The sequence below is a fragment of the Actinomycetospora termitidis genome, assembly GCF_030286555.1.
GTDB lineage: Bacteria > Actinomycetota > Actinomycetes > Mycobacteriales > Pseudonocardiaceae > Actinomycetospora > Actinomycetospora termitidis.
In genome coordinates, this window is sequence record NZ_JASVWF010000001.1 from 1 (window position 1) to 56,875 (window position 56,875).

The following is a 56,875-nucleotide window of genomic DNA, read 5'->3' on the forward strand; positions in this document are numbered from 1 at the left end:
GGCGCGATGCAGGTCTCCCAGACCGGCGACATCGCCAACTGGATGATCCCCGGCAAGATGGTCAAGGGCATGGGCGGCGCGATGGACCTCGTGCACGGCGCCAAGACCGTCATCGTGCTCATGGAACACGTCGCCAAGGACGGCTCGCACAAGATCGTCGAGAAGTGCGACCTCCCGCTGACCGGCCAGGGCGTCGTCCAGCGGATCATCACCGACATCGCCGTCCTCGACATCACCGAGGCGGGCCTGGTCCTGCGGGAGCTCGCCGACGGCGTCACCGAGGACGAGGTCCGCGAGAAGACCGGGGCCGAACTGACCAGCGCCCTGGGCTGATCGCCACCACCCGGTTCCGAGCGAACGGCACCCTCGCAGCTTCTAGGCGCGCGAGAGTGCCGTTCGATCGTTCCGGGACCTACGCGGGACCTACGCCACCCGCAGCACGACCATTCGCGCGGACACGTCGGCGCCCCTGCGGTAGTCCACGAGGTCGGTGGAGACGATCTCGACCATCGCCATCTGCGCGAGCCGGTCGACCTCCGCGCGGTAGCCGCCGGAGTCCCAGATGTCGTCGAGCACGGTCGCGACGATGGTCCCGCCCGGCCGGGTGAGCCGGACGAACTCGCCGAACGCGCCTGGCCCGACGTGGCCGTGGGTCAGCGTGCCGACGCAGACCACCACGTCGTAGGAGTCCGCCGGCGCCGGCAGCGCCCGCGACAGGTCCGCCGGCGCGAGACGCCGGTACGCCCCGGTGGCCTTGGCCTTGTCCAGCATGCCGGGCGACAGGTCGACCCCGTCGATCGTCGTCGCCCCGAGGGCCGCCAGCTCGACGCCCACGAGACCGGTCCCGCACCCGGCGTCCAGGATCTCGCCCTCGACCCCGCCGGCCCGGGCCACGGTCTGCGCGGCCAGCACCGGCGCGACGTAGCCCTGCGTGTCGCCGGACAGCTCGTCGTCGTAGCTCGCGGCCCACTCGTCGTAGAGTTCGCGCGCGGCGTCCGGGTCGGCGAGCGTGTACGCCCGCCGCATGTAGGCGCTGCCTGCGGTGTTGGTCTCGAGGGGATCGGGCGCACCGGCTCCTGTGTCGGCCATGGGCACATCCTGGCCCATCGGCGGCGGGTCAGCCGGGGAACGTCCCCGCGCGCGGCAGCAGCGCCGGCACCCGGTAGCCGAGCGCCTCGGACAGGAACGTCGCGATCGGGATCAGGCACTCCAGGTCCAGCCCGGTCCGCACCCCCATCCGCTCGAGGAGGTAGACGAGGTCCTCGGTCGCGATGTTGCCCGTGGCGGCCGGCGCGAACGGGCAGCCGCCGATCCCGCCGTTGGACGAGTCCAACCAGTCCACGCCCCACTCGTAGGCGGCGACGGCGTTGGCGAACCCGGTGTTGCGGGTGTTGTGGAAGTGCGCCCGGGTGACGACGTCGGGCGCCACCTCCCGGACGCCGTCGAGCAGCGTGCGCACCTGGGTGGGCACCCCGACGCCGATCGTGTCGGCGACCGCGATCTCCCGCGCGCCGGCCGCCGCGCTGCGGCGGGCCACCTCGACGACACGGGCCGGGTCGACCTCGCCGTCGAACGGGCAGCCGAACGAGGTCGCGATCGTGACGGTCGCGAAGAGCCCGGCCGACGCGGCCTCGGCGAGCACCTCCTCGGCCACCTCGGTCAGCGCCTCGGTGGTGGAGTTCTGGTTGGCCTTGGCGAATCCGTCGGAGGCCGGGACGACGACGTTGACCTCGTCGACCCCGGCGGACACCGCCCGGTCGTAGCCGCGCCGGTTGAGCACGAGGCCGATGTGCGAGACGCCCTCGGGACGCGGCACCCGCTCCATCACGGCCTCGGCGTCGGCCATCGCGGGCACGAGCTTCGGGTGCACGAACGAGGCCGACTCGATGCGGGACGCGCCCGCGGCGATCGCCTGGGTGATCAGCTCGACCTTCGCGTCGGTCTCCAGCACCGCCCGCTCGTTCTGCAGTCCGTCCCGGGGGCTGACCTCGACGATCCCGACCATGCCGTGTCCTCCGTCCACCGCGCTGCGAGCACCCCGACCCTAGCCCGCACCGGCGGGTGGCCGTGGCGGTCCGTGAACCCCCGACGGGAGCCTTTCCGACGCGAACCCGACATGCGATCGTCGTCACACCTGCTCGCCGGACGAAGGGGTCGACGATGCGCATCCGGGACGTCCTGAACACGAAGCCCGCCGAGGTCCTCACGGTGGAACCGGAGACGGCGGTGCCGTCGCTGCTCGCGGCCCTCGCGGCCCGCGGCGTGGGTGCGGCGGTGGTCCTCGACGCCGACGGGGCCGTCGTCGGGATGGTCTCCGAGCGCGACGTCGTCCGGCACCTGCACCACCGCGGGGCGGACGTGCTCGCCGACACGGTCGGTTCGATCATGACCGGGCCGGTCACGTCGTGCGGTCCCGACGACGAGGTCGACTCGCTGGGCGCGGTCATGACCGAGCGGCGCATCCGCCACCTCCCGGTCCTCGAGCAGGGGAGGCTGACAGGGATCGTCAGCATCGGCGACGTCGTCAAGGTCCGTCTCGGCGAGCTGGAGGCCCACCGCGACCAGCTCGAGGCCTACATCGCCGGCTGAGCCCAGGCCTCCACGCGGGCGGCCACGTCGACCGGGCCGGGCAGGGCGGCGACCTCGCTCGCGAGAGCACGGGCGCAGGCCCGCTCGGGCGCGGCGGGGTCCAGCAGCTCCACCACGGCCTTCCCGACGGCGGCCGGGGTCGCCTCGGGCCCGACCAGCTGCCGCCCCGCACCGATCCGCGTGACCGCGTCGGCGTTGAAGAACTGGTCGGCGCCCTGGGGCAGGAGAAGCTGGGGCACCCCGGTCCCGGCGCAGGACAGGGTCGTCCCGCTGCCGCCGTGGTGGACGACGACGGCGGGCGGGTCGTCCGAGGCGAGCAGGTCGGCCTGCGGGACGAACGACTCCACCTGCACGCCGTCCGCCCGGAGATCGGCGAGCTCGCCCGCGTCCACCGAGCCGGTCGCGACGAGCACGTCCCGGTCGGGCGCCGCGAGGCCCTCGACGGCCGCCCGCAGCACCCCGGCCTGCCCGAACGCGGTGCCGAGGGTGAGCAGGACCCACGGGTTGCCGGGACGGCGGTGCCGCTCCACGGGCGTGGGCGGGTTCCAGCCGACGGGGCGCAGCGGGAGCTCGGCGAGCCCGGCCAGGACGTCGGCGGTCCCCGGGCTCTGCAGCGAGGGCGGGCAGACGTCGAGGTAGGCGTGGGCGAGCCGGTCGCCCGGGGTCACGTCGATGCCGACCTCGGCCGCGACGCGGGCCAGGGGTTCGCGCACGCGCACCGCGAAGGGCGCGACCGGGACCGGGCGGCGCCCGAAGGAGTGCAGCACGCACGGTGTGCCGGTGGCCCCGGCGGCGAGGGACGCGCCCGGCGAGCCCGTCTCCGCGATCACCAGGTCGGCCGGGTGGTCGGCCAGCCACGCCCGCAGCGCCGGGGCGATCTCGCGCGGCATCGCCGCCCCGAACACCCGGCCGGCGACCTCGCGGGTGCCCTGGATCGAGGTCGGCGGGCCGGTCATGCCCAGGGCGAGCATCGTCTCGCGGAACACCTCGAACACCGGCCGCCCGACCGCGAGGGTGGGCACGCCCGACGTCGCGACGGTCGGCTCGAGGTCGGGCCCGGTCGCGAAGGTGACGTCGTGCCCGGCGTCGTGCAGGGCCCGGGCGAGCGGCACCAGCGGGAAGGCGTGGCCGGGGGACCCGAGGGCGGCGACGAGGATGCGCACGGCGGCCCACTGTGCCGAACATCGCCGGTCGGGGACAGGAGTCGCCGGGTAGCCGACTCCATGAAGACGACGAGGCTCGGAAAGACGGAGCTCGAGGTGTCCCGGATCGCCTTCGGGACGTGGCAGGTGTCCGGCGAGTGGGGCTCCTACGACGTCGACCAGGCGCAGCGCGCGATCCGCCACGCGCTGGACCTCGGGGTGAACTTCTTCGACACGGCGCAGGCCTACGGGTTCGGCGAGGCCGAGGAGGTGCTCGCGAACGCGCTGCGCTCCGAGCTCGACTCGAACCGCGACTCGGTCGTCATCGCCACCAAGGGCGGGATCAACCCGGGCGGCGACAGCCCCCGCGACTCCAGCCGCGAATACCTGCGCTCCGGGGTCGAGTCCAGCCTGACGGCGATGAAGATCGACCACATCGACCTGTACCAGATCCACTGGCCCGACGAGCGGACGCCGTTCGAGGACACCGCCGGGTACCTGCAGGAGATGGTGGACGAGGGCAAGATCCGCCACGTCGGCGTCTCGAACTACGACGAGAAGCAGATGGCGGCGTTCGACCGGCGGCGCCCGGTGGAGACGCTGCAGCCGCCCTACCACCTGTTCCGCCGCGGCATCGAGCGCGACGTCCTGCCCTACGTGCGCGAGAACGACATCGGCACGCTGGTCTACTCGCCGCTCGGCTCCGGCCTGCTCACCGGGACGATGGACACCTCGACGACCTTCGAGGACTCCGACTGGCGCTCGCAGGCCTCCGCCTTCCACGGGGAGCAGTTCGAGAAGAACCTCGCGGTCGTGGAGCGGCTGAAGGAGTTCGCGGCCGACAAGGGCGTCGAGGTCTCCCAGCTCGCGATCGCCTGGGTGCTCGCGCAGGACGGCATCGACGTCGCGATCGTCGGCGCCCGCTCCGACCGCAACATCGAGCGTTCGCTGGCCGCGGTCGACGTGGACCTCTCGCGCGACGACCTCGCCGAGATCGAGCGCATCACCGCCGACGGCGTGCAGGTCTCCGGCGCGTCCCCCGAGGGCGTCGCCTGAGCACCGGTTGAGCGAAGGGCCCCATCGGTCGGTCTACCGGTCGGTGGGCGCCCTTCGCCGGTGCGCCACCGATTGGGCGAAGGTGCCCTTCGGTCGATCTATCCGACCGGAGGGGCCCTTCGGTCGAACCCGGGGTGGGGTGGCCGCCGGGTGACTCAGCCGCCCACCGCCGACCGGGCGTCGCAGCGCTCCAGCACCGTCCCGAGACCGCCCCGGGTGGCGACGACGAGCAGGCGGTCCCCCACCTTGAGCGCGCGACGCGCCCGCGGCGGCATCTCCAGCACCGCGTCCGGCCCCGAGCCGCGGAACACCCCGACGACGCGGATCTCCCCGGGTTCGGTCAGCACCGACACCGGCAGGCCGATCATCAGCGACGCCCGCCGCACGGTCACCTCGGCCATGAGCAGGATGCGGCGCCCGACCGGGACCGTCGCGAGCACCTGCCCGTCGCGCAGCGCCGCCGCGAACACCGGCGCGGCCACGTAGGACACGCTGCGCGAGATCGCGTTCATGCTGCGACCCACCCGCCCGGCGAGGTCGTCGTCGCGCAGCCGCAGCACGACGCGCACCGCCCGCTGCACGGACCGGGCCACCAGGGCCGCCTGCAGGTTGGTCGCGTCGTCGCTGGTGACGGCGACCAGCGCCCGCGCCTCCTCGACACGGGCCTCGCGCAGCACCCGCTCCCGGGTCGCGTCCCCGACCACGAGCGGCACCCCGACCCGGGCAGCGGCGGCGAGGCCGGCCGTGTCCTCGTCGCGCTCCACCCCGACGACGGGCACCCCGCGCTCCCGGAGGGTCGTGACGATGCGCAGGCCGACGTTGCCCAGGCCCACGACGACGACGTGGTCGCGGCGCGGCATCCGTCGCCCCGGGGTGCCCGTCGTGCGGGCGCTGACCGCGCTCTCGACCACGACCGCCGTCACCAACGGGATGATGGCGATGCCCACCACCGTCACGAAGGCCTGGATGACGCGGACCGCGACGCTGGCGGTGGTGTCCGGCTGGGCCGCCCCGGCCGAGTCGAGCACCGCCAGGTAGATGGCGTCGCCGAGGGAGTAGCCGCCGAGGGTCGCGAACGCGACGGTGCCCGCGACGAACAGCACGACCAGGGCCAGGGTGGCGCGGGCGAGCCGACGGGTCAGGGTGCCCCGCACGCGGACGGCGACGCGGTCGAGGAGGTTGCGGAGCCGCTCGGGGCGCGGCCGGGAGAGCTGGTCGGTGCGCTGCGACCGCGACTCGGCGCGGGCGAGGACGAAGTCGGCCGGGTCGGCGTGCTCGCCGGATTCGTCGGGCAGCAGCCGGGGCCCGCCGCGGGCCCCGGTCTGCGAGTTCGCCGCCAGCCCGCAGACGATCGCCGCCTCCCGGACCTCGCGCCGACCGGCCACCACGAAGGTGCGCCCGGCGAGGCGGACGTGCTGGCGGGTGTTGCGCCCGATCGCCTGCGCCACGAACGAGGGCGCGGCCGTCTCGGAGACCGAGAGCACGGTCGCCGTCGGGAGGATGCCCTCGATGCGGGCCCCCAGCCGGGTGTTGAACAGCCGGACGACGAGGCGCACCGACGGGTCGATCTCCTGGACCCGCAGCGCCCGGTGGATGTTCGTGACGTCCTCGCGGTCGACGAGGGCCACGGCGGTCGCGCCGTGCACCCCGGCGGCGAGGAAGGTGCGGTCGTCGTCGGACCGCCCGCCCTCGACCACCCGTACGCCGGGCGCGGCCTCGATCCGGGCGACGTAGCGACCGGTGCGCTCCGCGACCACGACGACGATCTCGGTGCCGTGGCCCCGCTGGCGGCGCAGGGCCTCCACGATCCGGAGGGTCAGGAGGTTGTCCCCGCAGATGACGAAACGCTCCGTGCGCGTCCCCCGCGCGGTCCGCCCGGACGGTGTGGCCCCCGCACTCGTCACGAGCGGGCACCCTAACGGTGGGTGACCTCGCTCGCGGTCCGATCCAGACGGTAGGTGGGCACGACGTGCCTGTCGCGCGGGATCGCGACCTCGGTGTCGGTGGTGCGACCCCGCAGCCGCTCGGCCGACACGACCATCCACCGGCCGGCCTCCACGTCGCCGGCCTGGTCCAGCGCGGTGCCGGAGGCCACCACCCCGCGCCACGACGCACCGTCGCGGGCGGTGGTGCGCTTCGCCAGGTCGCAGAGCCGGGCGGCCTCGTTCACGGGGTCGCCGATGACGGTGTACTCGTAGCGCCGCGCGTCGCCGACGTTGCCTGCCACGGCCTCGCCCGCGGACACCCCGATCCCGGCGTGCGCCCCGGCGCGCTCCAGCCGCCCGGCGAGCTCGCGCGCGGCGGCGAGCGCGCCGCCGGCGGCGTCGTCGTGCTCCTGCGGTGCCCCGAACACCGCGAGCGCCGCGTCGCCCACGAACTTGTTCACCCAGCCGCCGTGACGCTCGACGGCCTCGACCACCTCGGTGAAGAACACGTTGAGCCGCACCACGACCTCGGTCGGCGGGCGCGTGGCCGCCAGCGCGGTGGACCCCACCAGGTCGACGAACAGCACCGCGACGTCACGGATCTCGCCGCCCAGCTCGGACGCGTCGGCCGCGACGGCGGCGTCCGCGACGTCCTCGCCGACCTGCCGGCCGAACAGCTCCCGGACCCGGTCGCGCTCCCGCAGCCCCCGCACCATGGTGTTGAAGCCGGACTGGAGGAGCCCGAGCTCGGTGGTGTCCGAGACCTCGACGACGGTGTCCAGGTCGCCCTGCTCGACCCGGCGCAGCGCGCGGCGCACCGCGGTCACCGACGAGACGATCGAGGTCGACGACAGCGCCGTCACCAGGAAGCCGACCGCGAGCGCCACCGTGGCCAGCACGAACGTCACGAGCCCGAGCTGGGTCACCGTGAAGTACTCGGCGTAGACCAGCGAGGACCCGGAGGCGATCATGACGCCCAGGAGCGGGACGCCGGTGCCCATCACCCACGCCCCGAGCGACCGCACCGCCACCCCGGGCAGACCCCGCTCGATCGGCCGTTCCGCGGCGAACACGCGGGCGACCTCGCGACGCAGCGCGAGCTCGGAGCACCGGTAGGCCACGGTCACCGTGGCGATGCCCCCGAGCGCGATCATGCAGGCGACCGCGAAGGCCAACGTCGTCGAGTACGTGGCGTCGACCAGCGCGAACAGGACGACGCCGACGGTCCACGGGACCGCCTGCACCACCGCGAGCCGCAGCGGCGCCCGCAGCACGACCCGCCGGGCGCGGCGGTGGTGCCGGGCGACCGCCTCGGGTGGGGCCCCGGGACCGGGCGGGTCGGGCAGCCGCAGCCACGCCCACCCGGAGCCGAACGCGACCAGCCCGGCGAGCGGCGCGTAGACCGCGAGCAGGACGAGGTTCTCGCGCAGTGCGATCGTCTCGTCGGCGACCAGGGCGCGGAACGGGAACACCCAGCCCGCGAGCCCGACGAGGATGGCGGCACCGAGCACGTTGGACACGACGACGAGGGCCCCGACCAGCACCTTGGTCGCGAACGCGACCTGGTGCGGGGCCTCCTCGTGCGCTCCGGCGCCCGTCACGCCCCCGACGGTAACGAGCACGGCCCGCCCGTCGGGGTGCTTGTGGCCGGATCGACCCGGTCGGGCTCAGGCCTGCGCAGACATCCCCTCCGACCCGACGGCGGGGCCCGCTGCCCGGCCGGAGGGGCCCGGCTCGCAGGGGTCGAGGTCCGCGAGACGGTCGCCGGGCGCGGAGTACTCCGTCTCCTCGTGCCGTCCCCGCAGGCACTGCCGTCCGACGACCTCCCAGTGCGCCCGCTCCTCCTCGCCCGCCCGCGACAGGGCCGCGGCGGAGGCGACGACGCAGCCGGGGACGGTCTTGGCGAGGTCGGTGAGCCGCGCGGCCTCGTTCACGGGATCGCCGATGACGGTGTACTCGTAGCGCCGGGCGTCGCCGATGTTGCCGGCCACGGCCGGGCCCGCGGAGACCCCGATGCCCGCCGCGACCTCGTCGAGGGCGTCCAGGCGGGCGGCGAGGTCACGGGCCGCGGCGAGCGCGGAGCCCGCCGGGTCGGTCAGGGTGCTCGGCGTGCCGAAGACGGCCAGGGCCGCGTCGCCCTCGAACTTGTTGATCCAGCCGTGGTGGGCCTCGACGGCGTCGACGACCTCGGCGAAGAAGGTGTTGAGCACCTCCACGACCTCGTGCGGCGGACGGTCCAGCGCCATGCGGGTCGAGCCGACGAGATCGACGAAGAGCACCGCGACCTCGCGCACCTCCCCGCCGAGCTCGATGTCGTGGTCCATCGCCTCCCGCGCGACGTCCTCGCCGACCTGGCGGCCGAACAGCGCCCGGATCCGGTCGCGCTCGCGCAGGCCGGTCACCATCGTGTTGAAGCCGGCCTGCAGGAGGCCGAGCTCGGTGGCGTCGGTGACCGGCACCGTGACGTCCAGGTCGCCCTGCTCGACACGGCCCAGGGCGCGACGCACCGCGACCACGGGGTGGGCGATCGACGAGGCCGTCAGCGCCGTGAGCAGGAAGCCCACGGCGAGCGCGATCAGGGCGAGGACGAGCACCACGATCCCGAGCCGCGGCACGCTGTAGTAGTCCGGGACGATCAGGCTGGTGGCGGCGATCAGGGCGACCCCCACCACCGGTACCCCGGTGCCGAGGACCCACCCCCCGATGGACCGCACGGCCACCCCGGGCAGGTCGAGCCCGTTCGGCGGGTCCTGCGCCAGGACGCGCGCGACCTCCCGGCGCAGGGCGATCTCGGTGAGCCGGTAGGCCACGGCCACGGTCGCCAGCCCACCGAGGGCCACGACGCAGGCGACGACGACGGCCAGCCGCGGGGAGTAGACCGAGTTGAGACCGGCGAAGAGCAGGACGGCGACGAACCACGGCACGGCCTGGACGACGGCGAGCCGGAACGGCGCCCCGACCACCACGGCGCGCGCTCGGCGACGGTGGCGCACCCACGCCTCGTCCCCCGCGTCGGGTGCGGGTGCGGCGGGCACGCGGACCCACGCGAGTCCCCAGGCGACGCCGACGACGACGGCCACCACGAGATAGGCGCCGAAGAGACCGACGTTGCGGCTGATCGCCCCGCCCTCGTCGGTCACCAGCGCCCGCGTCGGCAGCACCCACCCGGCGAGCGCGAGGACGATCGCGGCGCCGACCACGTTCGACACCACGACGAACACGCCGGCCAGCGCCTTGCTGAACCAGCGCACGTCCTCGCTCCGCGGGTCCACCGCCGAGTCGTCCACACCGCCCACCTTACCGGTACCGACGGTACCGGTAAGGTTCGGCGCTGCGGGTCGTGTCACCTACGCGGGCATCCCCGGGGTCGACGGCGGGGCCGGCGGGAGGGCCGAGTCCGGCGCGCCGTCCGGCCTCACCTTGCCGGCCTGACGCGGCAGCCCGCGATCGATGCGACGCTCGTTGGCCTCCCGGAGCTTCTTCGCCGGCAGCGACAGCCGCCAGATCGACCGGGTGGCCTGCCAGAACTGCCGCGGGAACGAGCCCGTGGTGTAGGGCAGGTCGTACTTCTCGCACAGCGCCGTGACGCGCTCGGCGATCTCCGGGTACCGGTTCGACGGCAGGTCCGGGTACAGGTGGTGCTCGATCTGGTAGCCCAGCGACCCCGACATGATGTGCATCAGCCGGTTCCCGGTGAAGTTCGCCGAGCCGAGCAGCTGGCGCAGGTACCACTCGCCCTGCGTCTCGTTCTCCAGCTCCTCCTCGGTGAACACCTCGGCGCCGTCGGGGAAGTGGCCGCAGAAGATGATCGCGTAGGACCAGACGTTGCGGATGATGTTGGCGGTGAAGTTCGCCGTCGCGGTGTGCACCGCGTTCGGTCCGGTCAATGCCGGGAACAGCACGTAGTCCTTGCCGACCTGACGGGCCTGCTTGCGCAGGATGTCGGTGAACTTCTTCTTGAACTCCTCGGGGTCCTCGAGCTTGAGCTTGACGAGGCCGTCGATGTCCAGGTCGTGCAGCGAGACGCCGTACTCGAAGAACGTCATGAGCAGCGCGTTCACCACGGGCTGCGTCAGGTAGTACGGGTGCCACGGCTGGTCGGAGCGGACGCGGAGGATCTCGTAACCGACGTCCTTGTCCTTGCCGATCACGTTCGTGTACGTGTGGTGCAGGTAGTTGTGGGAGTGCTTCCACTGGTCCGCGGGGCAGACGTTGTCCCACTCCCACGTCGACGAGTGGATCTCCGGATCGTTCATCCAGTCCCACTCGCCGTGCATGACGTTGTGGCCGATCTCCATGTTCTCGAGGATCTTGGCCACGCCGAGCGTGAGCGCCCCGGCCCACCACAGCTCGCGGCGGTGGCTGCCGAACATCATCACGCGGGCGGCGACGTTCATGCGCCGCTGGATCGTGATCAGACGCCGGATGTAGGCGGCGTCGGCGTCGTTCCGCGACTCCTCGATGTCGGAGCGGATCTGGTCGAACTCCCGGCCGAGCGCCTCGACGTCGGCCTCGGAGAGATGTGCGAATTCCTTGACGTCCCGGATCGCCACGGTGCTCCCTCGGATCGGTTCCGGTGTACTCGGTCGTGAGTCGGGCTGGTCGTCCTCAGGCGTCGACGACGCAGTCGCCGGCCGCCGCGGTCACACAGGTCTGGATCTTCACGGCGTCCCAGCTCTGACCGCCGGAGCCGTCGGCGCGGTGCTCCGTGCCGTCCCGCAGGTCGCGCACCGCGCCGGAGCGGAGCGGGACGACGCAGGTGTGACAGATGCCCATCCGGCAACCGAACGGGAGCTGCAGGCCCGCCTGCTCGCCGGCCTCCAGCAGCGTCGTGGCGCCGTCGATCTCGATCTCCTGGTCCGACTGGGAGAACGTGACCGTGCCGCCCTCGGCCTCCCCGCCCGCGAGGTTCGCCGAGAAGCGCTCGACGTGCAGCTGGTCCTCGAGGCCGGCCTCGGACCAGACGCGCTCGGCGTCGTCCAGCATCTCGTTCGGACCGCAGACCCAGGCTGCCCGCTCGGTCCAGTCCGCACACACCTCGTGCAGCTGCTCGAGGTCGAGGTGGCCGTCCTCCTGGGTGTGACGACGGATGACGGTGACCGACCCGTAGCGCTGCTCGATGTCGGCGAGCTCGTCGGAGAACAGGAAGTGCTCGGGATCCGGGGCCGAGTGCACGACGACCACGTCGGGCATCGTCGAGCGGCGGTCGAGCGTGCGCAGGAACGCCATGATCGGCGTGATCCCCGAACCCGCCGTCAGGAAGAGGATCTTCTTCGGCGGGGGATCCGGGAGCACGAAGTCGCCCTGCGGCGGTGCGAGCCGGACGATCGTGCCGGGCGCGACGCCGCGGACCAGGTGCTGGGACAGGAAGCCCTCGGGCTGCGCCTTGACGGTGACCGAGAGGTGCCCGGAGTCGCGCTTGGGCGGCGAGGTGAGCGAGTACGAACGCCAGTGGAAGCGCCCGTCGACCTGCACCGCGATGCCGACGTACTGGCCGGCCTGGTGGTCGAACGACCAGCCCCAGCCCGGCTTGATGACCAGCGTCGCGGCATCGTCGGTCTCCTGCACGACCTTGACGACCTTCCCGCGCAGCTCACGCGCGGACCAGAGCGGGTTGAGCAGGGTCAGGTAGTCGTCGGGCAGGAGCGGGGTGGTGAACCGTGATGCCGCGGACCGAAGCCGCTGGACCGGTCGGGGGAGCTTCGCCGACGCCTCGTTCACGAACGCCTCCGTATCGCCACTGACCCCGTTGCCGTGTGCGTCCCCCCGGGTGACCGGGGAGCGGTGGCGCGGGGATGACCCGTGTGAGGCAGATCAAAACATGGCGAGGAGTCATATGACATCCCGGGATGTCAGATGGTTCCGGCGTCGCCGTCCTCGAGCACCTGCGAGGCCTCGCGCACGAGCTCCCCGACCGCGCGCGGCATCGTCTCGCGGAAGGCCGACATCACCGTGCGGGCGGCGATCGGCTGCAGGCTCGCGACGGCGTGGCGCAGGTCCCCGAGGCCCGCGACGGGCAGGCCCGCGGCGACGAACTCCTGCCACACCGTGCGGCGGAAGAGGTCGACGAAGCCGTCCGCGACCTCGTCGAGGTGGGCGAGCACCGCCTCGCGGGTGCGCAGCAGGGCCTCGACCGGCAGGCCGAGCGCGGCCGCCTCGACGCCCGCCCGCACCATCTCCGGACTGTGCACGCGGATGTGCTCGCCGCCCATCTCCTCGACCATCCCGGCGTCCACGAGCGCCCGGTAGGAGGCGGGCTCGCCGCCGAGCCAGGACGCGAACTCCTCCCGGGTCAGCTCCACCGGGGGCTCGGCGCGCCAGGGGGTGAGCATCTCCAGGTACTGGGCGAGCGCCCGCTCGGCGGACTGGTTGGGCGTGGCCTCGACGAGCCGCTCGATCGCGGCGAGCGAGAACCCCTCGGCCTGCAGGTGCGTGATGAGCTCGAGGCGGGCGAGGTGCTCGGCGCCGTAGAACCCGGTGCGGCCCTGCATCCGCGGGGGCGGGAGGAGGCCACGGGCGGCGTGCGCGCGGACGTTACGGACCGTCATCCCGGCGTGGGCCGCCAATCGGTCGATCGTCCACTCCGCCGCCGAGGCCACCACGTGAGGCCACGCTACGGACGGGGCGCGACCAGGTCGATTCGTGTTACCACGGGTACCGCGTAGCTCTGCGCGGTCGGCGCGCCTCCTGGTCGGCGGTGCCGGGGTGCGATCCCCTGTGTCACATTGCCCGCCATGGTCCTGTGCGCGATCGCCCCGCCGTCGCTGCTGCTCCGTCTCGCCGACGCGGGGTCGAGGTCGGCCCGGGAGGCCGCGCTGGAGACGATCCGGGTGTCCGAGCGCCTCCGCGGGCGGCGCATCGCGGTGGCCCGGGCCCTGCGCGAGCAGGGCGTGGCGGTCCCGCCGGACCGTCCGGGCGTCACCGCGAACACCGTGTTCGACGTCGAGGGAGGCGAGGAGTCGGCGCTCCCGGGCCGCCAGGTGCGCGGCGACGGCGACCCGCCGTCCGCGGACGCCGCGGTGAACGAGGCCTACGACCACGCCGCCGCCACCGTGGCCTTCTACCGCGAGGTCCACGCCCGGGAGTCGATCGACGGGCGCGGGCTGGACCTGGTCTCGTCGGTGCACTTCGGGCAGCGCTACGACAACGCGTTCTGGACCGGCGAGCAGATGGTCTACGGCGACGGCGGAGGCGGCACCTTCGTGGCCGGCGCCCTCACCCGCTCGCTCGACGTCATCGCCCACGAGCTGACCCACGGCGTCACGCAGTACACCGCGAACCTGGTCTACGAGGCGCAGAGCGGCGCGCTGAACGAGTCGTTCTCCGACGTCTTCGGGATCCTGGTGAAGCAGCGGGCGGGCGGGATCGACGCCGCATCGTCGGACTGGCTCATCGGGGCGGGCGCACTGGAACCCTCGCTCGGGACGGCGCTGCGCAGCATGCTCGCGCCGGGCACCGCCTACTCCGGCGACGACCAGCCCGCCGACATGGACTCCTACCGCGACCTGCCGGTGGACGACGATCCCCGCAACGACTCCGGCGGGGTCCACATCAACTCCGGCATCCCGAACCGTGCCTTCGCCGAGGCCGCGCGCACGCTCGGCGGGAACGCGTGGGAGACGGTCGGGCCGGTCTGGTACACCGTGCTCACCGAGCGGCTCCGCGCGAACGCGCAGTTCGCCGACGCGGCGGCGGCGACGATCGCGGTGGCCGCGGAGCGCTACGGGGACGGTTCCCGGGAGCACGACGCGGTGCGCGGCGGCTGGGACGCGGTGAAGGTCGCGCCTACCCCGGGAGACGGAGCGCAGCGGAGCTCGACCCGTCGACCGGACCCCCGATGAGGGTCACCGTGGTGCGGGGTGGCGGGGTCGCCGGGATGGTCGTGACGACGACCGTCGACGCCGTCGACCTCGATGCGGCCCGTACCGACGAGCTGCGCGCCCTCGTCGCCGGTTGCTCGTTCCGGGAGCGCTCCGGCCCGGTGGCCCCGGCGATGCGTGACGGCTTCACCTACGAGGTGACCGTGGACGACGACGACGGCTCCTCCCGGGGCGTCCGCTTCGTCCAGGGCACGGCGCCGGAGGGCATGGGCGAGCTGTTGCGCTGGGTCGACGAGTGCCCCTCCGGGCGGCGGGAGCCCGGCCGGTGACGAACGGACGCCAACCGCTCTCGGACCGACCGCGGGGCAGCGCCCGCGGCGGTGTCCCCGACGACGAGCTGCGCGCGGCCTGGGCCCGCTGGCTCGGCGTGCTGCGCAACCGCGGGCGGGACCCGGTGCCGGTGCTGCGGCCGGGCGCCGCCCCGAGCGCACTCGCCGTCGCGGAGCAGACCGTCGGGTTCGCGCTGCCGGACCCGGTGCGCGCCCTCTACGCGGTGAACGACGGACAGGAGGGGCCCGGGGGTCCGGCGATCTTCCCGGCGCACGAGTTCTGCTCGCTCGTCCACGGGGCGCGGGTGGCCGGGGAGCACGGCCCGGAGCACTGGCCGCTCGCCGAGGACGCCGCCGGGCACCACCTGCTCGTCGACTGCACGTCCGGGCGGGTCGTCACCGCGGACCGGGAGCTCGCCCCCGGACTCCTCGCCTACCTGGGCCTGCTCGCCGAGGCCGACCTGGACCTCGCCGACGACGGGTCGTGGGACGCGCCGGCCCTGCGGTAGCGGGTCCGGCCGTGCTCGCTCACCAGTCGCCGAACAGGTCCCCGCCGTCGAACCCGCCACCATCGAACGCGCCGAACCCGCCGAACCCGCCACCGGCGAACCCGCCGTCGTCGGGGCCCGGCCCGCCCCAGCCGCCGTCGAACCCGCCCCCGACGCCTCCGCCGAAGCCCGAGAACAGGGCGTCCGCGAGCAGCACCCCACCGACCGCGCCCACCCCGCCGAGCAGCATCGGCCTCCACCACGGCTCGGAGTACCAGCCCGCGGCGACCGGGCGGCCGGCCACGGTGCCGCCCGGGTGGTAATGGGCGTTGCGGGCGGAGGGGACCGGAGAGCCGGTCACGGTGCGGCCGCCGAGGTCCACGGCGCGCTCGCCCGTGAGCTCTCCGGCGCGCGCCCGCTCCGCGCTCGACGGCAGCGCAGGTCCGGGGTCCATCCCCATCGCGGTGCGCGCGGCGCGGACGAAGTGCAGGCCCTCCAGCGCGGTGTCGGACACCAGGCGCCACTGCGCGGGGGTGGATGCGGTCGCGAGCTGCGACCCGGCGGCGGTGTACCGCTCCGAGGCGTCGGACAACGCCTGGCGAGAGGGTCCGTCCGTGCCGGTCAGGGCGAGGACCTGGCCGCCGAGTCGGTCGTACCAGCGACGGGCCTCCGCCTCGGCGTCGGCCGCCGCGGGCGGCGACCCGGCCCGGCCCGACGACGAGCCGGGACGGCGACCCACGGCGAGCGCGACGAGAGCACCCACGACGAGCAGCACCACCAGGAGCATCACGCTCCCGACGATCCGCCCGCAGCCTGGGCATCCGCTGTGGCGGACCTGAGCATCGGGACGTGCGGGATCCCGTCCTCGTCGTAGCCGGGCCCGGACACCGCGAAGCCGAAGCGTTCGTAGAACCCCTGCGACCGCACCTGCGCCCCGAGCACCACCGGCCCGGTCGTCGACGACAGGGCCGCGCCGAACAGCGCGGCACCCGCGCCGGTCCCGCGGAACCCCGGCGCGGACACGACCCGCCCGATGCGCGTGGTCCCGTCGGGCTCCGCCAGCACCCGCAGGCAGGCGGTCAGCTCGCCGCCGGCGGCCCGCGACCACCAGTGCTCCGCCTCGAGATCGAGCCCGTCGAGCTCCGGGTACGCGCACTCCTGCTCCACGACGAACACCTCGACCCGCAGGGCGAGCACGGCGTAGAGGTCGCGCGGGGTCATGTCGTCGAGACGGGCGCGGTGGATCACCCCACGAAGGGTGGCACCCGCACCGTCCGTCGGTGTAAGACGTGCGTGTGGGCACCGAGGATCTGGAGCGGTTCTGGCCGAGCCGCCGCCTCGACGCCTTCGACGAGTTCTGTCGCCCGTGCGCCTGACGTCGTGAGCCGACGTCCCCCGCCCAGCCTGCGACCCCTCGTCCGAAGGACCTCACCTGTCATGACCGCCGTGAGCACTGAACCCACCCCCACCGTCGTCGTCCTGGACCCCGTGAGCCACGGCCTGGTCGACCCGGCCGGGGGCAGCCGCGACCTCGACGCCCTGCTCGACGAGGCCCGCACGGCCGAGCGGGAGGGCGCGGAGGCCGTCGTCGTCCCCCCCGCGAGCGCCGGCGCCCCGGCGCCGCGCCACTGGCCGGCCACCGCCCAGGCCCTCGCCGTCCTGCTCGCCACCACGCGGGTGCGGGTGATCGTGCCGATCCGCGCCCGCGCGTGGGACGTCGAGGCCGTGGCCCGCTTCGCCTCCAGCGCCACCGGCCTGGCGGGCGACCGACTCGTCGTGCGGGTGCTCGGGGTGGGGGCCACCTCGTTCGCGACCCGCCTGCAGGCCCGCTGGTCGGGGACGGTCGTGGTCGGCGACCCGGAGACCGTCGCGGCCTGATTCCCCGATCGGGCGAGGTCGTCACCACAGACCCGACACTTGAAGATGCAAGCGAAGGTGCTACGCTCGGGTCTATCAGTTGATGCTTCAAGCGTCCGGGAGGACACCATGACCGAGACCGCCGCCCCGCAGCTCACCCTCGCCGGCGACTACCAGATCGACCCGGCCCACAGCCGCGTCGGCTTCACCGCCCGCCACGCCATGGTCACGAAGGTCCGGGGCTCGTTCGGCGAGTTCCGCGGCTCCGCGACGATCGACGAGGCGAACCCCGCCGCGTCCACGACCGAGATCGTCATCCAGGCCGGCAGCTTCGACTCCAGCCAGGAGCAGCGCGACGGCCACGTCAAGAGCGGCGACTTCCTGAACGTCGAGGTCTACCCGGAGATCACCTTCCGCTCGACCTCCGTCGAGAAGGCCGGTGACGACGTCTGGCGCATCACCGGCGACCTGACGATCCGCGACGTCACGAACTCGATCACGATCGACTTCGAGCACACCGGCGTCGCCCAGGACCCGTTCGGCAACCAGCGCGCCGGCTTCGAGGGCTCGACGACGATCAACCGCAAGGACTACGGCATCACCTTCAACGCCGCCCTCGAGACCGGTGGCGTGCTGGTGAGCGACAAGGTCGGCCTCGAGTTCGACATCTCGGCGATCAAGCAGGCCTGATACACAGCACTGCCATGAGCAGCGCAGCGCAGCAGCCCGGCGGGACGGCCCTCGTCCTCGGCGGTGGCGGGGTGACCGGCATCGCCTGGGAGATCGGCGTCCTGGCCGGGCTGCGTGCTGCGCGCGGCCCGCTGGCGGCCGGCCTCGACGCGCCGGCGCTCGTCGTCGGGACCTCGGCCGGGTCCGTGGTCGGCACCCTCGTGGCGGCCGCCGCCGACACCGGCCCGGGCTGGGACCTCGCGGACGCCCTGGCCGCGCAGCACGCGCCCTCGGCGTCGGAGATCCCGCGCGACGTCGACCTCGAGGCGCTCATGGAGGCGATGCAGACCGACAGTGCCGATCCGCTCGAGGCCCGTCGGCACGTCGGGGAGTTCGCGCTCGGCGTGGACCGCTCCGTGGCCGACCGGCGCCGCGTGTCGGTGGCGGCCCGCCTCCCGGTGCACGACTGGCCCACGACGCCGTTGCGCATCACCGCCGTGGACGCCCGGACCGGGGAGCTCGTCGTGTTCGACGGCACCGCCGGCGCTCCGCTCGACGACGCCGTCGCGGCCAGCTGTGCCGTGCCCGGGGTGTGGCCGACGGTGCCGGTGGCGGGCCGCGACCTGATGGACGGCGGGATGGCCTCCCTGTGCCACGCGACGCTGGCCACGGGTCACGACCGCGTCGTCGTGCTCGTCCCCTTCCCCGCGCCCGGCGGCGGACCGGTACGGGGCCTCGACGACGAGCTCGACGAACTGCGGGCGGCCGGCACGGAGGTGACCGTGATCGGCCCCGACCCGGAGTACCTCGCCGGACCCGGGAGCGCCGCCCTCGACCCGGCGGGACGGCCCGCGGCCGCCGACCTGGGGTACCGGCTGGGCCGATCGTTCGGGCAGGACCCGGGTTGATCGCCCCGGGGTGGCCCGGTGGTGCCCCACCGGCCACACTGGCCCCCCACGGTCGGGCGAGGTGAGAGGGGCAGGTCGTGGATTTCGACGTCTTCGTCGAGGTGCCTCGGGGCAGCCGCAACAAGTACGAGCTGGATCACGAGAGCGGGAAGCTCCGGCTGGACCGGACCCTCTTCACCGCCACGCAGTACCCGGCGGACTACGGCTTCATCGAGGACACGCTCGGCCAGGACGGCGACCCGCTGGACGCGCTCGTGCTCGTGCAGGAGCCGACGTTCCCGGGCTGCCTCGTCCGCAGCCGCGCCATCGGCATGTTCCGCATGACCGACGAGGCCGGTGGTGACGACAAGGTGCTCTGCGTCCCGGTCGACGACCCGCGCCTGGAACACCTGCGCGACATCCACCACCTCGACCAGTACCACCGCATGGAGATCCAGCACTTCTTCGAGGTCTACAAGGCGCTCGAGCCGGACAAGTCCGTCGAGGGCCACGAGTGGGTCGGGCGCGCCGCGGCCGAGAAGGAGGTCCGGGCCTCGATCGAGCGGGCGACCGAGGCGGGCTTCACCACGTGACCGCGGCCGACGACCGGGGTCTGTTGGGCGGCCCACGGCGCGACGGGCCCCTGCCGAAGCTCGTGGTCGTCGGGATCGCCTGGGCCGCCATCGGGGTCGTCGCCCTGATCACGGCCGTGTTGATGCGTTCGCTCGGCATCGCGGTGTTCGGCTTGCTGTGCGTGCTCGCGGGCGGTGGGCTGTGGTTCGGCCAGCGGACCCGGGAGCGCCTCGCCCACGACGAGGAGATGTTGAGCTCCGGCCCGATCGAGTTCGACCCGGACCCGGGCGCGGACGACGACGTCGTGCACGGCGAGCCCGACGACGACCGCCACGCCACCCGCGTCATGTCGACCGGCTCCGACGACGCCGATGACTCCGACGACTCGCGCGATCGCGGCGACTCCCGCGGGTCCGACGACATCGTCGACGCCGAGTACGACGAGTACATCGACTACGAGCCCTCCCCCTCCGACCAGGACGACGGGACCGGGTACGACGACGACGAGATGGCCTACCGGCGTCGCCGGGAGGACGAGTGGGCCCGCGAGGCGCGCGAGCACGAGGCGGCGCGGCGCGGGGGTGAGGTCATCGAGGCCGACGAGGACGAGCCCGCGGACGACGGGTCCGGGGACGACGGGTCCGGGGACCGGGACCCCGCCGACGACGAGGACCGCCAGGACGGCAGGGACGGCGACCGCTCGGGCACCCGCCGCGACGGGTCTCCCGGGGAGGCCGACCGGTGACGGTCACGACCGACGCCGAAGCCCCCGTCGTCGTCACCCCCTCCGGTGCCGTCCGGGGCCGCGTGCACCGCGACGGCGGCGTCGTCGAGTTCCTCGGCCTGCGCTACGCGCGGGCCGACCGTTTCGGTCTCCCGACGCCAGAGCCGGCCGGGGACGGCACGCGCGACGCCCGCACCCCGGGGCCGCAGTGCCCGCAGCTCGCCTCGCGCATGGACGCGATCGCCGGCCCGTCGAATGCCGACGACCTCGGCCAGGACGAGGACTGCCTGCGGCTCACCGTCCGCGCGCCGGCCGACGTCCGGCCGGACGAGCGCCTGCCGGTGCTCGTGTGGATCCACGGCGGGGCCTACGTGATCGGTGGGGTCGACCTCTCCTGGTACGACACGGCCCGCCTCGTGCGCGAGGGTCGGGTGGTCGCGGTCGGCGTCGGCTACCGGCTCGGCATCCTCGGCTGGCTCCGCGCGCCCGGGGTCTCGCCGGGCAACCTCGGGCTGGCCGACCTCACCGCCGCACTGCGCTGGGTTCACGAGCACATCGCGGCCTTCGGCGGCGACCCGGATGCGGTCACCCTGGTCGGGGAGTCGGCGGGAGCGCACGCGATCGCCTGCCTGATGAGCGCGCCCGACCTGCGCGGACTGTTCCGGCGCGTGATCCTGCAGAGCGGCCAGCTCGGGCTGGGGCTCGGCACGGAGCGCTCGGCGGCCCGCGTGGCCGGCCACGTCGACGACGCCCTGGACGGCGCCGATCCCCGCACCGTCGGCATCGACGACCTCCTGGAGGCCCAGCGGCGGGCGATGGTCCGCCACGCCGGGCCGGGCGGGATCAACTCGGCGCCCGCCTTCACCCCGGTCGCCGGCGTCGAGCCGCTGGTCGGGGTGTCCGCCGCGGACCCGTGGGTGGCGGCTGCGCACTCCGGTCACCCGATGATCATCGGGACGACGGCCGACGAGGCGAACACCTTCGTCCACATCGCGCCCGCGCTGCGGCGTCTCGCCCGACGGTTCCCGACGCCGGTCGCGTGGGGCTCCCGGCTCGCCACCCACCGGGTGTTCACGTGGCCCGCGCAGCGCCTCGCCACCCGCGCCGCCGCGGCCGGGACCACGGTGAGCACCTACCGCTTCACCTGGTCCGCCCCGGACTCCGGGCTGGGCGCCTGCCACGCGATCGAGCTGCCGTTCCTCTTCGGCGGCCGGGAGGCGTGGCAGGAGGCCCCGATGCTGGCCGGGGCCTCCTGGGACGACGACGTCGAGCCGCTCGGCGTCGCGCTCCGGGCGTGGTGGTGTGGCTTCGCCAGGTGAGCAGAAAGTGTGGCTATAGCCCCTCGAAGTGCTCACCTACCGCGGAGCGGTACATCGCCACGGTGGCCAGCTTGACGTCCTCGTAGCCGCGCACCATGTCCGGCAGCGCGGCGATCGCGACCGCCCGGTCCACCTCGCCCGCAGCCGCCATCTCCACCAGGCGCGGGACCAGCTCCCGGTACTCGACGACGAGCTCGCGCTCCACCCGCCGGACCTCCGCGCGCCCGAACGGGTCGAGCGGCGTCCCGCGCAGCCGGCGCATCGCGCGGAGCGAGACGTAGCCCGGACGGAACCAGGGCCCGAGCGTCAGCTTGTGCCGCAGCCCCATCGCCCGCAGCGACGGCGGGTGCAGCTTCCACGAGATCCGGGAGTCGGCCCCGAACTCCGCCCGCACCGAGGCGCCGAACGCCGGGTCGAGCGAGAGCCGGGCGACCTCGTACTCGTCCTTGTAGGCCATCAGCTTGTGCAGCCCGACGGCGACGGCCTCGGCCAGCTCGGCCGGACCGTCGACGAGGCCGCGCACCACGTCGGCGTAGGACCGCGCGTAGGCCGCGTCCTGGTAGGCCACCAGCTCCGGCACCCGGATCCCGACGAGCCGCTCCAGCTCCGACCCGGCCGGCGCGCCCACGGACGCGACGATCTCCGCCGCGGCGACCGCACCCGCCGTCGTCAACCCCGGGACACCGTCCGGCGCCGGACGGGTCACCGCCTCGACCACGGCCGCGAACGCCTCCGGGTCGGCGACCGACTGCCGCCCGCGCCGGAACGCCTGGACGTTCTTCTCGACGGCGGCGCCGTTGAGCTCGAACGCCGCCTCCACCGCGGAGGCCGGGAGCGGGAGCGCCCCGAGCTGGTACGCCGCCCCGAGCAGGATCGTCAGCGAGAACTGGTCGTCGCCGAAGAGCGCCTCGGCCAGCGCCCGCGCGTCGAGCACCGCACCCACGTCGGCCCGGACCGAGGACCGGATGCGCCCGAGGACGGCGTCCACGGCCGGGTAGGTGACGGTCGGGTCGACGACCTGGTCGCCGGTCGGGATCTTCGCGCTCGACACCACGCCGACCGTCCGGGACGACGATGCGGCCTTCAGGTAGGCCGGGTCGGCGGCGACGAGCAGGTCCGCGCCGAGGTAGAGATCGCACTCCCCGGCTGCCGCCCGCCCGGCCAGCTCCGAGGAGCCGATCTTGACGTCGGAGACGACCGCGCCGCCCTTCTGCGCGAGACCGGTCTGGTCGAGCCCGCGGGTCGGGCGGCCCGCGATGCGCGCGGCGGCCGCGAGGACCTGCGCGATCGTCGTGACCCCGGTGCCGCCGATGCCCGCGAGCCGGACGACGGCGTCGTCCGGAACGGTCCGGACGGGCTCGGGCAGCCGCTCACCGCCCAGGGGCTCGACGGCCGCCGTGGTCCGGGAGCCGCCGGGCTCGACGACCGTGAACGCCGGGCAGTCGCCGTCCAGGCAGGAGTAGTCCTTGTTGCACGACGCCTGGTGGATGCGGGTCTTGCGGCCGAACTCGGTGTCGACCGGCGTGACCGACAGGCAGTTCGACGTCTGCCCGCAGTCCCCGCAGCCCTCGCAGACCCGCTCGTTGATGACGACGCGGGTGGTCGGGTCCGCGATCTTCCCGCGCTTGCGCTTGCGACGCTTCTGCGCGGCGCACTCCTGGTCGTGGATCAGCACCGTCACGCCGGGCGTGGCCGCGAGCAGTTCCTGCGCCTCGTCGATGCGTGACCGGTCCCAGACGACGACGCCCTTCGCGAGCTTCACCCGCCGGTAGCGGGCGAGGTCCTCCGTCGTCACGATCACGCGCGCGACGCCCTCGTCGAGCAGGACCCGGACCAGCTGCGGCATCGACAGCTCCCCGACGGCGTCCTGCCCGCCGGTCATCGCCGCGGCGCCGTTGCGCAGCAGCCGGAACGTCACGTGCGCCTTCGCGGCGACGGCCGCGCGGATCATCAGGCTGCCGGAGTGGTGGAAGGTGCCGTCGCCCATGTTCTGCACCCAGTGCGCGGCCTTCGCGGGGTCGGCGAACGGCTCGGTGCCGAGCCAGTGCGCGCCCTCGCCGCCCATCTGCGTGATGCCGGTGACCTCGCCGACCTGCGCCTCGGGCATCAGCATGACCATCGTGTGGCAGCCGATGCCGGCGCCGACCAGCGAGCCCTCCGGGGCCGAGGTGGTCGAGGAGTTGTGCGGGCAGCCGGAGCAGAAGTACGGGTTGCGGGTCGCGCCCGCGAGCGGCAGGTCGATGCGGGTCCGTTCCCGACGGCGGCCCTCGGCCCACGCCTCCACGCTCGGGATGTCGGCGAGTCGCGTCGCCAGGCCCTTCGCCACCGCGTCCGGGTCCAGGTCCCCGTACTCGGCGAACAGCGCCCGGCCGTCCGGCCCGCGCTTGCCGTGCACCGCGGGGGCGCCGGTCCGGCCGTAGAGGTGCTCCTTGATCTGGGCCTCCAGGAACGCCCGCTTCTCCTCGACCACGACGATCTCGTCGAGGCCCTCGGCGAAACGGTCGACGATCCCGCCCTCGAGCGGCCACGGCATGCCGACGCGCAGCAGCCGGACGCCCCGCCGGGCGAGCTCGGCGTCGTCGAGCCCGAGGGTGGTGAGCGCCTGGCGCAGGTCGAGCCAGCTCTTGCCGGCCGCGACGATCCCGATCCGCGCCGGGCCGGACCCGACGATCGTGTTCAGGCCGTTCGCGGCGGCGTACCGACGGGCGATGACGAGGCGCTTGCCGTGCAGGTCCCGCTCGAGGGGTGCGAGGCGGGGCCCGAGGAGCTTGGCGTGCGGCTCGTGGCGGAAGGGGGTGCCGGCCCCGAACGTCAGGTCGGGGGTGATCGGCAGGACGCGGTCGGGCCCCACGACCGCGGTGCCGGAGCCGTCGGCCACCGCGGTGACCATCTTGAACCCGACCCACAGGCCGGAGAGGCGGGAGAGCTCGACGGCGTGGCGGCCGAGGTCGAGCACGTCCTGGACGTCCGCCGGGTAGAGCACCGGGAGGGCCATGTCGGCCAGCGCCGCCTCGGAGGCGCACGGCACGCTCGAGGACTTGGCGGCCGGGTCGTCGCCCACGATCGCGAGCGCGCCGCCGGACGTGCCGGACAGGTTCGCGTGCCGCAGGGCGTCGGTGGCGCGGTCGAGGCCGGGGGCCTTGCCGTACCAGTAGCCGGTGATCCCGTCCGCGACGTCGTCGCGCAGCGCGCCGGTCGAGGGCGCGAGCTGGGTGCCCTGCACCGCGGTGAGGGCGATCTCCTCGTTGAGCCCGGGCGCGAACACGATGCCGTGGGCGTCGAGCAGGTCGCGGTGCCGGCCGAGCTCGAGGTCGTAGCCCGCGAGCGGCGAGCCCTCGTACCCGGAGACGTACCCGCCGGTGCGCAGACCGGCGGCGGCGTCGGCGCGGCGCTGGTCCATCGGCAGCCGGACCAGCGCCTGGACACCGGTGAGCTGCACCGTGCCGTCGGTCTCGGTGTAGCGGTCGCGCAGGGTGAGCGCCCGGGGAGCGGGGGTGGGCTCCGGACGGGCGGACGGACGCGCGGGAAGGTCGAGGGTCATGGTGGCGACCTCCGATCGGGCCGGTTGTGCTCGGATGGTCACCGAAGCTAGACACTCCGACACCAGTGGTCCAGAGAAGACGACGATCACTGGGCCGTTGGTACTGTTACGCGCGGGTCAGCCCGGCCGGAGCGGGCCGTTGGACCAGCAGGGAGACGCGGATGACACTCGACGACCTCGACCGGGCCCTGCTGCTCGCCCTCCTCGAACGGCCCCGCGTGGGCCTCCGGGAGCACGCGCGCACCCTCGGCGTCGCCCGCGGGACGGTGCAGGCGCGGTTCGAGCGGCTCCAGGAGGCCGGCGTGATCACCGGGTTCGCACCCCGGGTGGCGCCCTCGGCCCTGGGCTACGAGGTGCTGGCGTTCATCACGCTGCACATCGCGCAGGGCCGGCTCGACGCGGTCGCCGAGCACCTCGCGTCGATCCCGGAGGTCGTCGAGGCGCACTCGATCACCGGCGACGGCGACCTGTGGTGCCGCGTGGTCGCCCGCTCCAACGCGCACCTCGAGCAGGTCATCCAGGGCGTCCTGGCCTCGCCCGGCGTCGAGCGGACGCAGTCGGAGATCTCGCTGACCGAGCGGGTCCCGGCCCGCGTGCTGCCCCTCGTGCGCGCCCTGCCGCGCGCGACCCGCCGTCGGGAATGAGGACACGTTCGTGAGACCGGCGTCACGGACGCGGTTCCGGGGTATCGCACCAGCGGAGCACCCGAGGAGGACCCGATGACCAGTCCCGCTCTCCGTCCCGCCGCCCTCGACGAGACCGCGCTCGCCGACGTCCGCCGTCTCGAGGAGACGCTGGGCACGCCGGTCGTGGCCTACGAGGCCGAGAGCCCCTACGCCCCGCTCACCGAGGACCAGCTCGCCGAGGTCCGCCGCGTCGAGTCCACGCTCGGCGTGCGGCTGCTCGCCTTTCGGTAGACGCCGGCCGAGCGGTCCGCACCGTCCGTGACGCCGACCCGCCTGATCGGAGGCGGTGGGCGGGTCAGCCGCCGTCGGCGACGTCGTCGGTCGCGGCGCGGACGAGCGCCCGGGTCCGTGCCGGCGCTCCGTGGCCCTCGTCGCCGACCAGGTGCAGCCGTGCGCCGCGCCAGGCGCGCGCCAGCTCCCAGGCGACATCGGGTGGGCTGGAGATGTCGCGTTCGCCGTGGACCAGCACCGCCGGAATCCCGTCGTGGCCACGGGCGGCGGCGAGGAGGGCACCGTCGGGCAGGAAGCAGTCGTGGCGCCAGTAGTGGGTGACCAGGCGGGCGAAGCGGGCCCGGAACTCGGGCTCGGCGTGCGCGAGCGTCTCCGTCGGCGCCGGTCCCCCGCCGATCGCCGTGTGCCCGTCCTCGTAGGCGCACCAGGCCCAAGCGGCGTCGCGCTGGGTGACAGGGTCGGCGAGCAGCCGGGCGTAGGCGTCGAGCAGCCGCTCGCCCGGCGCGGCGTGCGCGGCCTCCGCGAACCGCTCCCAGGCCGCCGGGATCAGCCGGCGCATGGCCGTGACGATCCAGTCGATGTCGCGGCGCTCGCCGCAGGTGACGCTGAACAGCACCACCGCCCGGACGCGGTCGGGGTGCGCCGCGGTGTAGGCCTGGGCCAGCGTGGCGCCCCACGACGCACCCAGCAGCACCCACCGCTCGATGCCCAGGTGTTCGCGGACCTCCTCGAAGTCCGCGACCAGGTGCGCCGTGGTGTTCAGCGACAGATCCGTCGTGACGTGGCCGGCGTCGGGAGTGCTCCCGCCGCACCCGCGTTGATCCACCAGGACCACCCGGTAGCGGGCGAGGTCGAACAGGGGTGTCCACGACAACGCCCGCGCGCCCGAGCCCGGCCCCCCGTGCACGACCAGCGCCGGTGTACCGGACGGGTTCCCGTGGCAGCGCCACGCGACCTGCTGGCCGCCTCCGACGTCCAGCAGCCCCTCGGCGAAGGGCCCGTCGCCGACCTGGGCCGTCCGGTGTCGCTGGTCCACCGGACCGAACCTACGTCGCCACCTGCAGCGGCGAGGTCCACGCGTCCGCGGGATTCGCCGGTACCGGCAGCAGCACGGTGACCGGGGCCGCCGCGCGCGGCAGGAGCCGGGTCGGCGTCGTGTGGTCGTCGCCCGGGAGGAGGACGTCGACGAGGTCGTCGAGGTCTACTCCGCGCTCGACGAGGAGGTCCGCCACCCGTGGCGTGCGCACGACCGCCGTGGCCACGTCCGCCGCCGACACCGACCGACGCTCGGCGCGCGCCCGGTGGACGAGCCGCTGGAGCACGGTGCGCGCCACCGCGCTCTGTTCGGGACGACCGTCGGGGGTGGTCGGGTCCTCGACGGCGGGCCCGGCCGCGACGGCCAGCACGGCGGTCCCCACTCCCCGCATCCCGAAGGCCCGGCCGATCTCGGCGTCCGACCGCACGACGGCGAGCAGCACGTGCAGCGTGTCGACGCGGTGGTGCCCGAGGGCCAGGGCCTCGCGGCGGGCGCCCGCGAGCAGGCGGGCGGACTCGTCGCCGTCCCCGCCCTCGGCGGTGGACCGCTCCGGCGCCGCCGCCAGGCAGCCCCGCCCGAACGCCGTGGCGCCCTCGACGACCGGTCGCGGCGTCGGGCTCGGTCGCCCCGCGGGCCGGACGACGATGCCCCCGCCCTCGGTGAGGTCGCCGGGCGCCACCTCGGGCTCCCCGGCGCCCAGGCGCGCCCTCAGATCGTCGAAGATCGGCGTCACGGTCATCGCTGCGGCCCCTCCCCCCACCTCGGTGCGTCAGGTATAACCACGCCCGGTGCCGATCCCGGGGATCTCCACCGGCCTCCGGCGCGCACGGGGGATCCGTCGATCGAGTGACGCCGTGCCGCGCCGTGACCGACCCGCCCGGGCCGGGGGACGGGGCCCGGCGCGTCGCGCCGTCCGGTCGGCCCAGCGCGATCGCGCTGAGGCGCCCGTCGTCACCACGTCGAGCCGTCCCGACCGGGGTGCGTGACACCTTCGGGTCGAATCCGCCCCCGGCCCGTGGGCAGCAGCCCCGTCGAGGGTCGCGCGTTGCCGTGTGTGAGGGTGCCGTGATCGCTCGGGACGACGGGAGGTGGGCGTGAGGCATTCGGTCGGTCGGCGGACGCAGGCGCCCACGACCGCGCCGCGTCCCGGGAACACCCGGGAGGTCGCCGCGGTGCTGGCCGCCGCCCCGCCCCCGGCCCGGGACCGCGAGGCGGGCGCCGAGGCCGCGGCGATGATCCGGTGGGCGCGCGTCGAGGTCCGGGCCGCCGCCCTCGCCGCCGAGCTCGACACCCGCGAGGCCGCCTCGCGTCTGGTCTCGCTCCTCACCCGGCTCGGGGTCACCGACGGCACCGTGCGCGCGGACTCCGCGAGCGACCGGTGGCGCGTCGAGGTCAGGAGCCCGGAGGTCCCCGGCACCACCGGAGACGCCCTGACCGTGCGCCTCGGACTCACCGACGCGCGCGGCCGCGCCCTCACCGCGCCGCCCGCGTGGCTGACCGGCGGGTCGCTGCCCGGCGCGGTCGCGACCTGGCGGGGGGCGCTGCTCGCCCGCGGTCGCCTGTCCGAGCACGGGGTCGTCCTGGAGTGCCCCACCCCGGGGGCCGCGCTGACGCTCGCCGAACTCGGGCTGCGTCTCGGGGTGCGGGCCCGGCGCGAGGCGAGCCGGGTGGTCGTCGACCGCTCGGAGACCGCGCTGCTGCTGACCACGTGCGGCGGGCGGTCGACCGCCGCCGCGGCCGGGCTCGAGGACCCGGGCCGCAGCTCGGCGAACGACGCCCGCGCCACGGTGGCCGCGTCCCGCACGACGACGGCGACCGAGGAGGCCTTCGCGACCCTGGAGCGGGCCGGCGTCGAGGTCCCCGACGCGCTCGCCGACGCGGGCCGGCTGCGCCTCGCCCACCCCGAGCTCGGCCTCCCGGAGCTCGCCGCCCGCGCGGACCCGCCGTTGTCCAAGGACGCCCTCGCCGGGCGCCTGCGCCGGCTCGCCGCACTGGCCGCCCGGCACCGCTGAGCGGTCCCGCAGCACCCGCGCGACGATGGCGCGATGGTGGACACGGTGCGCGGCCCCGTCGACGTGGCCGACCTCGGGACGACCCTCATGCACGAGCACGTCTTCGTCCTCACCCCGGACCTGCTCGCCAACCAGGGCCACGAGTACTGGGACGAGGAGCTCCGCGTGGCCGACGCGGTGGACAAGCTGCGGCGCCTGCGCGACCTCGGGGTCAAGACGATCGTCGACCCGACCGTCGTCGGGCTCGGCCGGTACGTCCCCCGCGTCGCCCGGGTGAACGCCGACGTCGACCTCAACATCGTCGTCGCCACCGGGCTGTACACCTTCGCCGAGCTGCCCCGTCAGATCCAGAACCGCGGGCCCGGCAGCCTGCTCGGGGGCGACGACCCCCTGACCGGGATGTTCCTGCGTGACGTCCGCGAGGGCATCGGCGGGACCGGGATCCGGGCCGCCCTGCTCAAGGGGGTCGTCGAGGCGGCCGGCATCACGCCCGACCTGGCGCGCGTCCACCGCGCGATCGCGGCCACCCACCGCGAGACCGGCGTCCCGATCATCGTCCACACCAACGCCGAGCACCGGACCGGCACGCTCGTCCTGGACCTCTACGACGCCCTCGGGGTCGATCTGACCAAGGTCGTCGTCGGGCACGCGGGTGACTCCAACGACCTGGACTACCTCCGCTCGCTGGCCGACCGCGGCGCGATGCTGGGCTGCGACCGCTTCGGGCTGGACCGCTACAACACCACCGAGCGCCGGGTGGCCACCGTCGCGGCGCTGTGCGCCGAGGGGTACGCCGACCGGATCTCGCTCTCCCACGACGCGTCCTGCTACATCGACTTCTACGCCGGCGAGCAGGCGCAGCGGGCCCTGCGCGCCGCCGCCCCGAACTGGCACTACGAGCACATCAGCCGCGACGTCCTGCCCGCCCTGCGCGCCGCCGGGGTCACCGACGCCCAGATCACGACGATGATGGTGGACAACCCGAGGCACTGGTTCACTCCCGCAGGGTAGCGGCTGGAAACCCAGCAACCCTAGGCTCCGGTCCGTGGAGTGGACCGGAGCCCGATACGCCGACGCGCCCGAGGTCGTCGTCGACACCTGGATCGCCGCGCCGCCCGAGCGGGTGTGGCCGCTGGTCAGCGACCTCGAGCGGATGCCCGCCCGCAGCAGGGAGCTGGAGTCCCTGTCCTGGCTCTCGCCGGACCGCACGGTCGGCGCGCGCTTCGTGGGGCACAACGCCCACCCCTCGCTCGGGTCGTGGTCGGTGGAGGGCACGGTCGTCGAGTGCGACGCCCCCGACCGGTTCGCCTGGGAGATGGACGGCAGCGACGCCACCGACGCCCCGTCCGCCCGCTGGACCTTCACGCTCGTTCCCGACGACGGGGGCACGCGCCTGACCCAGCGCGCCCGGATGGGGCCGGGACGCTCGGGGCTGAGCCGCGCGATCGACGCGATGCCCGACAAGGAGCAGAAGATCGTCTTCGTGCGCTTGCGCGAGTTCGAGTCCGCGATGACGCGCACGCTGGAGGCGGTCCGCGCCGAGGCGGAAGCCTCCGGATGAGGACCGCGACCACGGTCGAGGCCGCCTCGGCCCCCGAGCTCGCCACGTTCGTCGTCGAGGCGGAGCACCTGGGGCTCGACGAGTGCTGGGTGGCGGAGGCGTGGGGCAGCGACGCGGTATCGGTGCTCGGGTACCTCGCCGCGCGGACGGAGCGGATACGGCTCGGCAGCGGCGTGATCCAGCTCGGGACGCGGTCGCCGGTGGCGATCGCGCAGGCCGCGCTGACCCTCGCCGAGCTCAGCGGCGGCCGCTTCTCGCTCGGCCTCGGCGCGTCCGGTCCGCAGGTCGTCGAGGGTCTGCACGGGGCGCCGTTCGCCCGCCCGCTGACCCGGATGCGCGAGACGATCGCCGTCGTCCGGCAGGTGTTCGCGGGCGAGAAGGTGGACTTCTCGGGACGCACGATCGCGATCCCGCGGCCCGGTGGCGAGGGCCGGCCGATGCGCCTGTCGATGCGAGCGAATCCCGACATCCCGATCTACGTCGCCTCGCTCTCGCCGCGGATGCTGGAGCTGACCGGCGAGGTCGCGGACGGCTGGCTCGGTACGAGCTTCGTCCCCGAGGGCGCATCCGCCTACCTCGACCACCTCGACGTCGGGCTCGCGGCGGCCGGCCGCGAGCGTAAGGACCTCACGGTCTGCCAGGGCGCCGAGGTCGCGTTCGCCGAGGACACGGACGAGCTCGTCGGCATGGTCGCGGCCCGGAAGAAGGGCCTGGCCTTCTCCCTCGGCGGCATGGGTACCGCGACGACGAACTTCTACCACGACGCGTACGCCCGCCAGGGCTTCGCCGAGGTCGCCGAGGCGGTCCGCGAGCGCTGGCAGGCCGGGGACCGCGACGGGGCCGCCGACCTGGTGCCCGACGCGATGGTGCTCGCCACGACTTTGATCGGCACCGAGGACGCGGTCCGCGACCGGCTCCGGGTGTGGTCGGACGCCGGCGTCGACACCGTGCGGCTCTACCCCGCGGGCGACACCCTGGACGCCCGCCTCACGACGTTGGGCCGCGCGATCGACCTCGTCCGCGCCCTCTGACGCGATCCGGTCACCCGGCGAGGACGCGGACGAACCGGTCGAGCTCGGCGTCGAGGTCGGCCGCGGATCGGGGTCGGGCCTGCTGCTGGACCACCGTGCCCAGCAGCCAGGACAGGACGTCGCGCGCGCCGAGCTGCGCCTCACCGGGGAGCAGCTCGTCGAGGAACGCCTCGACGTCGGCCAACATCGACGTGATCGCCGCGGTGTTCCCCCGCCGCCCGACGGCGACCCAGTACTCGAACCACAGGTAGGCCGCGTGGGGCTTGTCGGCGAAGGTCTCCAGGTAGGCGCCGAGCGCCGCCCGCAGTCGTTCCTCGACGGTCGTCCGGTTCCGGACGACCTCGCGCAGCGAGTCCAGCATCGCGCCGAGGTGCGCCGTCCTGGCCAGACCGTGCAGACGAACCGGCGACTGTTCGAGTTCGGCGCCATACGCATCTACCGGCTCGCCGACGGCCGGGGCGTCGACACCTGGGCCCACCAGGACTCGATGGGCCTGATGCGTCAGCTCCGCGACTGATCCGGTCAAGGGCCGACCAGGACGACGTCGAGCCGGCGCGGGCCGTGCACGCCCTCCACGCGATCCAGCTCGATGTCGCTGGTCGCCGACGGCCCGGACACGAACGTCAGCGGTGACGACGGGTCGAGGCGGGCGACCGCCTCCGGCACCGAGCACACGACGTCGGCGGCGCGGATGACGCACACGTGGTGGTCGGGCACCAGGGTGATCGCGCGTCGACCCTGGTCGGGGGCCGCGGCGGCGAGGACGAACGTGCCGGTGTCGGCGATCGCGACGGCCGCGGCCGTCACCACGGCATCGGTGGTGTCGAGGTCCACCACCGACAGCGGCGGCCCGTCCCGACGGACCTTTCCGTCGAACCCGTCGAGCCACGCGCCGGGCAGGCCGGGCGGCACGACGACGGCCGCCGCGGCCGCGTCGACGAGCACCTTCAGCACCGCCCGCGCCACCTCGGCCTCCGAGCCCACCCGGTGCACCGTGGCCTTGTAGTCGGTCAGCGTCTCGTCGAGCCGGTCCAGGACCTCCGCGGTGCCCGGCGCGAGCCGACCCCTCGTCGCGAACTCCCGGGTCACGACGACGGGTGTGGCCGGGTTCCCGGCCTCGCGCGCGCTCCGGAGCCGGGCGAGGACGATCTCCCGGGTCGAGCTCCGCTGCGCTGCGTCTCCCGCCTCCCGGGCGTTCACGCGTCCTCGCCGTGGGTGCGCGACCACCACTGTCGGAAGGTCTCCGGGGGCGGGGCGGGCAGGTCGCGGGCGTTCGTCCATCCCGACATGGGCCACGGCAGGGCGGTGATCCGCTGCTTCCGACCGGCCAGGACCCGCCCCAGCCCGAGGGCCCGTTCGGCGAGCCGGAACCGCGCCGGCGTCGTCATCGCGAGGGCCATGGCGCGCATGGTCGCGTCCTGCGCCGTCGGACGGGTGTGTGCGTCGATCGCGGCCGCTCGCTGCTGCACGAGCAGGTGCGGGATGTCGATGCGCACCGGGCAGGCGTCGAAGCACGCGCCGCACAGCGAGGACGCGTACGGCAGCGAGGCGTTGACGTCGTCGGGACCGGAGATGCCGGTCAGCTGCGGCGAGAGCACCGCCCCGATCGGTCCGGGGTAGATGGAGCCGTACGCGTGTCCACCCGTGCGCTCGTAGACCGGACAGACGTTCAGGCAGGCCGAGCAGCGGATGCAGTGCAGCGCCTGGCGGCCGTCGGGCGAGGCCAGGACGTTGGACCGGCCGTTGTCGAGCAGCACCAGGTGGAACGTCTGCGGTCCGTCGCCCGGGGTCACCCCGGTCCAGGTCGACGTGTAGGGGTTCATCCGCTCGCCGGTCGACGACCGGGGCAGGAGCTGCAGGAAGACCTCGAGGTCGCGCCAGGTCGGCACCACCTTCTCCACACCCATCACCGTGATGAGCGTGTCGGGCAGCGTCAGGCACATCCGGCCGTTGCCCTCGGACTCGACCACCGAGAGCGTGCCGGACTCCGCGACCGCGAAGTTGACCCCGGAGATGCCCACCCTCGCCGTCAGGAACTTGCGCCGGAGATGGGCGCGGGCGGCCATGGCGAGCCGGCGGGGCTCGTCGGTCAGGGACGGGTCCACGTCCGGCATCTCGCGCAGGAAGATCTCGCGGATCTCGGCGCGGTTGCGGTGGATGGCCGGGACCAGGAAGTGCGACGGCCGGTCGTGCGAGAGCTGGACGATGAGCTCGGCCAGGTCGGTCTCGAACGCCGCGACCCCGGCCGCCTCCAGGGCCTCGTTCAGCCCCGTCTCCTGGGTGGCCATGGACTTGACCTTGACGACCTCGTCGGCGCCGGTCCCGCGGACGAGGTCGACGACGATCCGGTTGGCCTCCTCGGCGTCACGGGCCCAGTGCACGACCCCGCCGCGGGCGGTCACCTGCTCCTCGAGCTGCACGAGCAGCTCGGGCAGCCGCGCCATGGTGTCGGCCTTGATCGTCTCGCCGGCGCGGCGCAGCTCCTCCCAGTCGTCGACCTCGCCGACGACCGCGGCCCGCTTCGCGCGAATCGTGCGCGTGGCGTGCCCGAGGTTGCGGCGCAGCTGGGTGTCGGCGAGCGCGCGGTGGGCGGCCTCCGGGAAGGACTCGGTGCCGCGCAGGTGCCCGTGCGGGTCCGAGGCGACGGTCGGCATGCCCAGGTCGGTGGTCACCGGGAGGCCTCCTCGAAGATCACGTCGGCCGTGGCGTCGCCGCGGTCGGTGCTCGCGAGGATCTCCGCGAGGTGCACCGTGCGCACGCCCGAGCGCAGCCGGGAGAGGCCGCCGCCGATGTGCATGAGGCAGGACGAGTCGCCGGCGGTGCACACCTCCGCCCGCGAGGTGAGCACGTTCGCCATCTTGTCCGCGAGCATCGCGGTCGAGGTCTCGGCGTTCTTCACCGCGAACGTGCCACCGAAGCCGCAGCAGACCTCGGCGTCGGGCAGCTCCACGAGCTGCAGTCCCCGGACCTGCCGCAGCAGCTGCAGCGGCTTGTCCCCGACGCGCAGCATCCGCAGCGAGTGGCACGTCGGGTGGTAGGTGACGCGGTGCGGGTAGTAGGCGCCGACGTCGGTGACGCCCAGGACGTCGACCAGCAGCTCCGACAGCTCGTAGGTGCGGGCCGCACCCTGTTCGGCCGCCGTCGCGAGGCCCTCGTCGCCGGCCCGCCGGGCCACCATGGCGTGCTGGTGGCGGACGCAGCCGACGCACGACCCGGACGGCGCGACGATGGCGTCCACCCCGTCGTCGAGCGCGCGGCCGAACACCTCCACGTGGTGGCGCACCACCGGCAGCGCCGTGTCCAGGTAGCCGGTGTTGACGTGCATCTGCCCGCAGCAGGTCTGGTCGGCCGGGAAGACGACCTCATGACCCAGCCGCTCCAGCAGCTGCACCGTCGCGATCGGCGCCTGCGGGAACATCGCGTCCCCCAGGCAGGTCGCGACGACGGCGATCCGCATGGGTGGGCCGTCCTTCCGGAACGACGGTGGTGGTCGGAGCGAGTCTGCCCGGTCCGTCCCGCTGCCGCTCACCGCCGGGCACCTCCGCCTCCGTTCTCGACGGGGAGTGAGCGCGTCACTCGTTCGAGCCAGTCGATCACGTGAACGTCGATCACTGGTCACGTTGTGCGTTCAGTAGTTCGATCTCCGACTACGCAAAGGTGGTCGTGCACCTTCCACCGCCACGGAGAGTTCGCAAGAATCCGGGTGCTCATCGCCCCCCAGCCCGAGGCCGCCATGCCCCAGTTCCCGCGCCGGTCCGGCGACCGGCGCCGCGTGGACGGCTGACCGTGGACGGGGGGCGTCTGCGCGTGGCCGGGACGGCGGAGGGCGAGGCCGCGGGCGACCCGATGGTGGCCGGGCTGCCCGGGGCGGTGGCGCTGCTGACCACGGCGCGCGCCGACCCGCAGGCTCCGCTCACCGCGGCCGTCGTCGGGCCGGGCGGGTCGGGCAAGAGCGCGCTGCTCTCGGCGCTGGTGCGGTCGGCGCGTCGCCGCGGGGTCGCGACCCGGCGCATCCGGGCCGGGGACACCGTCCCGTTCCCCTCCGACCAGGACGCCCTGCTGCTCGTGGACGACGCGCACCTGCTGGACGCCTCGACGCTGGCCGAGCTGACCGACGTCGCGGACGACCCGGACGCCCGCCTCGTCGTCACCGCCCGACCCTGGCCGTGCCCGCGGGCCCTCTCCACGCTGTGGCTCGCCCTGGGGCGGGCGCGGGCGCCGGTCGCCCTCGCCCCGCTGACGTCCGCCGGGGTCGGGGAGCGGGCCTCCGCCCTGCTCGGCTCCCGCTGCCCGCCGGCGCTGGCGTCGACCCTCCACCGGCTCTCGGCGGGGTCGCCGGCCGTGCTCGACCGACTGGTCACCCAGATCCGGGACTCGGGCGCCGGCGGCATCTCGGCGGCCGCCGAGCCGGGGTCGGCCGAGGTGCCGCCCGGGGCCCTGGATCTCCTGCGCCACGAGATCCTCGGGCTCGACTCGGAGGCGCGCCGCCTGCTCCTCGCGATCGCCGTGGGCGCCCCGCGCGTGCCCGCCGCGCTCGCCGACGTCCTCGACGTCGACCGCACCACCCTCGACGACCACCTCGACCGGGCGCGGGCCTCGGGCCTGCTCCTGCCCACGCCGGGCGCGACCGTCGAGCTCGGCGCGCCGGCCGAGGGCGTGGCCCCGCTGGTCCGGCGCTGCCTGGTCCGGCTCGGTTCCGCGGACGAACGGCTCGACCTCGAGCGGCGCATCGCCGAGCAGGCGCTCGCCCGGGGGGCCTCGGTGCTCGAACCGGCCCGACGACTGCTCGGGTCCGGGCTGCGGGGTGGCGACCTGCCCCGGGTGTTCACCGCGGCCGGCGACGAGGCCCTGGCCTCCGCCCCGCACCTCGCGGGCGCGCTCTACGCCGACGCCGTCGCGGCGGGCGCCGCGCCGGACTCGGTGGTCCTGCGCCGCGCCGAGGCCGCGGCGCTGGCCGGCGACCTCGACACCGCCCTCCGTCTGGCCGACCCGCTGACCTCCGCGTCGGACCCCGACGAGCACGCGCGGGCGGTCATGGTCGTCGCGGCCGTGATGGCCCACCGCGGGATGGGCCGTGGGGCGGCGGAGATGCTGGCCGGTGTCCCCCGGCTGCACGCCCTCGCCGTCCCCGGTCTCGTCGGCGCCGGAGAGATCACGCGGGCGACGGAACTGCTCGACACCTCTGCCGCCGATCACGCGGGCTCGACCACCGTCCGGTCCGCGGTCGCCCTCGCGGCCCAGGGCGTGCTCACCTCCCTCGACGCCCGGCCGGGAGCCGCGGCGACCGCGCTGTCCGACCTCACGCGGGCGACCTCGCTGCTCGAACCGTTGGGCGCCGGGGTGCTGCTCCCGGACTCCCCGTCCGCGACGGCCGCGCTCGTCGCCCTGCACGCGGGCGACCTGGAGCTCGCCGACTCCGTCCTGCGACGGGCGTGCGACTCCGCCGCCGGCGGCCCCGCGCTCGCGCCGCGCCACCACCTGCTGCGCGCGTGGGTCGCGATGCTGCGCGGCGACGTGGCCGAGGTGCGCGAGCACGTCACGGCCGCCCGGAGCCGGAGGGGGCTGGAGCCGCGGGACGAACTGCCCGCGGCGGCGCTCGAGGTGGGTGTGGCGCGCCGGACCGGCGACTCCGCGGCCCTGCGCGCGGCCTGGGGTCGGGCCCGCGAGGCTCTCGTGCGGCACCCCGTGGACCTGTTCGTCCTGCTCCCGCTCGGTGAGCTCGCCGTCGGCGCGGCCCGGTTGAAGGAGCAGGCCGCCGTCGCGAGCGCGTGGGAGGCGGCCGACGACCTGCTACGAGCCCTGGGCGATCCGCCGCTGTGGCGCACCACCACCGCCTGGTACGGCCTCGCGGCCGCGCTCACCGCCGAGGACGTCCCCGCCGCCGAGCGGCACCTCGGCACGCTCGAGGCCTTCGCCGACCGGCTGCCGATCGCGGCCACCCTCGCCACGGCCGCCCGGGTGTGGGTGCGGACGCTGTCCGGCGAGATCGACCCGATCGCCGTCGAGCAGGCGGCCCGGGGGCTGCACCGTCTCGGCTGGACCTGGGACGGGGCCCGGCTCGCGGGCGAGGCCGCGATCCGCACCCGCGACCGCCGGGCGATGGCCACCCTGCTCGCGTGCGCCCGCTCGTTGGCCGACGTCGGTCGGCCGGGCGACGGGGCAGCGCAGATCGGGGTCCCGACGTCGGGGCTGGTCGGCGACCCGGGCGAGGTGTCGCTCTCGGAGCGGGAGCAGGAGGTCGCCCGACTCGTCCTCGCCGGGTTGACCCACAAGCAGATCGGGGCCCGCCTCTACATCTCGGCCAAGACCGTCGAGCACCACGTCGCGCGCATGCGGCAGCGACTGGGGTCGTCGAGTCGCGGCGAGCTCTTCGCGCAGTTGCGGGAGCTGGTGGGCGGTCCGGGGTAGGCGTCAGACATCGACGGGGTTGAGACGCAGGTCACACTGGCGGCTCCGGGCTGAGCTGGGCTTTCCCGACCGTGATTGTCGGGGGTTCGCTCTAGTGTTCGAATCGTGCTCGAGGTTCCGGTGTCCGCGATGGGCGGGTGGTCGTTCGACGACCCGCTGCCTGCGGTGCCGCTCGGGGACCCGGCGGGGTGTGTGGGGCAGGACGCCGAGGCGGGGTTGGTGGCCTGGTTCCGGCGGTGGGTGCACGACCAGTGGCGGCTGCTGTGCTGGATGCGCGAGACCGCGCGGGCGCGGGCGGACGTGCTGGAGCGGGCGCCGGACCCCGACGCGCGGGCGATCGCGACGGCCTTGGGGTGGTCGGTGTCGATGGCGGCCTCGTGGATCGAGGTCGCCGACGGTGCGCTGGTGCGCCTGCCGCGGCTCGGTGAGGCGATGCGGTCGGGGGACCTGCAGGAGTCCAAGGTCGGGAAGTTCGTGGTCGGGCTGCGGGATGTCACCGACGAGCAGGCCGGCGCGGTGGTGGAGTCGCTGATCGGCGAGGCCCCCCGGTTGGGGGTGTGGGAGCTCGAGCAGCGGATCGCCGAGGCGGTCAAGGACGTCGACCCGGACGGGGCGGAGAACCGGCGGCGGGCGGCGGTGGCCCGGGCACGGGTGCGGGCCCGGATCGCCCCGTCGGGGGCGGCGGAGATCCACGGTCTGGACCTGGATCCGCTGCTGGCGGTGCCGGCCTACGAGCGGTTGGAGGCGTTGGCCGAGGAGGTCCACGCCCGGCTGCAGGCCGCGGGGCAGGACGTGGCGCGGGGCCGGGTGCAGGCGCAGGTGATGCTGCGGTTGATGCACGGCTGCCCCGCCGGCGCCGACGACCTGTCGATCGTCGAGTACGTCACCGCCGAGATGACCCGCCCACCCGCGACACCCGACGACGACGATCCCGACGGCGGCCCCGGTGGCCCGGACGGCGGGCCCGATGGCGGCCCGGACGACGGACCTGGTCCCGACACGAGCCCCGACGAGGCGCGCGGATCGGAGACAGGCGACGGCCCCGACCTCGACGACGCCGATCCGGCGGACGCTGCCCCCTCAGACCGGGGCGGCCCCTCGGACGGTGCCCCTTCGAACGGTGGCCCCTCCGACCGAGGTCGGAGCGAGAGCGGCTCGGGCGGCTCCGATCACAGGACCGCCGACGGCGGCGCCGCCGGCGAGGACGGCGAGGACGGCGAGGGTGAGCCATCTGGTGATGGCCTCGCCGAGGGCGACCGTGCCGCACGCTGCACGGGCGCCGCGAGGCCGGAGGACACCGGTCTGGCCGGAGGCGCCGTACGTGGGCGGGTCGACGACCCGTCCGAGACACCCGACGTGCCCGACGACCCGCCGCCGAGCGGCTGGCGCCCCGGCGACCGCGCCCCGGACCCGCCACCACTCGACGAGCCCGACCCCACGATCCCCGGCATACCGCCACCCCCACCCGGGGCGCGGTGGACTCCGCGCGGGCTGGTGTTCCCACCCGCGGTGCTGCGCACCACCCTCGCGACCGTGCTCGGGCTGGGCTGGGCCCACGGCCGGCTACCCCACGGCGCCCTGACCGGCCTCGACGCCCACCACCTCGCCTGGGCCCGCACCGCCGCCCAGTGGCGGGTCCTGCTCTACGACCCGCACGGACACCTCGAACACGTCCTGCTCGTCCGCGCCCCCCACAAAGCGCACGCCGATCCCCGCTACCGCCGCCACGTCGTCGAACTCACCGCCCACAGCAGCGACATCGACGCCCTCGACCCAGATCACCAGTTGATCGGGGTCTACGCCGAGCTGGCCGGCCGCACCCGCACCGCGCTCGCGGCCGCCCGCGCCCGACCCGCCCACGAGCACCCGGCGGCTACCACCGCCGAGGCCTCGAACCGGTTCCCCGGCGCCGAGCTGACCCGCTGGATCCACGCCCGCGACCGCACCTGCCGCTTCCCGATGTGCACCGTGCCCGCCGTGGCCTGCCAGATCGATCACACCCACGACCACACCCTCGGCGGCCCCACCCAGGCCGACAACCTCGGCGCCCTCTCGGTCGGCGACCACGTCTGCAAGCACGACCCCCGCTCCGGGTGGACCGTCCACCAACCCACTGCCGGCCGGTTCGTGTGGACCTCCCCCACCGGCACCCACCACGCCACCGAACCCCCACGCCACCGGCCCCTGCGACCGATCCGGCGCCGCCCCTACGACCACGGCCTCGCCGGGTACTGGCATACCTCCCGCGACACCAAGCCCTGGCGACCCCGCACCGACAGACACGGCCGCATCACTGACGCCGCCCGCAGCACCCTCCACGACATCGACCGACGACGACGCCGCCGCCGAGAAGGCCGACCACCCGACCCCTACGACGCCGACCCACCCTTCTGACCCTGGAATCGTGAACGAGGACCCAGCAGAGTGCCGGGATGTTCGTCGCGCACCTCTCCGACCTGCACCTCGATCCGGCACGACCGGATACCTCGGAGCGCGCACGGCGGGTCCTCGACCACGTGCGGGCACTCGATCCCGCCCCGGACCTCGTCCTGGTCACCGGAGACGTCGCCGACCACGGGACCGACGAGGAGTACGCCGAGGCCGCAGCCCTGTTCGCGGGGCTCGACGTGCACGTGGTTCCCGGGAATCACGACCGACGGCCGGCTATGCGCGCGATGCTCGGCCTGCCGGCGTCCGAGGAGGCGATCACCACGACCCTCGAGGTCGGCTCCACGACGGTGGTCCTCGCCGACTCGCACGTGCCCGGCCACGACCACGGGGAGCTGGCCGCCGAGAGCCGGGCAGCGATCGAGGAGGCGGCCGAGCGACCCGGGCCCCTCGTCGTCGCGCTGCACCACCCGCCGATGGTGATCGGCAGTGGCCTGCTCGACCCGATCCGCCTGCTGGACGCCGAGCCGTTGCTGGCGCCGCTACGCCGGCGTGCGGACGCGGCGATCGTGCTCTGCGGTCACGCCCACACGCCGGTGGCGACGACGATCGACGGTGTCGCCGTCCGGATCGCGCCCGGGGTGGTGTCGACACTGCGTCTGGACCGTGAGCCCGACGCGGGGGTCGTGGACCGCACCGCGCCACCCGGCCTCGCGCTGCACGAGCTGGAGGAGGCCACCGGTCGGCTGACCACCCACGTGCGGACGCTGTGAGGGGACGCGTCCCGGGCCCGACCCCCGTCGGTCCCGGGACGCGAGGATCAGGAAGCGCCCACACCCGCCGGGACGGGGAGCGGCGCCGAGGAGACCCGTGGCGTCGGGAACGCACCGTCCTCGGGCTCGGCGGAGGCCGGACCGCGGCGGAACTCGAGGGTGGTCGGCTCGAAGCCGAGCAGACGCTGGAAGTGGCGCAACCCGGCGTCCAGCCAGAGCGCGGTGTCGACGGCGAGGTGGCGAACCCCGCGGTCGATGAGCTCGCCGACCACGTGGGCGGAGAGCAGGTAGCGCGCCGGGCCGGCCTCGCGGTCGGGCGCGGACAGCATGAGGTCCAGGCGCGCGAAGGTGCCGTCCGTCGAGGTCAGGGCGATGACCTCGGTGAGATCGTCCGCGTCGCGGGCGAGCCAGGCCTGCACCGTCCCCGCCACGAGGTCGGCCCGCACCCCGGGGAGCAGATCCTCCTCCCCGCGGGCGCGCAGCAGGGCCGTCAGCCGGACGTCGGCCTCGACGCGCCCCATCCGACGACAGGTCACGCCGGCCTCGCGGGCCCGACGGCTGTTCGTGCGCAGCGCCTGCTTCGAGCGGCCGCGCAGGTAGTCCTCGGACGAGTCGGGGAGCGCGAGCACCGACACCGCGAGGCGGCGCGGGACGCCGTGCCGGGCGCCGTCGTACTTCGCCGCCATCCGGTCGCCGACCGCCGACGCCGAACACTCCACGGTCAGCATCGGGAGGTCGGCGAGGACCGGGACGCGGTCGCGCACGGCCGGGACCGCGCACGCCACCGTGACCGCCGTGCGCCGCACCCGCCCCTGCACGCGGTGCCGCTGCTGCAAGGCCTCGCCGAGGCGCACGAAGTCCGGTTCCGCCAGCCCGCTACCCACACACGCCTCCGTCGCTCGGGGGGCCGCCCGACCGGGAGACGTTCCGGTCGGGCGCTGTCCACACCCGTCAACGGCGCGTCCGTATGGATTTCCTGATACTCCGAACGGTGCACTGACTCTGCGTCCGAGCAGCCCACTCGTTCGAGTGTCAGAACGGACCGGTCACCGGCACGGCTGCCCCGGCGTCCTGCACGGTGAGGTAGCTGCCGGGGCAGTCGGGCGCTCGCGGAGCCGAGCCGTCCATCTGTACGACGACCGGGGCGACGCCGTGGAGGGGCGAGTCCACCGCCGGAGCGCCCTCGCCGGAGGGAACGAGCAGGAGCGCCGCCCCGAGCACCCCGCCCGCCCCACCGAGCACGGCGGCACCGACGACGAGCAGCGTCGGCCGGACCGTCATGACGACCTCCTCGCCGCGCCGGTCAGAAGGACTCGCCGGACCCGCCGTCCGGAACCTGCGGTGGAGCCGGGCGGTCACCGCCGCCGTCCCCCGGGGAGGCACCGCCGTCGTCGGCCGCCCCGCCGCCCGGGGCTGCGGGCTCGGCGGCGCCGCCGCCACCTCCGCCCCCGCCACCGCCGCCGGTCCCGGGTTCCGCGGCCGGAGCACGGGTCGTGGTCGGCGCCACGCGACGCGACGTCAGCGGCGCCGGGGCGACGCAGGTCCCGTCCCGGTACTCCCCACAGGCTGCCGCTGGCTTCGTCGGCGTGGAGGTCACCGGAGGCGGCGGCGGGACGATCCCCGGCGGTGGGCCGTAGCCGCAGTTGCAGAGCATGACGACGCGGAACTGGGTGATCTCCACGCGCGAGCGCTCGATGTAGGTGATGTTGCGCTCGTCGAAGCCCCACCACTTCGTCCCGCCGTACTTGACCTGCCCGAACTTCTTCGGCGGCAGGAGCGGGTTGCCGCACTTGCACCGCACGCGGGGCACGCCGTTGCGGTCCACCATGACCGCGGTGCCGGCCTGCAGGACGGAGTTGAACGGGTTGGCCACCCCGTCGCGGAACCCGTGGTTGATCACGGCCGTGTCGGTGCGCAGAATGACCGGCGTCAGGGTCGCGACGAAGGCCTCGATCTGGTCCGGCGGGACGAGCTCGACGGTCGCCCACGCCCGCGCCTTGTCGGGGTTCGCCTTCAGGAACGCCACGAGCTTCGCGGCGTCGCAGGCGTTCTGATTGGTCCCGCCGTAGAGCCCGACGGTGTCCCCGGAGACGGTGGTCGATCCCGGGGCCGCCGAGGCGGGCGGCGCGGCCGCCGTGGTGACGGGCGCGGCGGGCTGCGGCGGGGTCACGGCGGCCGGCTGGGCGGGCGGTGGAGCCGCCGCGGCCTGCTGCTGGATCTGGGCGACCGGCGTGATCGGCACCGACTGCCCGTCGCCGACCGAACCACCGAAGGGGTCGACACCCGGCGAGTCGAACGGCTCGGCCACGAACTCGGTGGCGAAGACACCGCCGAGATAGAGCCCGCCGCCGGTGAGGGCGGCGGCACCGAGCATCGCCCCGATCACCAGCAGGGCGATGTTGAGTCGCCGCTTCTTCCGCGGGAACTGCGGCGGCATCGACTGCGTCGGTTGCATGACCCGTCCTTGGGATCGAAGTGGCCGTCCCTGTGATCGGGATTCATCGACGCAGTGTTACCAACTTCACTCTGATACCTCACCCATATCGGTGAAGATCGGCCCATCGTGCAGCACCGATGGTGACGTCATTGGGCGAGACGGCTGAGCATGCCCTCGCAGCTGCGGACGACGACCGTGCAGGCGTCCACCGTCGCCCGGCCCGAGACCGGGTTCGCCGCCCGCCGCCGCCACCGCGTGAGCGCATCGACCACCGCGACCTGCTGGGCGCCCGCGTCCGCCTCGGGATCGAGCCCGAGTCGCGCCGGAGGGCGGGACCCGTGGCCACCGATGAGCCGCTCGGCCTCCTCACGGGCGTCCGCGGGCAGCGGGACGGACTTCGCCCGCAGGGCAGCGAGAAGCCGCAGCTCCGCGAACTCGTGCGCGCCCGCGAAGATGCGCTCGACGTCGGCCGCGAGGGACGTTCCGGCCGGCCGCGGCTCACGCTGCAGGACCAGCTCCACCGCGAGCAGCGCCGACCGGGCCTTGAGCAGGTCGCGACGCTCCCCGAACTGCGTGGCGAGCACCTCGCGCAGCTCGTCCAGCCCGCTCGCCGCGACGAGCTCCGTGGAGAGCTGCGCGGCGTCCGGGGCGTGATCCCGGAGCGCCGCGATCGAGGTCCGTACACCGAAGACCCCCATCCGCTTCAGCAGCGCGTCCCGGCTCGACGCGTCCGGGACGTCGGACCCGAGGCGGTCGCGCAACGAGTCGGGCGGGTTGACGAAGCGGTCGGCGGAGAGCAGCAGCGCCTCGGTGACGTCGGGCGGGAGCGCCGCCAGTCCGCGCAGCCCGAGGAACTCCTCCTGGCGCATGGTGCGCCCGGACAGGGCCACGAGGCCGGCGACCGCGACGACCGTCTGGCAGAGCGCCGAGAGCTTCTCGTCGGTGCGGTACCGCCCGGCGATGCGCCGGGCGGAGTCGATTGCGTCCAGCCGCCCCGCCCCGATCTCGTCGGCCCGGGACAGGACCGCGATCGTCGAGACCGGGGTGGCCCGCGCGACGTGCCGGTCGTGGAACGACTCCAGGAACCGCGCGTCGGCGGAGTGCAGGTGGCGCATCAGGTAGAGCACGGCGTCGGCCTGGCTCGGTGCCTCGTCGGGGGTGAGGAACTGGCTGGCCCGTTCGGAGGTGTCGGCCGTCAGGGACGCGATCCCCGGGGTGTCGATCAGCGACGTCGTCCGGAGCCCGGACGACGGCCAGTCGACCGTGAGGCGATCGACCGCCGTCGGGTCCTCCCCCTCCAGGTCGACGACGAGCCCTCCGTGATCGGTCCGTCGGGTACGCAGCTGACGCGGCGGGCCCTGGCGCGGGTGGAGCAGGATCCGCGGGCTCGGCCCGTCCTGGTACCAGGTGACGACCCGCGTGCACTCCCCCGCGTCCGTGGCGGCGATCTCCTCCCCGACGAGCGCGTTGAGCAGGGTCGACTTGCCGGCCTTGACCTTGCCCGCGATCGCGAGGCGCAGCGGCTCGTCGAAGCGCTCGAGATGGTGGTTCAGCCACCCGGACGCCTGCGGGCTGTCGCCGTAGACCTCGAGGGCGCGGCGCAGCAGGGTGCGCGTCTGCGCGCCCAGGCCCGCCGGACGGGTCGTCGTCTCAGTCATTCGCGACCAGCGCCTTCGCCTTCTTCTCGAGGGCGGCGAGCCGGTCGAGCTCCGCCGTCAGGTTCCGCTTGCGCTCCTCGCGCTCGGTCGTCACGGACTTCACCGCCGCCTGGGCCGACGCGACGGACTCCGACATCGACGTCGCCACCTCCTGGGCGATGTCCTGGAAGTGGTCGCGCAGGTGGCGCTGGACGTTCCGGAGGAGGTCCCGTGAGTCCTTCCCGACCTGGAACGTGACGTCGTCGATGTGCTTGCGCACCGCCTGCTTGGCGTCCGCCCGCCGTCGTTCCAACAACCGTTTGCGCTCGTCCCGCACGCCCTTGGCGCCGAGGAGCAGCGCCGCCGCGCCGGTGATCGGGTTGAGCATCGCCATGCCGGCGAGGCTCGTGATCATGCCGAACATCATCACGCCGCCCTGACCGCCGCGCATGCCCGTCAGGAGCGCCGAGCCCAGGTGGAACTTCGCCATCTCCGGTCGGATCATCGGGTTGACGTGCCCGCCGGCGTCGCGGGCCCGGGTGCGAGAGAGGTCGGGCAGCGCGATCTGCCCGCCCGCGACGAAGTGGTCCGCGACCTGCAGGGACAGGTGCTGCGCGCGCTGGCTCGCCCAGACGAAGTTGGTCGACGCGGCCTGCGCGACCGCCGCGTGCAGCCACTCCGCGAACTGGTCCCAGATCTCGCCCGGGTCCTCGGCCTCCAGCAGTTCCTCGGACTCCTTCTGCAGGGCCCGCATCCGGTCGCGGAGGTCGTGGTCGATGTCGGACTGCAGGTCGCCGAACCCGTCGTTGAGCGTCGTCTGCCAGCGGGCGGACCGCTTCTTCAGGTCCTCCGCCCGCTGCTTGGCCTGCTCGAGCCGTGCGATCAGCTGGTCGGCCTCGCCCGGGTTCTCCTGGGCCGCCAGCTCGGAACGCATGCGGTAGGAGATCTGCTCGACGATCGAGAGCACGTCCTGGGAGGCCGCGCGGCGGTCGAGCTTCTCGGACTGCGCCAGCACCTGTTCCCGCAGGTAGGTCACGAGCGCCTTGAACCCGGACTCCTCGTTGAGGGCCGCGTCGTTCGCCGCGGCGGCGGCCCGGCGCAGCACCGAGGACACCGGGAGGATCTCCGCCCGCACCCCCTGCCGGCGCAGGTGGCCACGGTCGAGGTCGGCGATCCGGCGCCACTCCGGGTAGAGGTCGGTCTTGGTGAGCACGCAGGCGACGGTCGGGCACAGGGCGGTCGCCTGCTGGAGGAACCGCAGTTCGGGGGCGGTGTACTCGGTCGCGGCGTCCGAGATCAGCAGCACCGCGTCCGCCGTCGGGAGCGCGGCCATCGTCATCGCCCCGTGGGCGGAGCCGAGCCCGCCGACGCCCGGGGTGTCGACCACGACGAGCCCGGTCGACAGCAGCTTGCGGGGCACCGTCACCTCGACGTAGCTGACGTTCTCGCGGTTGCCCGGGTTGCCGGCCTCGGAGACGTAGCGCTGGAGGTCGCCGAACGGGACGTCGGTGCGCTCGGACCGGACCTCGCCGTCCGCCGGGCCCGCGGACTCCCGCACGACGGACACGGACGGCGCACCGTCGGTGTAGCGGACCGCGGTGGTGACCGAGGTCGAGATGTCGTCGTCCACCGGACAGATCTCCGCCGACACGAGGGCGTTGACCAGCGCACTCTTGCCCTGCTTGAACTCCCCGACCACGAGGACGCGGACGTCCGGGTCCGCCACCCGCCGCCGCGTGGCGTCCAGGCGGTCGGAGAGGTCCGGCCGGCCGTAGGCCGCGGTGGCCTTCTTCGCGAGGTCGATCAGATCCAGGGCCGGCGTCGACGGCACGGCGTGCTCCTTCTGGCGGGTGTGCGGGTCGGGTCAGCCGAGGTGGTCGACGCCGGGGTCGTGCCCGTGCCCGGCATCATGGCCGGAGTCGCGGCCGGAGTCATGGCCGCCGCCGTGGTCCCGGTCGGACCCGTGGTCGCCGTCGTGCGCCGTGGACCCGTGGTCGTCGTGCGTCCCCGCGTCGTAGGCGTGACCGTCGTACTCGGGGTCCTCCTCCTCCGGCTCCCCGCCCGAGGAGTCGGGAGCGGTTCCCCCGCCGTCCCCCTGGTCCGCGGCCGCGGTCTCGTCGCCGTCCGGGGCCGCGGGCTCCGTCGCCCCCTGCCCGAAGCCGGGCTCCGGGTCGGCGACGTCCGTCGGCGCGGGCGGGAGGGACACGTCGTCGAGGTCGTGGTCCCCCGGCGGCGCGGGCACGTCGACGAACCGGGCGGTGACCTCGCCCGGACCGGCGACCCGGTCGAGCAGGTCGTCGACGTCACCGTGGAGTGCGGCACCGATCGCCTCGGTCCAGGACGCCCGGTCGGGCCCCGACGAGCCGGTCGGGCCGGTGCCGGGTTCGGCGGTGGTCATCGGGGTCCTCTCACAGGTCGAGGTCGTCGTGCCCGGCGAGCGCGCCCGCGGGCACGTCGTGGTCCGGGAGCACGGCGTCGTGGTCGGTGATCAGGGAGTCGTGGCCGCCGTCGTCGTCGGGGTGGTGGACCTCGTCGGCCGGGCCGGCGAGGACGAACACCTCGGCCGGTCCCGGGTCGGTGTCGGCCGCACCGGCCGCGGGGTGGTCGACCTCGGCGGGGTCGGAGGGGTCGTGGAGGGGTGGATGGTCCGGGTGGTCGACGTCGGGGACCACGGGGGCGTCGTGGTGCCCGGGGACCTCGAGGTCGTGCAGCCCGTCGAGGTCCGCGGCCGGGTCCGCGAACGCCTCGTGGTCCCGGGGGCCCGCGCCGAGGTCGAGCTCGTCGACGTCGTGGTGGCCGTCGCCGGAGACCGGCCCCGCCAGCACCGTGTCGGTGACGTGCACGAGCTGGCGGGCGATGGCCTCGAGCGGGTGCTCCCCGGCCAGCTGGGACACCGCCGACCCCGCGACGTCCCCGTCCACGTCGTGGCCCAACCGGGCCGCGACGGAGTCGGTGACCAGGCGCAGGGCGTGGTGCAGGTCGGACGGGCGCACCTGGGTGAAGCCCTCGTCGGACAGGAGCCCGCGGGGGTCGGCGGCGAGGCGGGCCCGGAGTTCGGGATCGACGGCGAGTCGCGTGGCCCACTCCAGCAGGCTCGACGACTCGTCGGCGAGGTCGGTCACGGCGGGGCTCACCTCCTCGGGCCTCGACGACTCGGGCTGCGGACGCCCCGGTCCACCGGCGCGGGGGGACCGGGGCGTCTCGCGGGTCGGGGGACTCAGGCCCCCAGGTCACCGCCGTGGTGGTCGCCACCGGAGTCGCCGCCCCCGTGGTCGCCGCCGGAGTCGCTGCCGCCGTGGTCGACGCCCGACCCGGAGTCCGCCGAGTGCAGCGGCTCGCTGTGCGAACCCTGGTCGAGGTCGGAGACCCCCTGCGACGCGTCGTCGGACGACGGGTGGTCGAGGCCGGTGTCCGGGCTCGACGAGCCCGGGTCGTCCGACGCGGGCGCATCCACCGTGGTCGTCGGGGCCGGGGCCCCGAAGTCGGTGTCGTGCGTGGCCGGGGTCCCGTTCGTGCTGGGGGCCGGCCCCCCGAAGTCGAGGTCGCCCGGCTGGTCGGTCGTCGGCGTCGTCCCCGTCGGGTCGGTCGTCGGCACCGTCGTCGGCGGCGACGACGGGTCGCCGTCGAGGTCGGACTCGGTCCCGACCGGCGGCGTGGTCGGCGGCGTCGTGGAGCCCGTCGGGTCCCCGTCGAGGTCGTGGCCGGGGTCGGCCGGGACGGACGGGTCCGTCGGCGTCGTCGTCGGCGTGGTCGGCGTCGGGGCCGGGTCGTCCAGGCCGCCCGTCGGGTCGGCCGTCGTCGGCTGACCCGGCGTGCTGTCGGTGGGGTCGTCCAGGCCGCCCGTCGGATCGGCCGTGGTCGGGGTCGTGCTGCTGGTCGGGTCCGTCTCGAGCGGGCTCTGCAGCGGGGCGTTCGGGTCGACTGGCGCGACGATCACCGGAGTGGCCGCGGTGGCCGTGGGGACCGTCGTCTGCGTGACCGGGGTGGTCGGGGTGGTCTGCCCCGGCGTGGTGGGAGTCGTGGTCGAGGTCGGGACCTCGCCCCCGGGCGTCTGCGGGTGGTCGGGCTGGCCGTCGCCGTCGATGTCGACGCCGCCCGTCTCGACGACCGGCCCGCCGGGGAGACGCGGCGGGAAGTCGTCGATGATCACCGGCGGCTGGAAGATCACCCCGCCGTGGACGTCGATCTGGATGTCGATCCGGACGTGGATGGTCTCCCGGAACGTCTCGTTGCAGTGCTCGACGAAGATGCGCTCGCACTCGTGGTGGTGGTCCCAGTGCTCGTCGTGGTCCCAGTCGCGGTGACCGCCACCGTGCCCACCACCGTGCCCGCCACCCGACCAGCCGCCGCCCCCGTGACCCCCGCCGGACCAGCCGCCGCCCCCGTGACCCCCGCCGGACCAGCCGCCGCCGTCGTGGTCCCCCCCGGACCAGTGGTCGCTGCCGTGGCTGCTGCCGTGCGACCAGTGGCTGGTCTCGCGCTCGAAGCAGTGCGAACGCTCGATGGCGAGCGAGAAGCTCACGCTGGAGCTGATGTCGATGCCGAACCGCTCGAACAGGGCCTGCCGGTCGGACAGCGCGAGGGCCTGCTCCTCCGGCGAGAGGCCGCCGAGGTAGTCCATCATCGAGTCGAACGCCGCCGACTGCTCCGCGGTGGCCTCCGGGGGGAGCGCGTCGCCGAGGGCGTCGACCGCCGCGCCGGCGTCGGCCGGGGAGGTCGGGGTGTCGAGGTCGTCCAGGGTCGCCGTCGGGTCGGCACCGAGGTCGGGCGTGCCGGCATCGTCCAGGGCGGCCGCGGACGGGCCGTTGCCGGTGGGGGTGTCGGTCGAGCTGTCGGCGGACGGGGTCGACCCGCTCGATCCGCCGGAGTCGGCCGACGGCTCGGCGGACGGGGACGCAGTGGTCATCGGTACTCCTGGGTCTCGGGGCGATGCGCTCGCCGGGCGTCGGGGCCGCCGCGGTCTCCTGCGACCGGTGCGAGCTGACGGCGGGAACGCTAGGAACCCGCGGGCCCCGGGCCATCGGGGCGAGACCGACGACCGCGGGGGAGCACGTCGGGAGTCTGCTCACACCTGGTGTTGGGTCACAGGGGGCATGTACCTCGAATGGATTAGGGGCTTTGCCCTAGTCCGCCGTCCGACCGGCTAACCCATCACGTTCGGCAGCGATACTCCTGCCATGACCTCGCCGCGCGCCTACCGCCTGGGCATCGACCTGGGCACGACGTACACCGCGGCCGTCGTCTGTCGTCGACAGGGCCCGGGCGACGGGTGGAGCGAGCCCGAGATCGTCGCGCTCGGTACCCGGTCCGCGTCCGTCGCCTCCGTGCTCTATCTCGGGGAGGACGGTGCCGTCCTCGTCGGCGAGGCGGCCGAGCGACGCGGTCTCACCGAGCCCGACCGGGTCGTCCACCAGTTCAAGCGCCGCATCGGGGACGACGTCCCCCTCGTCGTCGGCTCCGCGGTCCACACCGCGCACGACCTCGCGGCGCGCCTCGCCCGGTGGGTCGTCGACCGGGTCGCCGAGCGCGAGGGCGGCCCGGCCGACGCCGTGGCGGTCACGCACCCCGCCGCCTGGGGCGGCCACAAGCTGGAGCTGCTGGCCGGCGCCCTGCGCCGGGTCGGGCTCGACGACGTCACGTTCCTCCCCGAGCCGCAGGCCGCGGCCGTCGCCTACTCCGCGCGGCAGCGCGTGGACGCGGGCGGGGTCGTCGCGGTCTACGACCTCGGCGGCGGCACCTTCGACGCGGCCGTGGTCCGCCGGACCGCGGCCGGTTTCGAGCTCCCCGGCCGCGCCGAGGGGATCGAGCAGCTCGGCGGGGTCGACTTCGACGACCGCGTGTTCGACCACGTCCGCGACGGCATCGGCGCCGCGCTCGACGAGCTGGACGTGTCCGACCCGGACGTCCTGGCCGCCGTCGCGCGGCTGCGCCGGGAGTGCGTCGAGGCCAAGGAGGCACTCTCGTTCGACACGCAGGCCACGATCCCCGTGATGCTGCCCGGCGTCCGGACGACGATCCGGCTGACCCGGGTCGAGTTCGAGGCGGCGATCCGGGGATCGATCGACCACACCGTCGACGCCCTGCGGCGCACGGTGGACTCGGCCGGGCTCTCCCCGGAGGCACTGCAGGCCGTCCTCCTGGTCGGTGGTTCGTCACGGATTCCGCTGATCGCGCAGCGCATCTCGGAGGAGCTCGGGCGGCCGGTGGCCGTCGACTCGGACCCGAAGACCTCGATCGCGACGGGCGCCGCCCTGACGATCGCACCACGTCCGGCTCCGGCCTCGGGGACGGCCCCGGTGACGAACCCGGCCCCCGTCCCGACGCCGGCCGCGCCGGACGCCGACGCGGCCTCGTCGGGGATGCTCGACCTCGGCGCGCTCGCGTCACGGTCGTCCGCGGCCCCGTCCTCCCCGTCCTCCCCGGTGGCCCCTGGTCCGGCCGCGGCGGTGGCGGCGCCGGAACGCCCGCGCCCCGAGGCACCGTCCGGACCCCGGCCCGAGTTCGTCGCCGGACCCCGGGCCGAGGCGATCGCCGCCCCGGCGCGGCCGCCGGTCGGCACCCGGGCCGGCGGGCAGCAGGACGCGGCGGAGGACGAGGCGCGGCCGAACGTCCGCCGGATCGTGGTGATCGTCGTGCTCTGCGCCCTCGTCCTCTTCGGCGCCGCCTTCGGGGTCGGACTGTGGATGAAGCTGCAGCAGCAGGGCAGCACACCCGCCTCCGCCCCGGTCCGCAGCGCGCTGACCCCGTCCCCCACCTCCGGCCCGACCCTGCTGGCGAGGAACTGATGAGTACGTACCGGCTCGGGATCGACCTCGGGACCACCTACACCGCGGCCGCCGTGTGCCGCCGCTCCGGCGACGGCTGGTCCGAGCCCGAGATCGTCGCCCTGGGCAGTCGGTCCGCGTCGGTCTCGTCCGTGCTCTACCTCGGCGCCGCCGGCGAGGTCCTCGTCGGTGAGGCCGCCGAGCGGCGCGCCCACACCGAGCCCGAGCGGGTGGTCCGGCAGTTCAAGCGCCGCGTCGGGGACGACGTCCCGCTCGTCGTCGGCGACGCCGTGCACACCGCACACGCGCTCGCCGCGCGCCTGGCCCGGTGGGTGGTCGACAAGGTCGCCGAACGCGAGGGTGGCCCGGCGGACACCGTGGCCGTCACCCACCCCGCGAGCTGGGGCGACCACAAGCGCGAACTGCTCGCGGGCGCGCTGCGCGAGGTCGGTCTGACCGGCACCACCTTCCTCCCCGAGCCCCAGGCCGCAGCCGTCGCGTACGCGGCGAAGGAGCGCGTCGAGACCGGCTCGGCGGTCGCGGTGTACGACCTCGGCGGCGGCACCTTCGACGCCGCGGTGGTGCGCAAGAGCGCCGGCGGCTTCGAGCTGCCCGGGCGTGCGGAAGGCATCGAACAGCTCGGCGGGGTCGACTTCGACGACCGGGTCCTCGACCACGCGCGGGCCGGGATCGGCGCCGCCTTCGACGAGCTCGACCCCGAGGACCCGGACGTGCAGTCCGCGGTCCGCCGGTTGCGCCAGGAGTGCGTCGAGGCCAAGGAGGCCCTGTCGGCGGACACCGAGGTGACCATCCCGGTGATGCTGCCGTCGGTCCGGACGAACGTCCGGCTCACCCGGCACGAGTTCGAGTCGATGATCCGCTCGTCGCTCGACCACACGGTCGACGCGCTGACCCGCACCGTCTCCTCCGCGGGCCTGTCGGCCGACGACCTCCAGGCGGTCCTGCTCGTCGGCGGGTCCTCCCGGATCCCGCTGGTCGCGCAGATGGTGTCCGAGGCCCTCGGCCGCCCGGTCGCCGTCGACGCCGACCCCAAGACCTCGATCGCGGTCGGTGCGGTCCTGACCGTGGCGCCGCGCGCCGCGGCGCCCGCCCGGTCGGCGGCACGGGCAGCGAGCACGGACGTCCCCAACGCGGCCGCGGCCGCCGCGGCGACGTCGACGATGCCGCAGGGCGCCGCACCCGCGCGCTCGACCGGGCCCTCGTCCGGGCTGCTCGACCTCCGCTCGGCGGCGAGCACGCCGACCCCCTCGCGCCCGACCCGCACCGGCCCGCCGTCCACCCCGGTCCCGGCGACCGGGCCGGGGTCGTCCCGGTTCCCGGCGGTCGGGGAAGGCCGGACCACCCGCATCACGACGGGCCCCGGGTCGGGTCGGATGCCCGCGGCACCGATCGCGCCGGCGGGTTCGCGGAGCGGTCCCGGGTCCGGCTACTTCGCGGCCCCCCAGGGCCCGGCGCCCGCCTCCACGCCGTTCCGCTCGCCCGCGGCCGACGACCGGACCACCGTCACGCCCGGGGGACGCACACCGCCGCGCCCGCCGGTCGCGGCGCCGGCGGCCCTGCGGGAGGAACCCGCCGCGGAGCAGCCGGAGACGGTGCCCCGCTCGCGGACCCGACTGCTCGTCACGGTCGCGGCCGCCGTCGTGGTCGTCGCCGCCGCGACCACCGGGGGCGTGGTCTACGCCCGCAACGCGTCCGTCTCGGCCACGGTCGTGCCGCCCGCGCCGACCACCAGCGAGGTCGTTCCCGCCGTGGTGGCCCCGCCGGCCGCGGTCGTCGAGGACCCGTCGACGGGCGGGACCGGCAGCAGCGGCGGTACGGGCGGGAGCGCCGGCTCCCGCGGCGGGTCGTCGTCCGGGGGCTCGGGCTCCTCCTCCGGCGGCTCGTCCGGGGGTGGCCACCACGGCTCGACGACCACGACCACGAAGCCCACCTGGAAGCCCGAGGGCACCCCCGAGCCCTCGAACGTCCCGACCCCGGACAACGACGCGGGCTCGGGCTCCGGCAGCTAGCGGGGCCCCACCGTGTCGCCGCGGGTGCGCACCGACGGGAACGGGAGCGTGTGCACCTCGTCGGCGTCGCGGTCGTCGGCGTCGCGGTCGTCGAGGGGCTGCTCGTCCACCCCGCCACGGGTGTGGACCCAGAGCCACGCGAGCCAGCCGGAGGCGGCGACGCCGACGAAGCTCACGAGGCGGTAGAGCAGGACCGCGGCGAGGGCGGGGTGCGACGGCACGCCCCCGGCCACCAGCGCGGCGAGCAGCGCCCCGTCGACGAGACCGAGCCCGCCGGGCAGGAAGGCGATGCTCGACGCGGCCGTCGCCGCCGCGTAGGCCACGAGGACCAGCGAGAGCGTCATCCCGTTGGCGCCGACCGCCACGCAGCAGGCGGCGAGGCAGGCGATGTCGAGCAGCCAGTTCGACAGCGCCGACAGGCCGACGACGACGCGGCCCCGTCCGTCCAGCTCGATCAGGGCCAGGCCCTCGATCTGGGCGACGAGCTCGGGGACGCCGGTCTCCCGCGGACGCCGACGGATGCGGTTGACCAGCCGCAGCCCGGCGGCGCCGGCGGCGGTGATGAGCCCGGGACGGCGGCTGACCACCACGATCAGCGCGCCGAGCGCGACGACGCCGGCGAGCTGGAGCAGCTGCGGGCCGAGCGTGGTCGCGCGCCCGTTGACGACGAGCGCGGAGCCGACCGCGATCCCGGCGAGGGCGAGGCTGGCGGCGACCCCGCCGGCCACCATCGTCCACGTGGTGATCGGGCCGGAGGCGCCCCAGGCCCGGCGCTTGCGGAAGGTGTAGGCGGTGGAGAGCGCCGCGCCCCCCGGCAGGGTCAGGTGCAGCGCGTTGGCGGCCAGGGTCACCAGGACGACCGCCCGGAACCGGACCCGGACCGCCGCCGCCCGCAGCAGGCGGTGGTGCAGCAGAGAGAACGCCACGATCGAGCCCGCCTCGCACGCGACGGCGAGCACGACCCACCGGGCGTCGGCACCGACGAGCGCCGCGCCGGCGGCCTCGATCGTCGGGAGGATGAGGTAGCCGCCGACCGCGAGGGCGGCGAGGACGACGACCCCGACGGCGACCCGCGCGGTGGGCCGTGACGCGACGCGCCGGACCCGGCCGATCACCTCGCCCGTCGTCACCGTCACGTCCTCCACTGTCCTCCATCGGCCGCGTCCCCGGCACGCGGGGTGTCGAGCGTCGCGGTGCGGATTAGCCGATCGGAGGCACCGTCACACCCGGATTCCACCGTGGCCGACGGGGCGTACGTCTCACGTCAGCGCACGCACCCACCACCACGTCGCGGCCTCCCGCTCGCGCGCCGGATCGCGGACGAAACCGCACCTCACGAGCACCGTGGTGGACGCGTTCGGCCCCGGCGCGGTCCGCGCGAGGACCCGGACGAGCCCGGCCCGGCCCGCCCGGTCGACCCAGCTCCGCACCGCGGCGGTCGCGATCCCGCTCCCCCGGCACGCGGGCGCGACGTGGTAGCCGACCTCCACCTCGCCGTCGACCGGGGGCCCGGTGAAACCACCCATCCCGACGACCTCGCCGTCGCGGACGAGCAGGTGGGTCAGCCACCGCGGGTCGACCCCGCCCTCGAGGGCGTCGACCGTCGGTTCGAGCGTGCCCGGTTCGTCCCAGCCGTCGACGAGGACGAGCCCGAACCGCTCGCCGAAGGCCTCCGGCTCGAAGGCGAGCGTCACCGCCTCCTCGACGGTCATCGGCCGGACGTCCACGACGAGAGACCGTAGGGCGCGCGGCGGGGTTGGCACGCGGCACGGCGGGGACCACCATCGGACCATGGGATCCCTCTGGCACCCGTTCTCCGACATGGCCGCCGTGCGCGAGCACGAGTTCGTCGTCGACCGCGCCGAGGGCGCGTGGGTGTACGACGAGGCCGGACGCGCCTACCTCGACGGCTGCGCCAGCCTCTGGTACGCCAACGCCGGGCACGGCCGCACCGAGATCGTCGAGGCGGCGATGCGGCAGATGGCGAAGCTGGAGGCGTACTCCTGCTTCGCCGACATCGCGAACCGCCCCGCCCTCGAGCTCGCCGACCGGCTCGCCGGCCTCGCCCCCACGGGGCCGGACAGCAAGGTCTTCCTCGGCTCCGGCGGCGCGGACGCGATCGACACCGCGGTCAAGATGGCCCGCGCGTACTGGCAGGCCCGGGGCGAGCACCAGCGGGTGCACGTCGTCTCCCGCGAGACCGGCTACCACGGCACCCACGGCTACGGGACCTCGATCGTCGGCATCCCCGCCAACCGCGAGGGCTGGGGCGTGCTCGCGGGGGAGAACACGGTCGCGCCGCAGGACCTCGAGGGCGTCGAGAAGGTGTTCGCCGACGTCGGGCCGGAACGGATCGCGGCGTTCGTCATGGAGCCGGTCACCGGGGCGGGCGGGGTGCACATCCCGCCGCCGGGCTACGTCGAGGGCGTCGCCGAGCTGTGCCGGCGGCACGACGTGCTGCTCGTCATCGACAGCGTGATCTGCGGGTTCGGCCGGCTGGGGACGTGGTTCGGGATCGAGCGGTTCGGCGTGCGGCCCGACCTGGTGACCTTCGCCAAGGGCGTGACGTCGGGCTACCTGCCGCTCGGCGGGGTCCTGGTGTCCGCGGCGGTCGCCGAGCCGTGGTGGACGACGCCGGGCGAGCGGACCTTCCGCCACGGCCCCACCTACTCGGGGCACCCCACGTGCTGCGCCGCCGGACTGGCCACGCTCGACGTCTACGAGCGGGAGAACCTGATCCCGAAGGGGCAGGAGCTCGAGACCGCCCTCGAGGCGTCGCTCGCCCCGCTGCGCGAGCACCCCTACGTCGCCGAGGTGCGGTCGGGCTTCGGCCTCCTGGGAGCGGTGGAGCTCACCCCCGAGGTGCTGTCCTCGGTCCCCGACGCCCCGAACAAGGTGCTCGCCGGCGCCCGGGCGGCCGGGCTGCTGGTGCGCGGGCTCGGCAAGGGCGTGGCGGTCTCGC

General features: G+C 74.8%; 53 protein-coding genes (1 of these 53 cut by a window edge). 25 read left to right on the forward strand and 28 right to left on the reverse strand.

Annotation, left to right across the window (positions count from 1 at the left end):
* The coding region (locus QRT03_RS00005) for a CoA-transferase (protein WP_286050355.1) at window positions 1–333 on the forward strand (333 nt) is incomplete at its 5' end.
* A gap of 90 nt (window positions 334–423) precedes the next feature.
* Here QRT03_RS00005 and QRT03_RS00010 read toward each other — a convergent pair.
* Both QRT03_RS00010 and QRT03_RS00015 read right to left on the reverse strand, forming a co-directional pair.
* Window positions 424–1,089, reverse strand: coding sequence for a class I SAM-dependent DNA methyltransferase (locus QRT03_RS00010; protein WP_286050357.1), 666 nt, complete (start codon window positions 1,087–1,089; stop codon window positions 424–426).
* Window positions 1,090–1,117: 28 nt separating this feature from the next.
* Window positions 1,118–2,023, reverse strand: a complete 906-nt coding sequence (locus tag QRT03_RS00015; protein WP_286050358.1) for a hydroxymethylglutaryl-CoA lyase — start codon at window positions 2,021–2,023, stop codon at window positions 1,118–1,120.
* Window positions 2,024–2,160: 137 nt separating this feature from the next.
* On the opposite strand from QRT03_RS00015, the gene QRT03_RS00020 reads away from it, so the two are divergent.
* Window positions 2,161–2,589: a CBS domain-containing protein gene (locus QRT03_RS00020; RefSeq protein WP_286050359.1), complete on the forward strand. Its 429-nt coding sequence runs from the start codon at window positions 2,161–2,163 to the stop codon at window positions 2,587–2,589.
* On the opposite strand, the gene QRT03_RS00025 is transcribed toward QRT03_RS00020, so the two are convergent.
* Window positions 2,574–3,752 carry a glycosyltransferase gene (locus tag QRT03_RS00025; RefSeq protein WP_286050360.1) on the reverse strand — a complete coding sequence of 393 codons (1,179 nt, stop codon included), beginning with the start codon at window positions 3,750–3,752 and terminating at the stop codon, window positions 2,574–2,576. The genes QRT03_RS00020 and QRT03_RS00025 overlap by 16 nt on opposite strands.
* A 60-nt stretch (window positions 3,753–3,812) precedes the next feature.
* Between QRT03_RS00025 and QRT03_RS00030 the strand changes: the two genes are divergently transcribed.
* Window positions 3,813–4,787, forward strand: coding sequence for an aldo/keto reductase (locus tag QRT03_RS00030; protein WP_286050362.1), 975 nt, complete (start codon window positions 3,813–3,815; stop codon window positions 4,785–4,787).
* 155 nt (window positions 4,788–4,942) lie between these two features.
* On the opposite strand, the gene QRT03_RS00035 is transcribed toward QRT03_RS00030, so the two are convergent.
* The 6 genes from QRT03_RS00035 to QRT03_RS00060 all read right to left on the reverse strand — a co-directional run bounded on the left by QRT03_RS00035 (window position 4,943) and on the right by QRT03_RS00060 (window position 13,314).
* A complete protein-coding gene (locus QRT03_RS00035) occupies window positions 4,943–6,691 on the reverse strand; it encodes an NAD-binding protein (RefSeq protein ID WP_286050363.1) in 1,749 nt (582 codons plus the stop codon).
* Between the two features lie 11 nt (window positions 6,692–6,702).
* Window positions 6,703–8,313, reverse strand: a complete 1,611-nt coding sequence (locus QRT03_RS00040) for an adenylate/guanylate cyclase domain-containing protein (protein ID WP_286050364.1) — start codon at window positions 8,311–8,313, stop codon at window positions 6,703–6,705.
* Between the two features lie 66 nt (window positions 8,314–8,379).
* Window positions 8,380–9,999, reverse strand: coding sequence for an adenylate/guanylate cyclase domain-containing protein (locus QRT03_RS00045; protein WP_286050365.1), 1,620 nt, complete (start codon window positions 9,997–9,999; stop codon window positions 8,380–8,382).
* Between the two features lie 60 nt (window positions 10,000–10,059).
* A complete protein-coding gene (locus tag QRT03_RS00050; RefSeq protein ID WP_286050366.1) occupies window positions 10,060–11,265 on the reverse strand; it encodes a fatty acid desaturase family protein in 1,206 nt (401 codons plus the stop codon).
* 55 nt (window positions 11,266–11,320) lie between these two features.
* Complete coding sequence (locus tag QRT03_RS00055) at window positions 11,321–12,433, reverse strand: ferredoxin reductase (RefSeq protein WP_286050367.1); 1,113 nt, start codon at window positions 12,431–12,433, stop codon at window positions 11,321–11,323.
* A 131-nt stretch (window positions 12,434–12,564) separates the two neighbouring features.
* Entirely contained in the window at window positions 12,565–13,314 is a 750-nt protein-coding gene (locus QRT03_RS00060) for a MerR family transcriptional regulator (protein WP_286050368.1), read from the reverse strand.
* A gap of 132 nt (window positions 13,315–13,446) precedes the next feature.
* On the opposite strand from QRT03_RS00060, the gene QRT03_RS00065 reads away from it, so the two are divergent.
* From QRT03_RS00065 to QRT03_RS00075, 3 genes are read left to right on the forward strand one after another with little or no spacing between them, the layout of a single operon-like run.
* A complete protein-coding gene (locus tag QRT03_RS00065) occupies window positions 13,447–14,553 on the forward strand; it encodes a M4 family metallopeptidase (protein WP_286050369.1) in 1,107 nt (368 codons plus the stop codon).
* Complete coding sequence (locus QRT03_RS00070) at window positions 14,550–14,861, forward strand: protealysin inhibitor emfourin (protein ID WP_286050370.1); 312 nt, start codon at window positions 14,550–14,552, stop codon at window positions 14,859–14,861. The genes QRT03_RS00065 and QRT03_RS00070 overlap by 4 nt, the downstream gene beginning before the upstream one ends.
* A complete protein-coding gene (locus tag QRT03_RS00075) occupies window positions 14,858–15,370 on the forward strand; it encodes an SMI1/KNR4 family protein (RefSeq protein ID WP_286050371.1) in 513 nt (170 codons plus the stop codon). The genes QRT03_RS00070 and QRT03_RS00075 overlap by 4 nt, the downstream gene beginning before the upstream one ends.
* A gap of 19 nt (window positions 15,371–15,389) precedes the next feature.
* Here the strand turns inward: QRT03_RS00075 and QRT03_RS00080 are convergent, their stop codons facing one another.
* Both QRT03_RS00080 and QRT03_RS00085 read right to left on the reverse strand, forming a co-directional pair.
* On the reverse strand, window positions 15,390–16,136 hold the full coding sequence (locus QRT03_RS00080; protein ID WP_286052002.1) for a hypothetical protein: 747 nt from the start codon (window positions 16,134–16,136) through the stop codon (window positions 15,390–15,392).
* Entirely contained in the window at window positions 16,136–16,597 is a 462-nt protein-coding gene (locus QRT03_RS00085; protein WP_345783223.1) for a GNAT family N-acetyltransferase, read from the reverse strand. The genes QRT03_RS00080 and QRT03_RS00085 overlap by 1 nt, the downstream gene beginning before the upstream one ends.
* Before the next feature lie 198 nt (window positions 16,598–16,795).
* On the opposite strand from QRT03_RS00085, the gene QRT03_RS00090 reads away from it, so the two are divergent.
* The 6 genes from QRT03_RS00090 (at window position 16,796) to QRT03_RS00115 (ending at window position 21,378) form a co-directional block, all read left to right on the forward strand.
* A complete protein-coding gene (locus QRT03_RS00090) occupies window positions 16,796–17,227 on the forward strand; it encodes a hypothetical protein (RefSeq protein ID WP_286050372.1) in 432 nt (143 codons plus the stop codon).
* A 108-nt stretch (window positions 17,228–17,335) separates the two neighbouring features.
* Window positions 17,336–17,896 carry a YceI family protein gene (locus tag QRT03_RS00095; RefSeq protein WP_286050373.1) on the forward strand — a complete coding sequence of 187 codons (561 nt, stop codon included), beginning with the start codon at window positions 17,336–17,338 and terminating at the stop codon, window positions 17,894–17,896.
* 14 nt (window positions 17,897–17,910) lie between these two features.
* Window positions 17,911–18,783: a patatin-like phospholipase family protein gene (locus QRT03_RS00100; RefSeq protein ID WP_286050374.1), complete on the forward strand. Its 873-nt coding sequence runs from the start codon at window positions 17,911–17,913 to the stop codon at window positions 18,781–18,783.
* Window positions 18,784–18,860: 77 nt separating this feature from the next.
* Complete coding sequence (locus QRT03_RS00105) at window positions 18,861–19,355, forward strand: inorganic diphosphatase (protein ID WP_286050375.1); 495 nt, start codon at window positions 18,861–18,863, stop codon at window positions 19,353–19,355.
* Window positions 19,352–20,080, forward strand: coding sequence for a UbiA prenyltransferase family protein (locus tag QRT03_RS00110; RefSeq protein WP_286050377.1), 729 nt, complete (start codon window positions 19,352–19,354; stop codon window positions 20,078–20,080). The genes QRT03_RS00105 and QRT03_RS00110 overlap by 4 nt, the downstream gene beginning before the upstream one ends.
* The gene (locus QRT03_RS00115; RefSeq protein ID WP_286050379.1) at window positions 20,077–21,378 is read left to right on the forward strand and encodes a carboxylesterase family protein; all 1,302 of its coding nucleotides are present in this window, start codon (window positions 20,077–20,079) and stop codon (window positions 21,376–21,378) included. The genes QRT03_RS00110 and QRT03_RS00115 overlap by 4 nt, the downstream gene beginning before the upstream one ends.
* A gap of 13 nt (window positions 21,379–21,391) precedes the next feature.
* Here the strand turns inward: QRT03_RS00115 and QRT03_RS00120 are convergent, their stop codons facing one another.
* Window positions 21,392–24,919: an indolepyruvate ferredoxin oxidoreductase family protein gene (locus tag QRT03_RS00120; RefSeq protein WP_286050380.1), complete on the reverse strand. Its 3,528-nt coding sequence runs from the start codon at window positions 24,917–24,919 to the stop codon at window positions 21,392–21,394.
* A gap of 161 nt (window positions 24,920–25,080) precedes the next feature.
* Between QRT03_RS00120 and QRT03_RS00125 the strand changes: the two genes are divergently transcribed.
* Together QRT03_RS00125 and QRT03_RS00130 are read left to right on the forward strand one after the other, a co-directional pair.
* Window positions 25,081–25,563: an Lrp/AsnC family transcriptional regulator gene (locus QRT03_RS00125; RefSeq protein ID WP_286050381.1), complete on the forward strand. Its 483-nt coding sequence runs from the start codon at window positions 25,081–25,083 to the stop codon at window positions 25,561–25,563.
* A gap of 75 nt (window positions 25,564–25,638) precedes the next feature.
* On the forward strand, window positions 25,639–25,836 hold the full coding sequence (locus tag QRT03_RS00130) for a hypothetical protein (RefSeq protein ID WP_286050382.1): 198 nt from the start codon (window positions 25,639–25,641) through the stop codon (window positions 25,834–25,836).
* A 64-nt stretch (window positions 25,837–25,900) separates the two neighbouring features.
* Here QRT03_RS00130 and QRT03_RS00135 read toward each other — a convergent pair whose 3' ends face one another.
* The gene (locus QRT03_RS00135) at window positions 25,901–26,872 is read right to left on the reverse strand and encodes an alpha/beta fold hydrolase (protein WP_286050383.1); all 972 of its coding nucleotides are present in this window, start codon (window positions 26,870–26,872) and stop codon (window positions 25,901–25,903) included.
* Window positions 26,873–26,882: 10 nt separating this feature from the next.
* Window positions 26,883–27,611, reverse strand: coding sequence for a hypothetical protein (locus QRT03_RS00140; protein ID WP_286050385.1), 729 nt, complete (start codon window positions 27,609–27,611; stop codon window positions 26,883–26,885).
* A gap of 355 nt (window positions 27,612–27,966) precedes the next feature.
* Here QRT03_RS00140 and QRT03_RS00145 point away from each other — a divergent pair, with 355 nt between their 5' ends.
* From QRT03_RS00145 to QRT03_RS00160, 4 genes are read left to right on the forward strand one after another with little or no spacing between them, the layout of a single operon-like run.
* Entirely contained in the window at window positions 27,967–28,884 is a 918-nt protein-coding gene (locus QRT03_RS00145) for a helix-turn-helix domain-containing protein (protein ID WP_286050386.1), read from the forward strand.
* 33 nt (window positions 28,885–28,917) lie between these two features.
* Window positions 28,918–29,895, forward strand: a complete 978-nt coding sequence (locus QRT03_RS00150) for a phosphotriesterase family protein (RefSeq protein ID WP_286050387.1) — start codon at window positions 28,918–28,920, stop codon at window positions 29,893–29,895.
* A 34-nt stretch (window positions 29,896–29,929) separates the two neighbouring features.
* The gene (locus tag QRT03_RS00155) at window positions 29,930–30,445 is read left to right on the forward strand and encodes an SRPBCC family protein (protein WP_286050388.1); all 516 of its coding nucleotides are present in this window, start codon (window positions 29,930–29,932) and stop codon (window positions 30,443–30,445) included.
* Entirely contained in the window at window positions 30,442–31,476 is a 1,035-nt protein-coding gene (locus QRT03_RS00160; RefSeq protein WP_286050389.1) for an LLM class flavin-dependent oxidoreductase, read from the forward strand. Before QRT03_RS00155 ends, QRT03_RS00160 begins: the two co-directional genes overlap by 4 nt.
* Before the next feature lie 10 nt (window positions 31,477–31,486).
* On the opposite strand, the gene QRT03_RS00165 is transcribed toward QRT03_RS00160, so the two are convergent.
* Window positions 31,487–31,837, reverse strand: a complete 351-nt coding sequence (locus tag QRT03_RS00165; RefSeq protein ID WP_286050390.1) for a hypothetical protein — start codon at window positions 31,835–31,837, stop codon at window positions 31,487–31,489.
* A gap of 9 nt (window positions 31,838–31,846) precedes the next feature.
* Here QRT03_RS00165 and QRT03_RS00170 point away from each other — a divergent pair, with 9 nt between their 5' ends.
* Window positions 31,847–31,993, forward strand: a complete 147-nt coding sequence (locus tag QRT03_RS00170; RefSeq protein ID WP_286050391.1) for a nuclear transport factor 2 family protein — start codon at window positions 31,847–31,849, stop codon at window positions 31,991–31,993.
* Between the two features lie 5 nt (window positions 31,994–31,998).
* On the opposite strand, the gene QRT03_RS00175 is transcribed toward QRT03_RS00170, so the two are convergent.
* From QRT03_RS00175 to QRT03_RS00185, 3 genes are read right to left on the reverse strand one after another with little or no spacing between them, the layout of a single operon-like run.
* Window positions 31,999–32,676 (reverse strand): LutC/YkgG family protein, encoded by a 678-nt coding sequence (locus QRT03_RS00175; RefSeq protein ID WP_286050392.1) that lies wholly within the window; start codon window positions 32,674–32,676, stop codon window positions 31,999–32,001.
* A complete protein-coding gene (locus tag QRT03_RS00180) occupies window positions 32,673–34,130 on the reverse strand; it encodes a LutB/LldF family L-lactate oxidation iron-sulfur protein (RefSeq protein ID WP_286052005.1) in 1,458 nt (485 codons plus the stop codon). Before QRT03_RS00180 ends, QRT03_RS00175 begins: the two co-directional genes overlap by 4 nt.
* A gap of 14 nt (window positions 34,131–34,144) precedes the next feature.
* A complete protein-coding gene (locus QRT03_RS00185) occupies window positions 34,145–34,933 on the reverse strand; it encodes a (Fe-S)-binding protein (RefSeq protein WP_286050394.1) in 789 nt (262 codons plus the stop codon).
* 329 nt (window positions 34,934–35,262) lie between these two features.
* Here QRT03_RS00185 and QRT03_RS00190 point away from each other — a divergent pair, with 329 nt between their 5' ends.
* The 3 genes from QRT03_RS00190 (at window position 35,263) to QRT03_RS00200 (ending at window position 41,045) form a co-directional block, all read left to right on the forward strand.
* The gene (locus QRT03_RS00190; protein WP_286050395.1) at window positions 35,263–37,884 is read left to right on the forward strand and encodes a helix-turn-helix transcriptional regulator; all 2,622 of its coding nucleotides are present in this window, start codon (window positions 35,263–35,265) and stop codon (window positions 37,882–37,884) included.
* A 105-nt stretch (window positions 37,885–37,989) separates the two neighbouring features.
* Window positions 37,990–40,278: an HNH endonuclease signature motif containing protein gene (locus QRT03_RS00195; protein WP_286050396.1), complete on the forward strand. Its 2,289-nt coding sequence runs from the start codon at window positions 37,990–37,992 to the stop codon at window positions 40,276–40,278.
* A gap of 38 nt (window positions 40,279–40,316) precedes the next feature.
* Window positions 40,317–41,045 carry a metallophosphoesterase gene (locus tag QRT03_RS00200; RefSeq protein WP_286050397.1) on the forward strand — a complete coding sequence of 243 codons (729 nt, stop codon included), beginning with the start codon at window positions 40,317–40,319 and terminating at the stop codon, window positions 41,043–41,045.
* A 47-nt stretch (window positions 41,046–41,092) separates the two neighbouring features.
* On the opposite strand, the gene QRT03_RS00205 is transcribed toward QRT03_RS00200, so the two are convergent.
* The 8 genes from QRT03_RS00205 to QRT03_RS00240 all read right to left on the reverse strand — a co-directional run bounded on the left by QRT03_RS00205 (window position 41,093) and on the right by QRT03_RS00240 (window position 50,025).
* Window positions 41,093–41,929, reverse strand: coding sequence for a hypothetical protein (locus tag QRT03_RS00205; protein ID WP_286050398.1), 837 nt, complete (start codon window positions 41,927–41,929; stop codon window positions 41,093–41,095).
* Window positions 41,930–42,077: 148 nt separating this feature from the next.
* On the reverse strand, window positions 42,078–42,326 hold the full coding sequence (locus tag QRT03_RS00210) for a hypothetical protein (protein WP_286050399.1): 249 nt from the start codon (window positions 42,324–42,326) through the stop codon (window positions 42,078–42,080).
* A 22-nt stretch (window positions 42,327–42,348) separates the two neighbouring features.
* Entirely contained in the window at window positions 42,349–43,500 is a 1,152-nt protein-coding gene (locus tag QRT03_RS00215) for a DUF6777 domain-containing protein (protein ID WP_286050400.1), read from the reverse strand.
* Window positions 43,501–43,628: 128 nt separating this feature from the next.
* On the reverse strand, window positions 43,629–45,140 hold the full coding sequence (locus tag QRT03_RS00220; RefSeq protein ID WP_286050402.1) for a dynamin family protein: 1,512 nt from the start codon (window positions 45,138–45,140) through the stop codon (window positions 43,629–43,631).
* Window positions 45,133–46,950, reverse strand: coding sequence for a dynamin family protein (locus QRT03_RS00225; protein ID WP_286050403.1), 1,818 nt, complete (start codon window positions 46,948–46,950; stop codon window positions 45,133–45,135). The genes QRT03_RS00220 and QRT03_RS00225 overlap by 8 nt, the downstream gene beginning before the upstream one ends.
* Window positions 46,951–46,983: 33 nt before the next feature.
* On the reverse strand, window positions 46,984–47,517 hold the full coding sequence (locus tag QRT03_RS00230; protein WP_286050404.1) for a hypothetical protein: 534 nt from the start codon (window positions 47,515–47,517) through the stop codon (window positions 46,984–46,986).
* Between the two features lie 10 nt (window positions 47,518–47,527).
* Window positions 47,528–48,241 (reverse strand): hypothetical protein, encoded by a 714-nt coding sequence (locus tag QRT03_RS00235; RefSeq protein WP_286050405.1) that lies wholly within the window; start codon window positions 48,239–48,241, stop codon window positions 47,528–47,530.
* Between the two features lie 95 nt (window positions 48,242–48,336).
* Window positions 48,337–50,025 (reverse strand): hypothetical protein, encoded by a 1,689-nt coding sequence (locus tag QRT03_RS00240; protein WP_286050407.1) that lies wholly within the window; start codon window positions 50,023–50,025, stop codon window positions 48,337–48,339.
* Between the two features lie 271 nt (window positions 50,026–50,296).
* Between QRT03_RS00240 and QRT03_RS00245 the strand changes: the two genes are divergently transcribed.
* Window positions 50,297–51,904 (forward strand): Hsp70 family protein, encoded by a 1,608-nt coding sequence (locus QRT03_RS00245; RefSeq protein WP_286050408.1) that lies wholly within the window; start codon window positions 50,297–50,299, stop codon window positions 51,902–51,904.
* Window positions 51,904–53,913: an Hsp70 family protein gene (locus QRT03_RS00250; protein ID WP_286050409.1), complete on the forward strand. Its 2,010-nt coding sequence runs from the start codon at window positions 51,904–51,906 to the stop codon at window positions 53,911–53,913. Before QRT03_RS00245 ends, QRT03_RS00250 begins: the two co-directional genes overlap by 1 nt.
* Here QRT03_RS00250 and QRT03_RS00255 read toward each other — a convergent pair.
* On the reverse strand, window positions 53,910–55,049 hold the full coding sequence (locus QRT03_RS00255) for a lysylphosphatidylglycerol synthase transmembrane domain-containing protein (RefSeq protein WP_286050410.1): 1,140 nt from the start codon (window positions 55,047–55,049) through the stop codon (window positions 53,910–53,912). The genes QRT03_RS00250 and QRT03_RS00255 overlap by 4 nt on opposite strands.
* A gap of 123 nt (window positions 55,050–55,172) precedes the next feature.
* On the reverse strand, window positions 55,173–55,640 hold the full coding sequence (locus QRT03_RS00260; protein ID WP_286050411.1) for a GNAT family N-acetyltransferase: 468 nt from the start codon (window positions 55,638–55,640) through the stop codon (window positions 55,173–55,175).
* Window positions 55,641–55,704: 64 nt separating this feature from the next.
* Between QRT03_RS00260 and QRT03_RS00265 the strand changes: the two genes are divergently transcribed.
* Window positions 55,705–56,875: the 5' portion of an aminotransferase family protein gene (locus QRT03_RS00265; protein ID WP_286050412.1), read on the forward strand. 110 nt of this gene lie beyond the right edge of the window; 1,171 of the gene's 1,281 nt are visible here — the first part of the coding sequence; the start codon lies at window positions 55,705–55,707; the stop codon falls past the right edge of the window.

Excerpts from the sequence above, each read along its gene's own strand:
- QRT03_RS00010 (WP_286050357.1), bottom strand. The coding sequence starts at position 1,089 with ATGGCCGACACAGGAGCCGGTGCGCCCGATCCCCTCGAGACCAACACC.
- QRT03_RS00020 (WP_286050359.1), top strand. The coding sequence starts at position 2,161 with ATGCGCATCCGGGACGTCCTGAACACGAAGCCCGCCGAGGTCCTCACG.
- QRT03_RS00030 (WP_286050362.1), top strand. The coding sequence starts at position 3,813 with ATGAAGACGACGAGGCTCGGAAAGACGGAGCTCGAGGTGTCCCGGATC.
- QRT03_RS00065 (WP_286050369.1), top strand. The coding sequence starts at position 13,447 with ATGGTCCTGTGCGCGATCGCCCCGCCGTCGCTGCTGCTCCGTCTCGCC.
- QRT03_RS00070 (WP_286050370.1), top strand. The coding sequence starts at position 14,550 with ATGAGGGTCACCGTGGTGCGGGGTGGCGGGGTCGCCGGGATGGTCGTG.
- QRT03_RS00080 (WP_286052002.1), bottom strand. The coding sequence starts at position 16,136 with ATGCTCCTGGTGGTGCTGCTCGTCGTGGGTGCTCTCGTCGCGCTCGCC.
- QRT03_RS00095 (WP_286050373.1), top strand. The coding sequence starts at position 17,336 with ATGACCGAGACCGCCGCCCCGCAGCTCACCCTCGCCGGCGACTACCAG.
- QRT03_RS00100 (WP_286050374.1), top strand. The coding sequence starts at position 17,911 with ATGAGCAGCGCAGCGCAGCAGCCCGGCGGGACGGCCCTCGTCCTCGGC.
- QRT03_RS00120 (WP_286050380.1), bottom strand. The coding sequence starts at position 24,919 with ATGACCCTCGACCTTCCCGCGCGTCCGTCCGCCCGTCCGGAGCCCACC.
- QRT03_RS00125 (WP_286050381.1), top strand. The coding sequence starts at position 25,081 with ATGACACTCGACGACCTCGACCGGGCCCTGCTGCTCGCCCTCCTCGAA.
- QRT03_RS00130 (WP_286050382.1), top strand. The coding sequence starts at position 25,639 with ATGACCAGTCCCGCTCTCCGTCCCGCCGCCCTCGACGAGACCGCGCTC.
- QRT03_RS00140 (WP_286050385.1), bottom strand. The coding sequence starts at position 27,611 with ATGACCGTGACGCCGATCTTCGACGATCTGAGGGCGCGCCTGGGCGCC.
- QRT03_RS00150 (WP_286050387.1), top strand. The coding sequence starts at position 28,918 with ATGGTGGACACGGTGCGCGGCCCCGTCGACGTGGCCGACCTCGGGACG.
- QRT03_RS00160 (WP_286050389.1), top strand. The coding sequence starts at position 30,442 with ATGAGGACCGCGACCACGGTCGAGGCCGCCTCGGCCCCCGAGCTCGCC.
- QRT03_RS00165 (WP_286050390.1), bottom strand. The coding sequence starts at position 31,837 with ATGCTGGACTCGCTGCGCGAGGTCGTCCGGAACCGGACGACCGTCGAG.
- QRT03_RS00180 (WP_286052005.1), bottom strand. The coding sequence starts at position 34,130 with ATGCCGACCGTCGCCTCGGACCCGCACGGGCACCTGCGCGGCACCGAG.
- QRT03_RS00185 (WP_286050394.1), bottom strand. The coding sequence starts at position 34,933 with ATGCGGATCGCCGTCGTCGCGACCTGCCTGGGGGACGCGATGTTCCCG.
- QRT03_RS00200 (WP_286050397.1), top strand. The coding sequence starts at position 40,317 with ATGTTCGTCGCGCACCTCTCCGACCTGCACCTCGATCCGGCACGACCG.
- QRT03_RS00210 (WP_286050399.1), bottom strand. The coding sequence starts at position 42,326 with ATGACGGTCCGGCCGACGCTGCTCGTCGTCGGTGCCGCCGTGCTCGGT.
- QRT03_RS00215 (WP_286050400.1), bottom strand. The coding sequence starts at position 43,500 with ATGCAACCGACGCAGTCGATGCCGCCGCAGTTCCCGCGGAAGAAGCGG.
- QRT03_RS00220 (WP_286050402.1), bottom strand. The coding sequence starts at position 45,140 with ATGACTGAGACGACGACCCGTCCGGCGGGCCTGGGCGCGCAGACGCGC.
- QRT03_RS00230 (WP_286050404.1), bottom strand. The coding sequence starts at position 47,517 with ATGACCACCGCCGAACCCGGCACCGGCCCGACCGGCTCGTCGGGGCCC.
- QRT03_RS00240 (WP_286050407.1), bottom strand. The coding sequence starts at position 50,025 with ATGACCACTGCGTCCCCGTCCGCCGAGCCGTCGGCCGACTCCGGCGGA.
- QRT03_RS00245 (WP_286050408.1), top strand. The coding sequence starts at position 50,297 with ATGACCTCGCCGCGCGCCTACCGCCTGGGCATCGACCTGGGCACGACG.
- QRT03_RS00250 (WP_286050409.1), top strand. The coding sequence starts at position 51,904 with ATGAGTACGTACCGGCTCGGGATCGACCTCGGGACCACCTACACCGCG.